This is a genomic window from Streptomyces verrucosisporus (assembly GCF_017114865.1).
GTDB lineage: Bacteria > Actinomycetota > Actinomycetes > Streptomycetales > Streptomycetaceae > Streptomyces > Streptomyces fenghuangensis.
This window is the reverse complement of record NZ_JADEYH010000021.1, coordinates 1-56,379: the sequence shown is the minus strand read 5'-3', so window position 1 is coordinate 56,379 and position 56,379 is coordinate 1. Positions and strand designations below refer to the sequence as shown.

General features: G+C 73.7%; 51 protein-coding genes, 3 tRNA genes and 1 pseudogene (1 of these 55 only partly in view). 21 read left to right on the top strand and 34 right to left on the bottom strand.

What is annotated here, in order from left to right:
- Positions 1-226 carry the 3' portion of a DUF3073 domain-containing protein gene (locus tag IQ279_RS20805; protein ID WP_206350398.1) on the top strand. 53 nt of this gene lie to the left of the window's left edge, so the window shows 226 of its 279 coding nt (coding positions 54-279); its start codon lies off the left edge, out of view; it ends in the stop codon at positions 224-226.
- Positions 227-334: 108 nt separating this feature from the next.
- Here IQ279_RS20805 and purM read toward each other — a convergent pair whose 3' ends face one another.
- The 3 genes from purM to IQ279_RS20790 form a co-directional block, all read right to left on the bottom strand.
- Positions 335-1,420, bottom strand: a complete 1,086-nt coding sequence (purM, locus tag IQ279_RS20800; protein WP_206350396.1) for a phosphoribosylformylglycinamidine cyclo-ligase — start codon at positions 1,418-1,420, stop codon at positions 335-337.
- Positions 1,421-1,511: 91 nt separating this feature from the next.
- The gene (gene purF, locus IQ279_RS20795) at positions 1,512-3,071 is read right to left on the bottom strand and encodes an amidophosphoribosyltransferase (protein WP_206350394.1); all 1,560 of its coding nucleotides are present in this window, start codon (positions 3,069-3,071) and stop codon (positions 1,512-1,514) included.
- A gap of 87 nt (positions 3,072-3,158) precedes the next feature.
- The gene (locus tag IQ279_RS20790) at positions 3,159-3,965 is read right to left on the bottom strand and encodes a maleylpyruvate isomerase family mycothiol-dependent enzyme (RefSeq protein ID WP_206350392.1); all 807 of its coding nucleotides are present in this window, start codon (positions 3,963-3,965) and stop codon (positions 3,159-3,161) included.
- 1,344 nt (positions 3,966-5,309) lie between these two features.
- Between IQ279_RS20790 and IQ279_RS20785 the strand changes: the two genes are divergently transcribed.
- Together IQ279_RS20785 and IQ279_RS28540 are read left to right on the top strand one after the other, a co-directional pair.
- Positions 5,310-5,813, top strand: coding sequence for a hypothetical protein (locus IQ279_RS20785; protein ID WP_241028463.1), 504 nt, complete (start codon positions 5,310-5,312; stop codon positions 5,811-5,813).
- A 487-nt stretch (positions 5,814-6,300) separates the two neighbouring features.
- Positions 6,301-6,753, top strand: a pseudogene (locus IQ279_RS28540) (methyltransferase domain-containing protein); the annotation flags it as partial.
- A 168-nt stretch (positions 6,754-6,921) separates the two neighbouring features.
- On the opposite strand, the gene purL reads toward IQ279_RS28540, so the two are convergent.
- Genes purL through purS form a run of 3 tightly spaced genes read right to left on the bottom strand, consistent with a single transcriptional unit; the run spans position 6,922 to position 10,108 of the window.
- Positions 6,922-9,171, bottom strand: coding sequence for a phosphoribosylformylglycinamidine synthase subunit PurL (gene purL / locus IQ279_RS20775; protein ID WP_206350390.1), 2,250 nt, complete (start codon positions 9,169-9,171; stop codon positions 6,922-6,924).
- Positions 9,168-9,845, bottom strand: a complete 678-nt coding sequence (gene purQ, locus IQ279_RS20770; protein WP_206350389.1) for a phosphoribosylformylglycinamidine synthase subunit PurQ — start codon at positions 9,843-9,845, stop codon at positions 9,168-9,170. Before purQ ends, purL begins: the two co-directional genes overlap by 4 nt.
- Positions 9,842-10,108: a phosphoribosylformylglycinamidine synthase subunit PurS gene (gene purS, locus IQ279_RS20765; RefSeq protein ID WP_093663089.1), complete on the bottom strand. Its 267-nt coding sequence runs from the start codon at positions 10,106-10,108 to the stop codon at positions 9,842-9,844. The genes purQ and purS overlap by 4 nt, the downstream gene beginning before the upstream one ends.
- A 334-nt stretch (positions 10,109-10,442) precedes the next feature.
- Here purS and IQ279_RS20760 point away from each other — a divergent pair, with 334 nt between their 5' ends.
- The 8 genes from IQ279_RS20760 (at position 10,443) to IQ279_RS20725 (ending at position 15,135) form a co-directional block, all read left to right on the top strand.
- Complete coding sequence (locus tag IQ279_RS20760) at positions 10,443-10,796, top strand: histone-like nucleoid-structuring protein Lsr2 (RefSeq protein ID WP_206350388.1); 354 nt, start codon at positions 10,443-10,445, stop codon at positions 10,794-10,796.
- A 101-nt stretch (positions 10,797-10,897) separates the two neighbouring features.
- Positions 10,898-10,969 (top strand) — tRNA-Gly (locus tag IQ279_RS20755).
- Between the two features lie 74 nt (positions 10,970-11,043).
- Positions 11,044-11,116 (top strand) — tRNA-Gly (locus IQ279_RS20750).
- Positions 11,117-11,275: 159 nt separating this feature from the next.
- Positions 11,276-12,253 (top strand): ABC transporter ATP-binding protein, encoded by a 978-nt coding sequence (locus tag IQ279_RS20745; RefSeq protein ID WP_206350387.1) that lies wholly within the window; start codon positions 11,276-11,278, stop codon positions 12,251-12,253.
- Positions 12,250-13,065: an ABC transporter permease gene (locus IQ279_RS20740; protein WP_206350386.1), complete on the top strand. Its 816-nt coding sequence runs from the start codon at positions 12,250-12,252 to the stop codon at positions 13,063-13,065. Before IQ279_RS20745 ends, IQ279_RS20740 begins: the two co-directional genes overlap by 4 nt.
- A gap of 22 nt (positions 13,066-13,087) precedes the next feature.
- The gene (locus tag IQ279_RS28670) at positions 13,088-14,365 is read left to right on the top strand and encodes a sensor histidine kinase (protein ID WP_307792459.1); all 1,278 of its coding nucleotides are present in this window, start codon (positions 13,088-13,090) and stop codon (positions 14,363-14,365) included.
- 77 nt (positions 14,366-14,442) lie between these two features.
- A complete protein-coding gene (locus IQ279_RS20730) occupies positions 14,443-15,039 on the top strand; it encodes a response regulator transcription factor (RefSeq protein ID WP_206350460.1) in 597 nt (198 codons plus the stop codon).
- A gap of 23 nt (positions 15,040-15,062) precedes the next feature.
- Positions 15,063-15,135: transfer RNA gene (locus IQ279_RS20725), tRNA-Gly, on the top strand.
- A 106-nt stretch (positions 15,136-15,241) separates the two neighbouring features.
- Here IQ279_RS20725 and IQ279_RS20720 read toward each other — a convergent pair.
- The 4 genes from IQ279_RS20720 to purD form a co-directional block, all read right to left on the bottom strand.
- On the bottom strand, positions 15,242-16,156 hold the full coding sequence (locus IQ279_RS20720) for a phosphoribosylaminoimidazolesuccinocarboxamide synthase (RefSeq protein WP_206350385.1): 915 nt from the start codon (positions 16,154-16,156) through the stop codon (positions 15,242-15,244).
- A 171-nt stretch (positions 16,157-16,327) separates the two neighbouring features.
- The gene (locus IQ279_RS20715; RefSeq protein ID WP_206350384.1) at positions 16,328-17,806 is read right to left on the bottom strand and encodes a N,N-dimethylformamidase beta subunit family domain-containing protein; all 1,479 of its coding nucleotides are present in this window, start codon (positions 17,804-17,806) and stop codon (positions 16,328-16,330) included.
- Between the two features lie 240 nt (positions 17,807-18,046).
- The gene (locus tag IQ279_RS20710; protein WP_206350382.1) at positions 18,047-19,693 is read right to left on the bottom strand and encodes a hypothetical protein; all 1,647 of its coding nucleotides are present in this window, start codon (positions 19,691-19,693) and stop codon (positions 18,047-18,049) included.
- A 272-nt stretch (positions 19,694-19,965) separates the two neighbouring features.
- A complete protein-coding gene (purD, locus tag IQ279_RS20705; RefSeq protein WP_206350380.1) occupies positions 19,966-21,246 on the bottom strand; it encodes a phosphoribosylamine--glycine ligase in 1,281 nt (426 codons plus the stop codon).
- A 376-nt stretch (positions 21,247-21,622) separates the two neighbouring features.
- On the opposite strand from purD, the gene IQ279_RS20700 reads away from it, so the two are divergent.
- Positions 21,623-22,369, top strand: coding sequence for an SLATT domain-containing protein (locus IQ279_RS20700; RefSeq protein WP_372445195.1), 747 nt, complete (start codon positions 21,623-21,625; stop codon positions 22,367-22,369).
- 38 nt (positions 22,370-22,407) lie between these two features.
- Here the strand turns inward: IQ279_RS20700 and IQ279_RS20695 are convergent, their stop codons facing one another.
- Positions 22,408-23,058, bottom strand: coding sequence for a putative DNA-mimic protein (locus tag IQ279_RS20695; protein WP_206350378.1), 651 nt, complete (start codon positions 23,056-23,058; stop codon positions 22,408-22,410).
- Positions 23,059-23,133: 75 nt separating this feature from the next.
- Positions 23,134-23,793: a GntR family transcriptional regulator gene (locus tag IQ279_RS20690; protein ID WP_443742672.1), complete on the bottom strand. Its 660-nt coding sequence runs from the start codon at positions 23,791-23,793 to the stop codon at positions 23,134-23,136.
- Between the two features lie 157 nt (positions 23,794-23,950).
- Between IQ279_RS20690 and IQ279_RS20685 the strand changes: the two genes are divergently transcribed.
- Positions 23,951-24,562, top strand: coding sequence for a DJ-1/PfpI family protein (locus IQ279_RS20685; protein ID WP_206350374.1), 612 nt, complete (start codon positions 23,951-23,953; stop codon positions 24,560-24,562).
- Positions 24,559-25,032, top strand: a complete 474-nt coding sequence (locus tag IQ279_RS20680) for a MarR family winged helix-turn-helix transcriptional regulator (RefSeq protein WP_206350372.1) — start codon at positions 24,559-24,561, stop codon at positions 25,030-25,032. Before IQ279_RS20685 ends, IQ279_RS20680 begins: the two co-directional genes overlap by 4 nt.
- A gap of 147 nt (positions 25,033-25,179) precedes the next feature.
- On the opposite strand, the gene IQ279_RS20675 is transcribed toward IQ279_RS20680, so the two are convergent.
- The gene (locus IQ279_RS20675; protein WP_206350370.1) at positions 25,180-26,463 is read right to left on the bottom strand and encodes an adenylosuccinate synthase; all 1,284 of its coding nucleotides are present in this window, start codon (positions 26,461-26,463) and stop codon (positions 25,180-25,182) included.
- 306 nt (positions 26,464-26,769) lie between these two features.
- Here IQ279_RS20675 and IQ279_RS20670 point away from each other — a divergent pair, with 306 nt between their 5' ends.
- Positions 26,770-27,624 carry a diacylglycerol kinase gene (locus tag IQ279_RS20670; RefSeq protein ID WP_206350368.1) on the top strand — a complete coding sequence of 285 codons (855 nt, stop codon included), beginning with the start codon at positions 26,770-26,772 and terminating at the stop codon, positions 27,622-27,624.
- 34 nt (positions 27,625-27,658) lie between these two features.
- Here IQ279_RS20670 and IQ279_RS20665 read toward each other — a convergent pair whose 3' ends face one another.
- Positions 27,659-28,165 (bottom strand): GbsR/MarR family transcriptional regulator, encoded by a 507-nt coding sequence (locus IQ279_RS20665; RefSeq protein ID WP_307792457.1) that lies wholly within the window; start codon positions 28,163-28,165, stop codon positions 27,659-27,661.
- Between the two features lie 150 nt (positions 28,166-28,315).
- Between IQ279_RS20665 and IQ279_RS20660 the strand changes: the two genes are divergently transcribed.
- The 3 genes from IQ279_RS20660 (at position 28,316) to IQ279_RS28535 (ending at position 31,765) form a co-directional block, all read left to right on the top strand.
- Positions 28,316-29,287: an ABC transporter ATP-binding protein gene (locus tag IQ279_RS20660; protein ID WP_206350364.1), complete on the top strand. Its 972-nt coding sequence runs from the start codon at positions 28,316-28,318 to the stop codon at positions 29,285-29,287.
- Complete coding sequence (locus tag IQ279_RS20655) at positions 29,284-30,921, top strand: ABC transporter permease (RefSeq protein ID WP_206350362.1); 1,638 nt, start codon at positions 29,284-29,286, stop codon at positions 30,919-30,921. Before IQ279_RS20660 ends, IQ279_RS20655 begins: the two co-directional genes overlap by 4 nt.
- Before the next feature lie 148 nt (positions 30,922-31,069).
- Positions 31,070-31,765 carry a hypothetical protein gene (locus IQ279_RS28535; RefSeq protein WP_206350361.1) on the top strand — a complete coding sequence of 232 codons (696 nt, stop codon included), beginning with the start codon at positions 31,070-31,072 and terminating at the stop codon, positions 31,763-31,765.
- On the opposite strand, the gene IQ279_RS20645 is transcribed toward IQ279_RS28535, so the two are convergent.
- From IQ279_RS20645 to IQ279_RS20580, 14 genes are all read right to left on the bottom strand, one after another.
- Positions 31,749-33,623 (bottom strand): protein kinase domain-containing protein, encoded by a 1,875-nt coding sequence (locus IQ279_RS20645; RefSeq protein WP_206350360.1) that lies wholly within the window; start codon positions 33,621-33,623, stop codon positions 31,749-31,751. The genes IQ279_RS28535 and IQ279_RS20645 overlap by 17 nt on opposite strands.
- A gap of 136 nt (positions 33,624-33,759) precedes the next feature.
- Complete coding sequence (locus IQ279_RS20640) at positions 33,760-34,425, bottom strand: response regulator (protein WP_206350359.1); 666 nt, start codon at positions 34,423-34,425, stop codon at positions 33,760-33,762.
- Positions 34,422-35,882, bottom strand: coding sequence for a sensor histidine kinase (locus tag IQ279_RS20635; protein WP_443742677.1), 1,461 nt, complete (start codon positions 35,880-35,882; stop codon positions 34,422-34,424). The genes IQ279_RS20640 and IQ279_RS20635 overlap by 4 nt, the downstream gene beginning before the upstream one ends.
- Before the next feature lie 86 nt (positions 35,883-35,968).
- Entirely contained in the window at positions 35,969-36,748 is a 780-nt protein-coding gene (locus IQ279_RS20630) for an alpha/beta hydrolase family protein (protein ID WP_206350358.1), read from the bottom strand.
- Positions 36,741-38,015, bottom strand: coding sequence for a kynureninase (gene kynU, locus IQ279_RS20625; RefSeq protein ID WP_206350357.1), 1,275 nt, complete (start codon positions 38,013-38,015; stop codon positions 36,741-36,743). The genes IQ279_RS20630 and kynU overlap by 8 nt, the downstream gene beginning before the upstream one ends.
- Positions 38,008-38,919 (bottom strand): tryptophan 2,3-dioxygenase family protein, encoded by a 912-nt coding sequence (locus tag IQ279_RS20620; RefSeq protein ID WP_206350356.1) that lies wholly within the window; start codon positions 38,917-38,919, stop codon positions 38,008-38,010. The genes kynU and IQ279_RS20620 overlap by 8 nt, the downstream gene beginning before the upstream one ends.
- A gap of 126 nt (positions 38,920-39,045) precedes the next feature.
- Positions 39,046-39,459, bottom strand: a complete 414-nt coding sequence (locus IQ279_RS20615; protein WP_206350355.1) for a DUF3151 domain-containing protein — start codon at positions 39,457-39,459, stop codon at positions 39,046-39,048.
- A gap of 225 nt (positions 39,460-39,684) precedes the next feature.
- Complete coding sequence (gene fbaA / locus IQ279_RS20610) at positions 39,685-40,707, bottom strand: class II fructose-bisphosphate aldolase (protein ID WP_206350353.1); 1,023 nt, start codon at positions 40,705-40,707, stop codon at positions 39,685-39,687.
- A 356-nt stretch (positions 40,708-41,063) separates the two neighbouring features.
- A complete protein-coding gene (gene pyrE, locus IQ279_RS20605) occupies positions 41,064-41,603 on the bottom strand; it encodes an orotate phosphoribosyltransferase (RefSeq protein ID WP_206350351.1) in 540 nt (179 codons plus the stop codon).
- Between the two features lie 67 nt (positions 41,604-41,670).
- The gene (locus tag IQ279_RS20600; protein WP_307792456.1) at positions 41,671-42,495 is read right to left on the bottom strand and encodes an aldose epimerase family protein; all 825 of its coding nucleotides are present in this window, start codon (positions 42,493-42,495) and stop codon (positions 41,671-41,673) included.
- Between the two features lie 42 nt (positions 42,496-42,537).
- Positions 42,538-43,608: an SRPBCC family protein gene (locus IQ279_RS20595; protein ID WP_206350348.1), complete on the bottom strand. Its 1,071-nt coding sequence runs from the start codon at positions 43,606-43,608 to the stop codon at positions 42,538-42,540.
- 116 nt (positions 43,609-43,724) lie between these two features.
- Complete coding sequence (locus IQ279_RS20590; RefSeq protein ID WP_206350347.1) at positions 43,725-45,488, bottom strand: polyamine aminopropyltransferase; 1,764 nt, start codon at positions 45,486-45,488, stop codon at positions 43,725-43,727.
- 166 nt (positions 45,489-45,654) lie between these two features.
- Positions 45,655-46,188 carry a DUF2617 family protein gene (locus IQ279_RS20585; protein WP_206350346.1) on the bottom strand — a complete coding sequence of 178 codons (534 nt, stop codon included), beginning with the start codon at positions 46,186-46,188 and terminating at the stop codon, positions 45,655-45,657.
- A 614-nt stretch (positions 46,189-46,802) separates the two neighbouring features.
- Positions 46,803-47,018, bottom strand: a complete 216-nt coding sequence (locus tag IQ279_RS20580) for a hypothetical protein (protein ID WP_206350345.1) — start codon at positions 47,016-47,018, stop codon at positions 46,803-46,805.
- A gap of 97 nt (positions 47,019-47,115) precedes the next feature.
- On the opposite strand from IQ279_RS20580, the gene IQ279_RS20575 reads away from it, so the two are divergent.
- Positions 47,116-48,345 (top strand): pyridoxal phosphate-dependent aminotransferase, encoded by a 1,230-nt coding sequence (locus IQ279_RS20575; RefSeq protein ID WP_206350344.1) that lies wholly within the window; start codon positions 47,116-47,118, stop codon positions 48,343-48,345.
- Positions 48,345-48,767, top strand: coding sequence for a hypothetical protein (locus tag IQ279_RS20570; RefSeq protein WP_206350343.1), 423 nt, complete (start codon positions 48,345-48,347; stop codon positions 48,765-48,767). The genes IQ279_RS20575 and IQ279_RS20570 overlap by 1 nt, the downstream gene beginning before the upstream one ends.
- Positions 48,768-48,854: 87 nt before the next feature.
- Here the strand turns inward: IQ279_RS20570 and IQ279_RS20565 are convergent, their stop codons facing one another.
- Positions 48,855-49,382: a YbjN domain-containing protein gene (locus IQ279_RS20565; RefSeq protein WP_206350342.1), complete on the bottom strand. Its 528-nt coding sequence runs from the start codon at positions 49,380-49,382 to the stop codon at positions 48,855-48,857.
- 187 nt (positions 49,383-49,569) lie between these two features.
- Positions 49,570-52,167 carry an ATP-dependent chaperone ClpB gene (gene clpB / locus IQ279_RS20560; protein WP_206350341.1) on the bottom strand — a complete coding sequence of 866 codons (2,598 nt, stop codon included), beginning with the start codon at positions 52,165-52,167 and terminating at the stop codon, positions 49,570-49,572.
- 111 nt (positions 52,168-52,278) lie between these two features.
- Here clpB and IQ279_RS20555 point away from each other — a divergent pair, with 111 nt between their 5' ends.
- Entirely contained in the window at positions 52,279-52,710 is a 432-nt protein-coding gene (locus tag IQ279_RS20555; protein WP_206350339.1) for a pyridoxamine 5'-phosphate oxidase family protein, read from the top strand.
- Positions 52,711-52,891: 181 nt separating this feature from the next.
- On the opposite strand, the gene IQ279_RS20550 is transcribed toward IQ279_RS20555, so the two are convergent.
- The 4 genes from IQ279_RS20550 to grpE form a co-directional block, all read right to left on the bottom strand.
- A complete protein-coding gene (locus tag IQ279_RS20550) occupies positions 52,892-53,752 on the bottom strand; it encodes a trypsin-like serine peptidase (RefSeq protein ID WP_206350337.1) in 861 nt (286 codons plus the stop codon).
- Between the two features lie 186 nt (positions 53,753-53,938).
- The gene (locus IQ279_RS20545) at positions 53,939-54,415 is read right to left on the bottom strand and encodes a heat shock protein transcriptional repressor HspR (RefSeq protein ID WP_093852620.1); all 477 of its coding nucleotides are present in this window, start codon (positions 54,413-54,415) and stop codon (positions 53,939-53,941) included.
- A 5-nt stretch (positions 54,416-54,420) separates the two neighbouring features.
- Positions 54,421-55,605, bottom strand: a complete 1,185-nt coding sequence (gene dnaJ, locus IQ279_RS20540) for a molecular chaperone DnaJ (RefSeq protein ID WP_206350335.1) — start codon at positions 55,603-55,605, stop codon at positions 54,421-54,423.
- A gap of 33 nt (positions 55,606-55,638) precedes the next feature.
- Positions 55,639-56,322 carry a nucleotide exchange factor GrpE gene (grpE, locus tag IQ279_RS20535; RefSeq protein ID WP_206350333.1) on the bottom strand — a complete coding sequence of 228 codons (684 nt, stop codon included), beginning with the start codon at positions 56,320-56,322 and terminating at the stop codon, positions 55,639-55,641.
- Positions 56,323-56,379 lie beyond the last annotated feature (57 nt).

Genomic DNA, 56,379 nt, shown 5'->3' with positions numbered 1-56,379 from the left:
GTACAACAGCGGTGGGACTGATCTCGCACGCCTGGCCGAGGAGCTGGGCGCATCGACATCGAGTCAGCCGCCGAACGGCGAGCGGTTCGAGGACGATGAGCTGGACGACCCGTACGCACGGTACGCGGATCTGTACAACGACGATGACGAGGACGCGGAGGGCGACGACCATCCGGTCGACTCCCGCGGGTCCTCCTCACCGTCGAACCACCGACGCCGAGCCTGAGGACGTCGTCGTCCACTGAACAAAGCGGTCTCATACCGATAGCGGTCATCACCCGGTCCGGCCACCGCCGGACCGGGTTTTGGTCCTGTCCGCGCCCGCGCCCGCCGCTCAGGCCGCGTAGTCCCCGGTGAGGGCGACGGCCTCGCCGCGGTCGCCGCGTTCGGCGACCTCGCCGGCGACCCAGGCGTCCACACCGCGCTCGCGCAGCAGGGACAGCGTCGCGCCGACCGACTCCTGCGGGACGACGGCGACCATGCCGACGCCCATGTTGAGGGTCTTCTCCAGCTCCGCGCGCTCGACCCCGCCCAGCTCGCCGACCGTCCGGAAGACCGGGGCCGGGCTCCAGGTGGAGCGGTCCACCGTGGCGTGCAGTCCGTCGGGCACGACACGCGCGAGGTTGCCGGCCAGTCCGCCCCCGGTGATGTGCGAGAAGGCGTGCACCTCGGTGGCCCTCGTCAGCGCCAGGCAGTCCAGCGAGTAGATCTTGGTGGGCTCCAGCAGCTCCTCGCCCAGCGTGCGGCCGAAGTCCTCGACGTGGCGGTCCGGCGACCAGCCGGCGCGGTCGAAGAACACATGCCGCACCAGCGAGTACCCGTTGGAGTGAAGACCGGAGGCGCCCATCGCGACGACCGCGTCGCCCGGGCGGATGCGGTCCGCGCCCAGGATCTCGTCGGCCTCCACGACGCCCGTGCCCGCGCCCGCCACGTCGTACTCCTCCGGGCCCATCAGCCCGGGGTGCTCGGCCGTCTCGCCGCCGACCAGGGCGCAGCCCGCCAGGACGCAGCCCTCGGCGATGCCCTTGACGATGGAGGCGACCCGCTCGGGGACGACCTTGCCCACGCTGATGTAGTCGGTCATGAACAGCGGCTCGGCGCCGCAGACCACCAGGTCGTCCACGACCATCGCCACCAGGTCGTGGCCGATGGTGTCGTGGACGCCCATCTTCTGCGCGACGGCGACCTTGGTGCCCACGCCGTCGGTGGCCGAGGCCAGCAGCGGGCGCCGGTAGCCCTTCAGCGCGGACGCGTCGAACAGGCCCGCGAAGCCGCCGAGCGCACCGATGCTCTCGGGCCGGCGGGCCTTGCCCACCCACTCCTTCATCAGCGTGACGGCGCGGTCGCCCGCCTCGATGTCCACTCCGGCGGCGGCGTAGCTCGCGCCCTGGCCGGCCGGGGTCGGGTTGGTGGAGGTCATGGTCTTCCTCTGGGACGGACGGTGGCCCGGTGGCTCACCGGACGGTCGGCGGCTGCCGGCTCGCCGGACGGCCGCCGGCGAGCCGACGGGATCAGGGCCTGCGCAGCGCGTCGGCCGCGCCGGGGCCCGCGAGCATGCTCCGCACCCCGTCGGGGTCGGCGCCGACGGTCTCGGCGGTCTCGGACTCCAGCAGGTGCTTGCCCAGCAGCCCGGGGTCCGGCAGCTCCATCGGGTACTCGCCGTCGAAGCAGGCCCGGCACAGGTTCGGCTTGGCGATGGTGGTCGCCTCGACCATGCCCTCCAGCGAGATGTACGCCAGGGAGTCGGCCCCCAGCGAGGTGCCGATCTCCTCGACCGACAGGCCGTTGGCGATCAGCTCGGCGCGGGTGGCGAAGTCGATGCCGAAGAAGCACGGCCACTTGATGGGCGGCGAGCTGATCCGCACGTGCACCTCGGCCGCGCCCGCCTCGCGCAGCATCCGCACCAGGGCGCGCTGGGTGTTGCCGCGGACGATCGAGTCGTCGACGACCACCAGGCGCTTGCCGCGGATGACCTCCTTGAGGGGGTTGAGCTTGAGGCGGATGCCGAGCTGGCGGATGGTCTGCGAGGGCTGGATGAACGTCCGGCCCACGTAGGAGTTCTTGACCAGACCGCTGCCGTACGGGATGCCGCTGGCCTCGGCGTAGCCGACCGCGGCCGGGGTGCCGGATTCCGGGGTCGCTATGACAAGGTCCGCGTCGGCCGGAGCCTCGGCGGCCAGCCGGCGGCCCATCTCCACGCGGGAGAGGTAGACGTTGCGGCCCGCGATGTCGGTGTCGGGGCGCGCGAGGTAGACGTACTCGAAGACGCAGCCCTTCGGCTTCGCTTCCGCGAAGTGCTGGGTGCGCAGCCCGTCCTCGTCGATGGCGACCATCTCGCCGGGCTCGATCTCCCTGATGAAGGAGGCGCCGACGATGTCCAGGGCCGCGGTCTCGGAGGCCACCACCCAGCCGCGCTCCAGCCGGCCGAGCACCAGCGGGCGTATGCCCTGCGGGTCGCGGGCGGCGTAGAGGGTGTGCTCGTCCATGAAGACCAGGCTGAACGCGCCCTTGACCTTCGGCAGGACCGCGGGGGCGGCCTGCTCGACGGTGAGCGGCTTGCCGTCCTCGTCCACCTGGCCCGCCAGCAGGGCGGTGACCAGGTCGGTGTCGTTGGTGGCGGCGACCTGGGTGGCCCGGCCGCCCGTGCTGGGCAGCGCGGCGACCATCTCGGCCAGCTCGGCGGTATTGACCAGGTTGCCGTTGTGGCCCAGCGCGATCGAGCCCTGGGCGGTGGCCCGGAAGGTGGGCTGGGCGTTCTCCCACACCGATGCGCCGGTGGTGGAGTAACGCGCGTGGCCGACCGCGATGTGGCCCCTCAGGGAGCCGAGGGAGGTTTCGTCGAAGACCTGGGAGACCAGGCCCATGTCCTTGAAGACGAGGATCTGGGAGCCGTTGCTCACCGCGATGCCCGCGGACTCCTGTCCCCGGTGCTGCAGCGCGTACAGCCCGAAATAGGTGAGCTTGGCGACCTCTTCCCCCGGGGCCCAGACTCCGAAGACGCCGCAGGCGTCCTGGGGGCCCTTCTCTCCGGGGAGCAGGTCGTGGTTGAGTCGTCCGTCACCACGTGGCACGCCACCGAGTCTAGGACAGGTCCCGCGGTGCTCAGTACCCGGGACCGCCGCTCCCCCGTGCCCCCGGCGGCCTCTTACCGCAGGTCATCACTCCAGTACGGGGAGGTGATCGCGCAGATCCGCGCGCTCGCCGCTCGCTGTGAGATGCGCCGCATCCAGCTCCTTGAGCCACTCGGTGCGCCCGGTCGCCAGCCGGATCCAGGTCAGCGGATCGGTCTCCACCACGTTCGGCGGGGTGCCCCGGGTGTGCCGCGGACCCGCCACGCACTGGACGACCGCGAAGGGCGGGATCCGCACCTCCACCGAGGCGCCGGGCGCCTTGGCGGCCAGCGCGTCCGCCAGCAGCCGCACGGTCGTCGCCAGGGCCTGGCGGACCGGCGGGACGCGTACGCCGGTGGCCCGGGTGAGGTCGTCGCTGTGCACCACCAGCTCCAGCAGGCGGGTCACGGTGAAGTCCAGCGCCCGCATCGCGCCGAAGGAGTGCGGCAGCAGCACGTCCGCGCGCACCGCCTGCTCCAGCACCGGCTCCAGCTCCTCGACGGCCTCGTCCACCGCGCGGGCCGCGTCCTCCTCGTACGCCCGCGCGTGCCTGCGGGTCGCCTCGTCCAGCTCGTGGGCGGCGCCGGCCACGGACACCGCCCAGGCGTTCAGGTCCGTCTGCGGCGCGGCGGCCCGGGGCGGGGGCTCGGCGAGCAGCCGGGGCACCGCCTCGATCTGCCCGGCGATGTGGACCACCAGATGGCGTACGTCCCAGCCGGGCAGCCCGGAGGGCCGGGCCAGCTGGTCGGGGGTGAGGCCGTGCACGGCGTTGCGCACGGCCTCCACCTGCCCGATGAGCCCGGCCCGCACCAGGGCCGGGTCGTACGTCCTGGGCTTGCGCTTCACCGGAGGCATGGCGTCAGAGTAGAACGCCGCGTGGCCGGAACAGGCGGTTACCCACCGGTCGGGGCGGCTCGGCCGACGCTCATACGGACCGGCTCCACCCATGGGCGCGGAGACTGTGCCACCGCCACAGCACGTGCGCATCGGACTCCGCCGACCGGTCCCCGGCTGCCCGCGCCCGGTCCCGGTCGCGTTCGTACCGGTCGCAGTGAGCGCATCCGCCCACCGGTACGGCATCCGGCAGCGGCAGACCGACGTGGACCGGCGTGGAAATCGTCGCCGGTGTCGTCTCAGAAGCAGCCGGGCGATGCCCGGCTCGGAACGGACGCCGGGGCCGGCGGCCCGGGCGGCCGGCCCCCGATCGGGCCGGCCAGCCGAGGGTCTGTTTCATGAGCCGGAAGGTGTGCTCAAGGTCGAATCCGCGGAGGAAGGCCTGCCACCAGTGCTCCACGTCCGCCGGTGTCGAACGCCTCGCCCGCGGGCGTGTGGACCGGGAGACTCATACACAGCGGCCGTTCTCTCGTGCTTCGTGACTCGACATCTCGAAGCCTGGAGAACGGCCGCCTCCGCTGTCGCGGGAAGAACCACAGATCAGCAGGCCGGGTGACAGACGAGGTCAAACGACAAGCTCAGCGCCGTATGCGCGGCCAGACTTCGAGGAACCGCTCCGAAGGGACGCCTCATACGCCGCCGGGGCGGTGTTTCGCCTGTGCCGGGTGCGAGGGCTGAGACGCCATCCGCTTTCCGAACGTGGTCGGTTGGTTCGGGGTGGGTGGGCATGAACTCCGTTCAGGGACGGGAGAGATGGGTGTGGTTCGTCCGCTCGTCTGGCTCGTGGAGGTGGCTGGTGCCGTCGGTGCTTGGTCTGCTGGAGGCCCGGGAGAAAAGGGTCCGGGAAGAGATCGCGGGGTTGCGGGAGGAGGCCGAGCGGGTGCAGGCCGCGCTCGGGGATGCGGAACGCTCGCTTCAGCGGCTGGTGGATGCCCGGGCGACGATGGCCGAGGTGCTGGCCGAGCCGTCTTCGTCAGTAGCGGAGCCGGAGCGGGGCGCGATGGCGGGTTCGCCGCGTTGCCGAACCTGTGCGCGAGGCAGTCACACGATGGGGACGACGGGTTGGACTCCACGCACGCGAGCGCGAAAGACTGCGGCAACAGGGCCTCCTGGCGCTTGGTTTGGTTCGCACCCCCGAGCTACCAAGAGGCCCTGCTGTCATGCGCTGACTCTCGCGCGATCACCCGATCAGGAACCCTGTTCGACCAGAGCAACCCCGTGGTCGATAAGCGGATGGTGTCTGAGTGGAATCGGTGGTTTGGGCGGCGGAGGAGTCAGCGGTGCCACTACGCTCCTGATACCGCAATGATCACCAGAGAGGACATCATGCGAAAGATCGGGCTGGTCGCGGCTTCGGTGGTTGCTGCGGTGGGAGGACTGACCGCTTGCTCCGACTCCGGGGACTCCACCGACACGGAGAAGGCCCCCGCTGCCACGGCGGAGGAGTCGGCGGAGGCGGCCGGATCCTCCGGTGTGGAGGCGGAGGCCGGAGAGGGTGGCGCGGGGCGGGACGTGGAGATCACCGCGTCCGGAGTGCGGGACCACGACACGTGGGGTGAGAACGCCTACGTGGTGGAATACCGGATCACCAACAGCGGCGAGGAGGCCGCGAACTATTTCGTCGGACTGGAGTTCCTGGACGCCGATGGTGACGTGCTGGGCTCGACAGGGGTGACGGCGGACAAGCTCGGCCCGGGCAAGTCCAAGAAGGGCGAGACCGCTCCCCTGGATGTGGAGATCGAGAACGGGGAGCTGGCGGACATCAGGGATGTACGGGTGGCCATGGTGGACCGGACGCCGGCCACGTAGGTCACATCCCGGTGGTCGCCTTGAGGGGGTCGCGCATCAGGGCGGCGAAGACGGGCGGGTCGGGAAACGGCTGCTGTCGGCCGATCCCCTGGTAAACCCGGGACTCGTACACGGCCTTCAGCCGGCCGTCCGCCCGCTGACACGCTCCACCAGGCCGGCAGCGTGACGAAGACCGAGCGAGCGCCCGACCCGCTGGGCTGCGCCTGCCTGACCGTGAAGGCCAGCCCCGGTGTCCTCCTCGTCGTGTCGCTGATCATCAGCCCTGCCGTCTGGTGGCTGTGGCCGCTCGCCGCGCTCGCACTCGGCGGTTGGAGGAGATGTGCGCTTCGCGCACATCTCCTCCCCGTGAGGGGCCCGCACGGGCGCGGGCCACCGGCAGTTGGACGAGACGTCACCGTTTCCCCTGGCTCCCGAGTGGCGGGCAGCGGTTGAAGGAGTCCCCCGCCATCTGTTTCTTCCCGAGAAGGTGTGGCTGGGGGACGACCTCATGCCGTACGAGCGCGGTGAGGCTCCGGACGTCCGGCTCGGCGCTGCCTACGCGGACGAGCCCGTGGTGACACAGGTCAACGATGGAGCCGATCCGGGCGACGGCGACCGCTGGGCGTCATGCTCCGCCTCCGCCCCGTCCATCGTTGTGCGCCTGCTCCACATGGCGAAGCCGTACGGCACGGAGCGGGTGCTGGAGGTGGGAACGGGGACCGGATGGAACGCCGCTCTTCCGGCCCATCGGCTCGGGCCGGACCCGGTGACCACCGTGGAAGTGGACCCGGCCCTGGCCGACCAAGCGGTGAGGAACCTGAAGGTCGCCGGCGTGGAGCCGCGCGTCGTCACCGGCGATGGAGCCGAAGGGTGTCCGGAGCGTGCGCCGTACGACCGCATCGTGGCCACCTGCTCCGTCCGGGAGATTCCGCGTCCGTGGCTTTCCCAGGTTGTGCCCGGGGGCCTCATCCTTCCCCGGCTGCGTGACGTCTGGTGGTCCTGGCACGAGGATCCCGACGTGGACGGCGTGCTCTTCCGGCTGTGGCTGGCCACCACCGATGCCGTGCCCCGCCGCCCGTGTCCCGGGCGGCGGGGCACGGCGGCCGTCGTACGGCCGCCGTCGCGGGCGTCAGGCGAGCAGCGCCGGGATGGCGGTCTCGTGGGCCTCGCGCAGCTCGGCCAGGGAGACGGAGAACTGCCCCTGAACCTCGATCGCGTCGCCGTCCACCACGCCGATGCGGGTGGCGGGCAGGCCGCGGGCGCCGCACATGTCGGTGAAGCGCAGCTCCTCGCTGCGCGGCACCGAGACGATCGCGCGGCCGGCCGACTCGGAGAACAGGAACACGAACGGGTCCAGGCCGTCGGGGACGACCAGCCGGGCCCCCTTGCCGCCCTTGAGGCAGGACTCGGTCAGCGCCTGGACCAGACCGCCGTCGCTCAGGTCGTGCGCCGCGTCGATCATGCCGTCGCGGGAGGCGGAGATCAGGATCTCGGCGAGCAGCCGCTCGCGCTCCAGGTCCACCTTCGGCGGCAGCCCGCCCAGGTGGTCGTGGATCACCTGGGACCAGGCCGAGCCGCCCAGCTCCTCGCGGGTGTCGCCCAGGAGGTAGACGAGCTGGCCCTCCTCCGCGAACGCCATCGGGGTGCGGCGGGTGACGTCGTCGATCACGCCGAGCACACCGACCACCGGGGTCGGGTGGATGGCGGTGTCGCCCGTCTGGTTGTAGAGGGAGACGTTGCCGCCGGTCACCGGTGTGCCCAGCGCCTGGCAGGCGTCGGCCAGCCCTCGGCAGGCCTCGGCGAACTGCCACATCGCGCCCGGGTCCTCCGGCGAGCCGAAGTTCAGGCAGTCGGTGACGGCCAGCGGCTTGGCGCCGGTGGCGGCGACGTTGCGGTAGGACTCGGCCAGCGCGAGCTGCGCGCCGGTGTACGGGTCGAGCTTGGCGTAGCGGCCGTTGCCGTCGGTGGCGACGGCGACGCCCAGACCGGTCTCCTCGTCGATGCGGATCATGCCGCTGTCCTCGGGCTGGGCCAGGACGGTGTTGCCGAGCACGTAGCGGTCGTACTGGTCGGTGATCCACGCCTTGGACGCCTGGTTCGGGGAGCCGGCCAGCCTCAGGACCTGCTCGCGCAGCTCGTCCCCGCCGGACGGGCGGGGCAGGGCGTTGGCGTCGTCGGCCTGGAGGGCGTCCTGCCACTCGGGGCGGGCGTAGGGGCGCTCGTAGACCGGGCCCTCGTGGGCGACCGTGCGCGGGGGCACGTCCACGATCTGCTCGCCGTGCCAGTAGATCTCCAGCCGGTCGCCGTCGGTGACCTCGCCGATGACGGTGGCGATGACGTCCCACTTCTCGCAGATGGCCAGGAAGCGGTCGACCTTGTCCGGCTCGACGACGGCGCACATGCGCTCCTGCGACTCGCTCATGAGGATCTCCTCGGGCGAGAGCGTGGAGTCGCGCAGCGGGACGGTGTCCAGCTCGACGCGCATGCCGCCGGAGCCGGCCGAGGCCAGCTCGGAGGTGGCGCAGGACAGGCCGGCGCCGCCGAGGTCCTGGATGCCGACGACCAGGTCCTCCTTGAAGACCTCCAGGGTGCACTCGATGAGGAGCTTCTCCTGGAAGGGGTCGCCGACCTGGACGGCCGGACGCTTGGCCGGGCCCGTCTCGTCGAAGGTCTCCGAGGCGAGCACGGAGACGCCGCCGATGCCGTCGCCGCCGGTGCGGGCGCCGTAGAGGATGACCTTGTTGCCGGTGCCCGACGCCTTGGCCAGATGGATGTCCTCGTGCCGCATCACACCCACGCACAGGGCGTTGACCAGCGGGTTGCCCTGGTAGCAGGAGTCGAAGACGACCTCGCCGCCGATGTTGGGCAGGCCCAGGCAGTTGCCGTAGCCGCCGATGCCGGCGACGACGCCGGGCAGGACGCGGCGGGTGTCGGGGTGGTCGGCCGCGCCGAAGCGCAGCGGGTCCATGACGGCGACCGGGCGGGCTCCCATGGCCAGGATGTCGCGGACGATGCCGCCGATGCCGGTGGCCGCGCCCTGGTAGGGCTCGATGTAGGAGGGGTGGTTGTGGGACTCCACCTTGAAGGTGACGGCGTAGCCCTGGCCGACGTCCACGACGCCGGCGTTCTCGCCGATGCCCACCAGCATGGCGTCGGACTCCGGGGCCTTCTCGCCGAACTGCTTGAGGTGGATCTTGCTGGACTTGTAGGAGCAGTGCTCGGACCACATCACGGAGTACATGGCCAGCTCGGCGCCGGTCGGGCGGCGGCCGAGGATCTCGCGGATGCGGTCGTACTCGTCGCTCTTGAGGCCGAGCTCGGCCCAGGGCTGCTCGACGTCCGGGGTGTCGCTCGCGTGCTTGACGGTGTCGAGAGTCATGAGGTGACCAGCTTCTTCAGAACCGAGGTGAAGAATCCCAGCCCGTCGGTGGTGGGCCCGGTCAGGGCCTCGACGGCGTGCTCGGGGTGGGGCATGAGGCCGACGACGTTGCCCGCCTCGTTGGTGATGCCGGCGATGTCGCGGCGGGAGCCGTTGGGGTTGACGTCCAGGTAGCGGAAGACGACCCGGCCGGTCGCCTCCAGCTCGTCCAGGGTGCGCTCGTCGGCGACGTAGCCGCCCTCGCCGTTCTTGAGCGGGACGGTGATCTCCTGCCCCTCGGTGTAGTCGGAGGTCCAGGCGGTGTCCGCGTTCTCCACGCGCAGCCGCTGGTCGCGGCAGACGAAGTGGAGGTGGTCGTTGCGGGTCAGCGCGCCGGGCAGCAGGTGCGACTCGCACAGGACCTGGAAGCCGTTGCAGATGCCGAGCACCGGCAGGCCGGCGCGGGCCTGCTCGACGACCGTCTCCATCACCGGCGAGAAACGGGCGATGGCGCCGCAGCGCAGGTAGTCGCCGTAGGAGAAGCCGCCGGGGAGGACGACGGCGTCCACCTGGTGCAGGCTCCTGTCGCGGTGCCACAGGGCGACCGGCTCGGCGCCGGCGAGGCTGATGGCGCGCCGGGCGTCCACGTCGTCGAGGGAGCCGGGGAAGGTGACGACTCCGATGCGGGTCGTCATGCGGGGGTCACCTCTTCGCGCTCCTCGACGCGCACGGTGAAGTCCTCGATCACGGTGTTGGCGAGGAACGTCTCGGCGAGCTGGTGGATACGGGCGAGGGCGTCGTCGTCGACCGGACCCTCCACCTCGAGCTCGAAGCGCTTGCCCTGGCGGACGTCCGAGATGCCCTCGTAGCCCAGCCGGGGCAGCGCACGCTGAACCGCCTGGCCCTGGGGGTCGAGGATCTCCGGCTTGAGCATGACGTCGACTACGACGCGAGCCACAGGTACTCCCGGTGGGTGTTGGTGCTGGAGGCTGCCGCTTCAGCGTACCCGGCGGAAAATTCTACTCGCGTAGATACGGGCCGCCCCGGTCACGGTCGGGTATCGGCGCCCCGGAAAACACCGGGAAGCACTGCACGAATCGGCGCCGGAAAAGTAAAGTCGCGTTCGCGGCATGACACGCGGGCGGCAATTCATCCGCTTCACCAGACAATGCCTGCCGCTGTACAAAGGAAAGGGCATTGACACCGATCGCCGGGAACACCGATATCACCGCACGTCAGGAAGTGGTTTCGAAGTGTTTCCGCATACGATCCTCCCGAAAGGACCGATATCCGTGGCACAGCGTGTGGTGGTCACACTCTCCGACGACATCGACGGCGGGGAAGCATCGGAAACGGTCGCCTTCGGCCTCGACGGCAAGTCGTACGAGATCGATCTCAACCGCGAGAACGCGAAGAAACTGCGCATGGGTCTCGCCCCCTATGTGCGGGCCGGCCGCAAGCGCGCCAGGTCCGGGAAGACCTTCCAGCACACCTCCGTCGCGCCGGACCCGTCCGCGGTGCGGGCCTGGGCCCGGTCGCACGGCTTCGAGGTGCCGCCTCGCGGCCGCATCCCCAAGAAGGTCTACGAGGCCTTCGACGAGGCCCACGCAGCCGCCTCCGGTGCCGGGGGCGAGGAGTCGCGCTGAGCCCGTCCCCGGGCCGACTTGCCAGGAACCCCGGGTGATCGGCTAGAGTCTGGAGCACACCGCCGGGGGCGGCCGGAAACGGCCGGAACCAAGGTGGTCACGCGGGTGTAGCTCAGTAGTAGAGCGCCCTCTTTCCAAGAGGGAGGCGCAGTGTGCGATTCCTGTCACCCGCTCCGCTCACTCCACTGGGTCTCCGGGATCCGGTAGAGTGAAGGCGCGCCGCTCGGTGAGAGCCGGGAGGTCGCACGCGGACGTAGCTCAGTTGGTAGAGCGCAACCTTGCCAAGGTTGAGGTCGCGAGTTCGAGCCTCGTCGTCCGCTCAGGGAGAAGGCCCCGGTCCCCCAGGACCGGGGCCTTATTCGTGTGCTTCATGTCACATCCCCTCATCTCCCCCTGTCCCGCGGCCGGTTGACATTTGTCACGCGCGCTCGTGACAGCCCGCACTGCTTCCGCCCCCGGCCCCGCGCGACCCTTGTGGCATGGAGATCGGAGAGCAGGTCATCGAGGTGAGCGGGCTGCGGCGGCGCTACGGCCCGGCGAAGGGGGACGGCGGCTTCGAGGCCGTACGGGGGGTCTCGTTCTCCGTGGCGCGCGGCGAACTGTTCGCGCTGCTGGGGACGAACGGTGCGGGCAAGACCTCCACCGTCGAGGTGCTGGAGGGGATGGCCGAGCCCAGCGGCGGCCGGGTGCGTGTGCTCGGGCACGACCCGTACCGCGAGCGTGCCCGGGTGCGGCCGCGGATCGGGGTGATGCTCCAGGAGGGCGGATTCTCCTCCGACCTGACCGTCGCCGAGACCGCGCGGATGTGGGCCGGCTGCACCAGTGGGGCCCGCCCCACCTCGGAGGCGCTGGAGATGGTGGGCCTGGCCCCGCGTGCGGACGTACGCGTCAAGCAGCTCTCCGGCGGCGAGCGGCGGCGGCTGGACCTGGCCATGGCCCTGCTCGGCCGGCCCGAGGTGCTCTTCCTGGACGAGCCGACGACCGGGCTGGACGCCGAGGGGCGGCGGGAGACCTGGCGGCTGGTGCGGGAGCTGAGGAAGGGCGGTACGACCGTGGTGCTGACCACGCACTACCTGGAGGAGGCCGAGGAGCTGGCCGACCGGCTGGCGATCATGCGGGCGGGGCGGATCGTCGTCTCCGGCACGCCTGCCGAGGTCACCGCCTCGCGCCCGTCCCGGATCCGCTTCACGCTGCCCGAGGGGGTGCCGGCCGCCCGGCTCCCGCTGTCGCTGAAGGCCGCCGAGCACGGGCGGGGTGTGGAGATCCGCACCGGCCGGCTGCAGGAGTCGCTGACCGAACTCCTGCTGTGGGCACGGCAGGAGGGCGTGGAGCTGACGGGCCTGGACGCCCGCTCGGCCTCCCTGGAGGAGGCGTTCCTGGAGATCGCCCACGGGGGCGGCCCGGACACGGTGGGGGAAGACGACACGGCACGACTGGCGAAGGCGGGAGCACGATGAGCGCGACGGACACCGGGAGCGGGACGGGCGTCGGGGTCGCAGGCGGGGCGGCGGCCTCCCTGGGCCGGCTGCGGTCGCTGGCCCGGGCGGAGCTGACGCTGCTCGTCCGCAACCGCACCGCCATGTTCACCGCCCTGCTGATGCCGCTGGCCATGGTGCTGTTCATGCGCTCCACGGTCGAGCAGGCGCCGCTGGAGGGCACCGGGCTGAGTCCCACCGATCTGGTGATGACCAGCGGCATTCCGATGGTGCTGATCCTCGTCGTCTATCTGAATCTCATCCCCGCCTACGTCTCCCGCCGCGAGGAGCTGGTCCTCAAGCGGCTGCGGACCGGGGAGCTGCGGGACTGGGAGGTCCTGGCCGGCGCGGCGCTGCCGGTGGTCACCGTGGCGCTGGCGCAGTGCGCCGTGCTGGTCGCGGCGGGCGCGGCCCTGCTGGAGATGACACCGCCGGACCGGCCGGACCTGCTGGTCCTGGGTGTGCTGCTGGGCGCCGTCCTGATGGTGCTGACGGCCGCCGCGACGGCCGTGATCACCCGGACGACGGAGAGCGCGCAGATCACCGCGCTGCCGCTGCTGATGGTCTCGCTGGTCGGCTCGGGGATGTTCGTTCCCCTGGAGGCCATGCCGGAGCGGCTGGCCGACGTCCTGCGGCTGCTGCCGATGACGCCGGTGGTGGAACTGGTGCGGTACGGCTGGCTCGGCGGCGGCGAGCCGGGCGAGGTGCTGCGGGCCCTGGGGGCCGCCGCGGCCTGGGCCCTGGTGTCGGTGTTCGCCGTACGGCGGTGGTTCCGCTGGGAACCGCGTCACTGAGGTGTGGGGAGCGAGTGTGACGGTGGCGGCCGAGAGAAGCGCGCCGGGCTGGGTGGAACGGATACGGCGGTCCAGCGGGCCGGTCCGCTTCCACCAGTACACCCGGTACACGATCTACAGCTTCGCCCTCTTCGAGGGGGTGGCGCTGCTCGCCTGGATCGTCGCGCAGGCGGAGGGGCCGGCCGCCTGGGCGGCTCTCGTACTGGGGGTGCTGTTCACCGCCCACACCGTCTGCCATCTGCTGCTGTCCCGGGCCGGTCTGCGGTACTACCTGGGCACGGGGGAGCGGCCCGTACGGCCGGCGGCGGCCTATGTGGCCCTCACCGCCGCCGGGATCGCCGCCGTCCTCGCCCTGATCGGCACCGGTGAGCTGCCGGCGTCCCAGGCGCTGCCGCCCGTGGTCTGGCTGCTGATGTTCCTGGCCGGGCCGCTGCCGCTGGTGCTGTCCGCCGGGCGGAGCGCCGCACTGGTGGCGGCGCTGTTGGCCGTCTCGCTGCTCACGGCCCGGGCACTGGGGGCGGCAGGCGGGGAACTGGCCGCCACGGCCGTCGGCACGGCCGCCGGAGCCGTCGTCTTCGGTGTCTCCTACCGCTGCTCGGCGTGGACGATGCGGGTCGTCAGCGAGCTGGAGGCCGCCCGGGAGACACAGGCGCGGCTGGCGGTGGCCGAGGAGCGGCTGCGGTTCGGCCGGGACCTCCACGACGTACTGGGCCGCAACCTGTCGGTGATCGCCCTCAAGAGCGAGCTGGCCGTGCAGCTCGTGCAGCGCGGCTCGCCCTCCGCAGTGGACCAGATGACCGAGGTCCAGCGGATCGCGCGGGAGTCGCAGCGGGAGATGCGGGAGGTCGTGCGCGGCTACCGGGAGGCCGATCTGCACACCGAACTGGTCGGCGCGCGCGGGGTGCTGAGGGCGGCCGGGATCGACTGCCGGATCGAGGACAGCGGCAGCGGGGACCTGGCCGAGCCGCTGCAATCGGCCCTGGGCTGGGTGGTCCGCGAGGGGACCACCAACGTGCTGCGGCACGCCGACGCCGGGCGGTGCACGGTGTGGCTGCGGGCCGCCGGAGAGGCCTCCGAGCTGGTGATGGAGAACGACGGTGTGCCGGGGCCCGGAGCCGTCGCGGGGGGCGGCTCCGGACTGGACGGTCTCCGTGAACGCCTGGCCGCGCTCGGCGGCACACTGAACGGTGAGCGCCGCGGCGACGGCACCTTCCGGCTGACGGCCCGGGTCCCGACGCGGCCGGTCCGGGAAGGCGGCAAGGACGTACGCGGGGATGTACGCGGGGAAGGGGAGCGGTGAGCGAGCACCTGCGGGACGGCACGAACGGCGGCGGTACGAACGGCGCCGGTACGGATGGTGGCGGGCGCCGCGTACGGGTGCTGCTGGCCGACGACGAGCATCTGATCCGGGGCGCGCTTGCCGCGCTGCTGGCGCTGGAGGACGACCTGCTGGTGGTGGCCGAGGCCGCCTCCGGCCCCGAGGCGCTGGCGATGGCCCGCGCCCACCGGCCCGACGTGGCGGTACTGGACCTCCAGATGCCGGGCAGGGACGGTGTGGCGGTCGCCACGGAGCTGCGCGCCGAACTCCCCGCCTGCGCCACCATGATCGTGACCGGGCACGGCCGCCCGGGGCATCTGAAGCGGGCCCTGGCCGCGGGGGTGCGGGGCTTCGTGCCCAAGACCGTCTCGGCGCAGCGGCTGGCCGAGATCATCCGCACGGTGCACGCCGGAAACCGCTACGTGGACCCGGAGCTGGCCGCCGACGCGATCAGTTCCGGGGACTCGCCGCTGACCGCCCGCGAGGCCGAGCTGCTGGAGCTGGCGGCGGACGGGGCGCCGGTCGCGGAGATCGCCGCGCGGGCCGCGCTGGCGCCGGGAACGGTCCGCAACTACCTGTCGTCGGCCGCCGCGAAGCTGTCGGCGGAGAACCGCCACGCGGCCGTGCGCATCGCACGCGAGCGGGGTTGGCTATAGTAGGAGCGCACCGAACGGAGCACGCGGACGTAGCTCAGTTGGTAGAGCACCACCTTGCCAAGGTGGATGTCGCGAGTTCGAGTCTCGTCGTCCGCTCGATGAGAGGCCCCGGTCCTGAAGGACCGGGGCCTTCTCCGTGTGCGGACCACCCGGGGGCGGCCCTGCGGGGGGCGGCCCCGCAGGACCGCCCCCGGGCCGACGGTCAGCTCCAGCGGGTGCCCGTCAGCAGCTCGTACGCCTCGATGTAGCGGGCGCGGGTGCGCTCGACGACCTCGGCGGGCAGCTCGGGCGGGGGGACCTCGCCGCCGCGGTCCCAGCCGGCGGCCGGGGAGGTCAGCCAGTCGCGGACGATCTGCTTGTCGAACGAGGGCTGGGAGCGGCCCGGCTCCCACTCGTCGACGGGCCAGAAGCGCGAGGAGTCCGGCGTCAGCACCTCGTCGGCGAGCACCAGCCGCTCCTCGCCGTCACCCTCCACGTCCCACCCGAACTCGAACTTGGTGTCGGCCAGGATGATGCCCCGCTCCCTGGCGATGTCGCGGCCCCGGGAGTAGACGGCCAGGGTGAGCTGGCGCAGCTCGGCGGCGGTGTCGGCGCCGACCCGGCGGGCGACCTCCTCGTAGGGGACGTTCTCGTCGTGCTCGCCGACCTCCGCCTTGGTGGCCGGGGTGAAGATGGGGGCGGGCAGTTCGGAGCCGTCCTCCAGGCCCTCGGGCAGGGCGAGGCCGCAGACCGTGCGGCTCTGGCGGTACTCGGCCAGGCCCGAGCCGGTGAGGTAGCCGCGGGCCACGCACTCGACCGGGACCATGCGCAGGGATCGGCAGACCACCGTGCGGCCCGCCCAGTCGGCGGGGGCGCCGGGCGGCAGCTCGGTGGAGAGCACATGGCCCGGCACCAGGTCGGCGAGCTGGTCGAACCACCACAGGGAGAGCTGGGTGAGGACGCGGCCCTTGTCCGGGATCTCCGTCGGCAGCACCCAGTCGTAGGCGGACACCCGGTCGCTGGCGACCATCACCAGATCCCCCGCCTCGTTCCGGTACAGGTCCCGCACCTTGCCGGTGTGCACGTGCACCAGGCCCGGTACCTGTACGGGTTCGGGCTTCTCTACGAATCCGGTCACGGCTCCTCCTGTGGCTTGGTCCAGGAGTTCCGATTCTCCCGCACCCCCGCCCTCCCCACCGGCCGGGGTCGGACGGACGGGTGGGGGCGTACCGCGCGAACGGCCCTGCCCGGGCGGACCGGAGGGCCGTGGGCGCTGCCGGAGGGGCCGTGACCGCTCAGGGGCGACCGCTCAGGGGCGCTTGCAGATGCGGTCCAGGAGGTTGGCCGTGGCCCGCTGGATGCGGGAGTCGGTGTGGCCGGGGCGGTCCAGGGCCGGGGACCAGGCGAAGGTGCCCGAGGCGAAGACCAGGGCGCCGCCGGGCGCCTCGTACAGGGAGGTCTCCTGGTGGCGGCGGGTGCCGGAGGCGTCCCGGTAGGGCGAGTGGGCGAGCAGGATGCGGCCGGTGTGCGGGGGCAGGGCGGTGCGCGGGAAGTAGCGGTCGGCCTCGCCGGCCACCAGGCCGGGCAGTTCCTCGCCCTCCGCCGCCCCGGTGGCCTCCCACAGCCAGTGGGAGGTGTTGCGAACGACCATCGGGTGCGGCCGGGGCACCTGGCCCTCGTACTGGACGCCCAGCACCTGCTGTTCGGGCTCGCCCTGGTCGCGCCAGCGCCGCGGGCGTCCCGGACCGCGCCGTTTGCGGCAGGTCATCAGCCGGTCGGGGGCCCCCGAGGGCGAGGGGCCCAGCTCGACCTGCCAGTACATGGTGTTGGCCGAGAGGAAGACCAGCGAGGTGCCGCTGTCGCGGGCCTTCTCCACGGCGCGGCGCATGGGCGCCGACCAGTACTCGTCGTGGCCCGCGAAGACCAGGCCGCGGTAGCGGGAGGGGTCGACGCGGCCGGCGTGCAGATCGCGGGTGTCGGCGTAGGCCAGGTCGTAGCCGTAGCGCTCGGCCCAGCGGATGAAGTCGTAGGCGTGGCCCACGTGCAGGGGCAGGCCCGCACCCGCGTAGGGCCGGTCGAAGGAGACGGTGACGGCCGCCTCCTCCTCCCCCAGCAGCCGCCCCTCCCCGTCCCAGGCGTGGTAGAGGCTGGCGCCGGTGCGGCCGTCCTCGGGGAAGAGGTTGTACGCCTGCCAGGTGACGTCGGGGAGGACCAGCAGCAGGTCGCCGGGGCGCTCGTCGCGGACGGTGAAGGGGACGTGGGAGCGGTGGCCGTCGGCGGTGGTCAGCACGGCCACATGGGCGCCGGTGCTCCAGTAGTCCGGGATCTGGAGCCGCCAGGAGAGCCACCAGTGGTGGCAGGAGACGGTGCGGTCGGCGGTCAGGGGCGGGGGCTGGACGATGCCGGACAGCCGGGGGCTGGTCGTGATCTTGGTGGCGCCCTCGCCGCCGTAGTGGCCGATGCGGTAGACGTCCACGCCGAAGGGCTGGGGCGGGTTGACCGTGATCCGGAAGTCGATGGACTCACCGGGCGAGACCGCGCTCTCGGAGGTGAAGCCCTTGATCTGGCAGTGCACGTCGTCGGCCGCACGCGGACCGCCGCCCGCCCCGGACGGTGCGCGCCCGCCGTCCAGGCTGCTGTGGTCGAGGTACCAGGGGACGACGTGGCCGGTGTCGTCGAAGTAGTGCTCGCCGCACCGCAGCCAGGGCAGCGGTCCCTGTCCGAACGGATCGGTGACCGCGTGCGCGAGAGCCCCCGACTCCCAGCGCCGGATCTGCTCCGTGCCCACCCGCGTCTCCCCTCCCTGTGTCCGCTCCCGCGATGCCGGGCACCAGCACATCACATAAAGCGAACGCCCCGTCACCCCTTGTCGCCGAATGTCCGGGAGCCAGGCCGAACACGGCTCGAACACGGGGCGCGGGCAGAGGCCGCGGGGGTCGTCAGGGGCCGTGGGAGGGGCCGGAGCGGGGGACGTGGGGAGAGGACGTGGGCGGTCCGGGCGCTGGGCGGCGCCCGGACCGCCGCCGGCTCAGACCAGGCGGATGGGCTTGTCGGGCCGTACGCCGACGGCCGCCAGCCAGTCGCGCAGCGGCCGGGGGTCGCCGTCCTCGGCGAGGGCGAGGACGGGACGGGCCAGATCGGCCCGGCGCTCGCCGTCGACGAACAGGGCGGGGCCGTCCAGCCAGTCGAGCCCGGGGGCCGCCCCGGCGGTGTCCACGGCCGCGCAGCACACGGCGGCCGTGATGTGCTCGGCCAGCAGCTCGCGTCCGGAGCGCGGCGGCTGGAGGGGGAAGCCGCCGCCGGGCGGGAGGAGCACACCGTCCCCGCCGGGGACGGGAATGGGGATCGCGCCCGCCTCGCGGGCGGCGTCGGCCCGGGCCGCCTCCTCACGGGCGAGGTCGGCGCCGATCCGGGTGGCGAGCGCGTCGGCGCCGCCGGACGGGGCGTCCGGGCCGTCCGGGGCCGCCTCGCCGGTCAGCCGGTCGACCAGCTCGGCCAGCGTCGGGTTCTCGCCGGCCCGCAGCGCCGCGAAGAGACGGGCGGCCTCGGAGCGCCAGATGCGGTCCACGACCTCCTCCGGGTACTCCTGCCAGTCCACCGGGACCCAGTCGGGTCCGGGCTCGGCCGGACCTCCGTGGAAGAGGCGCGCGGCCAGCAGGGACACCTGGCGGTCCACCTCGCCGGGCTCCTCCAGCAGGTCGCAGGCGGGGCGCTCGCCCAGCCGGGTGGCGAAGCCCTCGGCCAGCCGGTCGCGCCGGGACAGCTCGGTGAGGGCGGAGACCACTCCGGCGTCCAGCCGGGCGGGCCAGCGGCCCGTGCGCCAGGCGGGCAGCGCGACCCGGGTCAGCAGCCGGTCCCAGCCGGCGTACGCCAGGCCCACCTGCTCCTGGGCGACGACCCGCAGGCCGTAGTCGACCGTCTGGGCCCGCACCGCGGCCGCGGCCGCGACCATGCGCTCCATCTCCGCGGCGTGGGAGGCCCCGGCGCGCAGCAGCAGCCGGGAGACCCAGCCGGTGAAGTCGTACGCGAGCCGCCTGGGCGCCGGGCCGCGGGCCGCGACGGCGACCGCCGCGGCGGCGTCCAGTCCGCGGACGAAGCGCCGCGCGGCGGCGATGTCCGGGTGGGCGGACGGGCCCGTGCCGGCCACGATCGGGGCGAGCAGCGCCCGCAGCTCGGCCACCCTCATCCACCACAGGAAGGGGGAGCCGACGACCAGTACGGGGGCGTCCGCGCCGCGTGCCGTACCGGGGCGCGGCAGGCGGCGGCCGCGGGTGGTGTGCGCCCGGTCCTCCAGCCAGCTGTCGCAGTCCGGCGTCAGGGCTATCGCCGAGGGCGCGGGGACGTCCAGCCGGTCGGCGAGGTCGCGTATCAGCCGGTACAGGTCGGGGGCGGCCGACTCGTCGATCTGCACGGTGGGGCTGACCGCCGGGCGTGCCCGGGCGATCACCGCGGCCACGCCCGCGGCCGCGGCGAACACCGGCACGGCGACGGCCGCGGCCGCCCAGCGCAGTGCGTCCCAGCCGTCGCCGCGGAGGTGGCCGGTGGCCCCTCCGGCCAGCAGGACGACCGCCGCGGCGGCGGGCAGCAGCGCGGCGCCCAGCGCGGCGCCGCGCACCCTCAGGACCGCCAGCGCGTGGTCGCGCGCCGAACGCGCGCCCGTCTCCGGTACCGCCACGAGTCGCTCACCCCCTTGCCGTTCCCCCGCGTCTGCCGTCACTCACTCCCCCACTGTGGCACCGGCGGGCGACACCGCAATGTGCGGTGGGCCACTTGCCGGAGCCGCCCGCGGGAACCCTAGTGGGCGCCCGCGGGGCCGTCAGCCGGATGAGGAAGCGGTCACTCGATGGAATGGCTTTGGGTAAAGCTGGGTGCGGAAATCCGCCCGCCGGGGTGTCGCACCGGGCACCCGGACGGACACCCGGCAGGGCGCCCGTCCGGGGCTCCGGCTCAGGCCTCCCCGCCTGCCGACGCCGTGGCGGTCCCGGCCGCCGCGGCCGCGATGTCGCCGCGGTGGTGCGAACCGGCCAGCCGGATGCGGGACACCGCCCGGTAGGCGTGCTCGCGCGCCTCGGCGAGACCGGCTCCGGTGGCCGTGACGGACAGGACCCGGCCGCCCGCGCTGACCACGCGCCCCGCCTCGTCCAGCCGGGTGCCGGCGTGGAGGACGTACGCGGTGGGGGCATCCTTCTCCGCGACCTCCTCCAGGCCCTCGATCGCATCCCCCGTGCGGGGGGAGGCGGGGTAGCCCTCGGAGGCCACGACGACGGTGACGGCCGCGTCGTCGCTCCAGCGCAGCGGGGGGAACTCGGCCAGGGCGCCCGTGGCCGCCGCGTACAGCAGGCCGGACAGCGGGGTCTTCAGCCGGGCCAGGACGACCTGGGTCTCCGGGTCGCCGAAGCGCGCGTTGAACTCCACCACGCGCACCCCGCGCGAGGTGATGGCCAGGCCCGCGTAGAGCAGTCCGGAGAAGGGGGTGCCGCGGCGGCGCATCTCGTCCACGGTGGGCTGCAGGACGGTGGCCAGCACCTCGTCGGCCAGTTTGGGGTCGGCCCAGGGCAGCGGCGAGTAGGCGCCCATGCCGCCGGTGTTGGGGCCCTCGTCGCCGTCGTGGGCGCGCTTGAAGTCCTGGGCGGGCCGCAGCGGTACGACGCACTCGCCGTCGGTCACGGCGAACAGGGAGACCTCGGGGCCGTCCAGGTACTCCTCGACCACCACCCGCTCGCAGCCGCGGGCGTGGGCGCGGGCGGCCTCCGGGTCGGGGGTGACGACGACGCCCTTGCCCGCCGCCAGCCCGTCGTCCTTGACGACGTACGGGGGGCCGAAGGCGTCCAGCGCGCGGTCGGTCTCCTCGTCGGTGGTGCACACGTAGGAGCGGGCCGTGGGGACCCCGGCGGCGGCCATGACCTCCTTGGCGAACGCCTTGGAGCCCTCCAGCCGGGCGGCCTCGGCCGACGGGCCGAAGACCGCGATGCCGTGCTCGCGCACGGCGTCGGCCACCCCGGCCACCAGCGGGGCCTCCGGCCCCACCACGACGAGGTCGGCCGCCAGTTCGGCGGCCAGTGCGGCCACCGCCCGGCCGTCGAGCGCGTCGACGGAGTGCAGGGTCGCCACCTCGGCGATTCCGGCGTTGCCGGGCGCGCAGTGCAGCGAGGTGACGTCGGGATCGAGGGACAGGGAGCGGCACAGGGCGTGTTCGCGGGCGCCGCCGCCGATGACGAGGACCTTCACGCCCTGCACCCTATCCGCCCCTCCCCCGGCCCCGGCGGGCCTGCCCGGAGGGCGGACGGCGGGGGCGGGCGGAGGGGCGGACGGCGGGCGCCCGCCGGACGTCCGCCGTCCGCCTTCGGGACGCCGCCGGGAGACCCGGTGCGCCGGCGGGGCGTCGTGGGTGGTCAGGGGCGCAAAACGGCAGCCGAAACGCGCTTCTCACCCCATCGGGTGAGGAAGGCGGGGCCTGTATACCCAATCGGGATGCACGTATGGGCGGAAATACCGCGAAGGCCGAGAGGTCTCCCACTTCTGGGGGTAGGAAAGGGCACCGAGCGGTCCGAGGTGAGGTCCGTCCGCGAATGGATCCGAGCGAGGGCTTTGTTGGGAGTGGCGGGTGAGTCAGCCGGAGATGCGCCCCGGAACGGGCGGCGGCATGAGCGGCAGCACGGGGCGGGGCGAGCACGGGGACCTGCTCGGGCGGCCGTTCCCGCTGGGGGACTGGGGCGAGCCCGCCGAGCGCCTGGACGAGCTGTACCGGTGGGTGGAGAGCGGGGCGCTGGAGGTCGTGGAGTGGTATCTGGCCGACCGGGCGCGCAAGCGCCGGTGGGCCGGGGCGCTGCGGGCGGGGACCGCCGCGGGGCTGGCGGCCGGGGGCGCGCTGCCGCTGCTGGAACTGGCCGGCGGGGCGCGGGGCGCGGCCCTGTGGGCGTTCCCCGCGCTGCTGCTGGCGGCCGTGTGCGCGGGGTGCGACCGCTGGTTCGGGCTGACCTCTGGCTGGATGCGCGGCATCGCCACGGCGCAGGCGGTCCAGCGGCGGCTGGAGATGCTGCAGTACGAGTGGGCGTCGGAGAGCGTGCGTGAGGTGCTCGGGCCCACCGAGGGCACGGCGAGCGAGGCCGCCGAGCGGTGCCTGGGGGTGCTGCGGCGCTTCTCGGAGGACGTGACCGAGCTGGTGCGGGGCGAGACGGCCGCCTGGATGGTGGAGTTCCGCTCCGGTCCGGCGCCGCTGCACACCCAGTCGCTGACCTCCTCCGTCTGGAGCGCGCGCACCGAGCGGGCCGCGCAGCCGTCCCGCTTCTCGATGCCGTCGGGCGTCCGGCCGAGCATGCCCCGGCAGCGGCCCCCGGAGGGGCCGCGCTGACGGCGACGGGCGGGTGCCGACGCGGCGCCGGCTCCGCGTCAGCCGAAGAGGATCATGGAGCTCTGCGCCAGGCTCCGGGTGGCCGCGGCGTGCAGCCCCAGCCAGACGTGGCGCTCCCGTGCGAACGGCCCGCCGTCGTACGCCGGCGCGGCCGCCGGTTCCTCCAGCTCCGTGGGGCCGGCCGGGGGCGCCGGGGCGGGTGGCGGGTTGGCGGGGTCGATGCCCAGGTGGGGGGCGACCGCCTCCAGCTCGCGCAGCAGCCCGTGGCTGGAGCCCAGCGGGCCGCCGCCGGCGAGGAGTTCGTCGTCGGACAGCGGGTGGGGGAAGTCGAGGGGGACGTACGCGCCGGCGTGGTCGTAGTGCCACACCAGGTGCGACTGCTGGGCCGTGGGGGCGAACATCTCCAGCAACCGCTCGTAGTCGCCGCCGAGTTCGTCGACCGGGGTGACCTCCAGACCGCATAGCTGGAGCAGATGGGCGCGGCGCAGGAAGTGCAGCGCGTCGTAGTCGAAGCCGGCGACCGGCGCCACGTCGCCCGACAGGCCGGGCATGTAGCCGTGGACGGGGACCGGTGGCAGCCCGGCGGCGCTCAGCGCCCTGTCGTAGGAAGCGAGTTCCTCGGCGAAGGGGTTGTCGGGGCTGTGGCACAGCACGTCGACGAGCGGCACCAGCCAGAGGTCACAGGCCAACGGGTGCTCCAATACGGCGGGCGGTGGGCGGGCAGCGCGGAGCGGTACGGGCTCCGGGCGCAACAGCGTAGTCGCTCAGTCCAGCTTCTCGGCGAGTGCGAGGCAGCGCTCGTCGCAGGCCGCGACGAGGTGCCCGGCCGCCGCGTCGTCCCCGCGCCCGACCGCGTCGGCCAGCTCGCGGTAGCCGGCCCACAGCAGCTCCCGCAGGCCGGGCCGCTCGCGCAGGTACGGCACGGCGAAGACCCAGCACTGCACGCGCAGCCGGTCCAGGAACTCGGTTATGTAGGGGTTTCCCATCAGTTCGCCCAGCTCCCGCCAGAAGCGCAGGTCGTAGCCGATGAGCACGTCCAGATCCCCGGCGAGGACGGCCCGCTCCGCGGCCTCGGCGCGGCGGCGCACCGAGACCAGCCGCTCGTCGCCGGGGGTGGGGCGGGCCGGGTCGGCGGGCCTGCGGAAGACGCCCTCGGCGACCAGGGTGCGCGCCTGGACCATGGCCCGGTAGTCGGCGGTGGTGAAGACGTGGACGCGGAAACCCCGGTGCTGCTCCACGTCCAGCAGTCCCTGCGCGGACAGGTCGACGAGTGCCTCGCGCACCGGGGTGGCGGAGACGCCGTACTGCTCGGCTATCTCCTTGACCGTGAAGCCCCGGCCCGCCGGGAGACGACCGGCGAGGACCTCGTCGCGCAGCGCGTCCGCGATCTGCGCGCGCAGTGTGCTGCGCTGGATCACGGGCACCTCCTCGCTGCTTCGAACATCCGGGTGACGGCGCCGCCCGTCATTCACACCCCCCCTTTTCCAGGGGGACAGCCTAGCGCCCATCCTTTGACAGGATGCTGTCGAAATGACAGTATCCTGTCATAAGCATCCCGGTCATCAGCTCCGAGGAGGAGCCATGGAACGCAAGACCGTGCACGTCGCCGTCTACGACACCTTCGCCGACTGGGAGATCCCCTACGCCACCACCGCCCTGACCGGCGCAGGACACCATGTGGTGTACGTGGGCGAGAGCGGCGAGCCCGTGATCAGCATGGGCGGCATGCAGGTGTCGCCCGGCCTGTCCGTCGCCGACCTGCGGCCCGCCGACAGCGCGCTGCTGATCCTGCCGGGAGCGGACGCCTGGGAGAAGGTGCTCCCGCCCTTCGCCGCGGCGGCCCGCGCCTTCCTGGCGGCCGGGGTGCCCGTCGCGGCCATCTGCGGGGCCGTGACCGGGCTGGCGAAGGAGGGACTGCTCGACGACCGCCCCCACACCGGCGCCGCCGCCGAGGTGCTGGCCGCCACCGGCTACCGGGGCGGCGGCCACTACCGCGAGACCGACGCCTGCGCCGACGGGGACCTGATCACCGCCGGTCCCACCGAGCCGGTGGCGTTCGCCCGCGAGATCCTGACCCGGCTGGAGGTGTACCCGCCCGAGGTGCTCGACGCCTGGTTCCGGCTGTTCCGGCACTCCGACGCGAGCGCCTACGGGGTGCTGGCGGCCCACGAGGGCGCGAGCGGAGCGGCGTGAGCGCCCCCGGACTGCTGTCGGACACGGCGCTGGCCGTCTTCCGGCTGAACGGGCAGTTCCTGTCCGCCGCCGAGCGGCTGGCCCGGCCCGCCGGGCTGACCGCCGCCTGGTGGCAGGTACTCGGCGCGGTGCTGCGCGAGCCGCTGCCGGTGTCCGGCATAGCCCGTGCCATGGGCGTCACCCGGCAGAGCGTGCAGCGCGTGGCGGACCTGCTGGTCGAGCGTGGCCTGGCGGTGTACGAGCCCAACCCCGCGCACCGCCGCGCCAAGCTGCTCGCCCCCACCGGGGAGGGCCGTGCCGCGGTGGACCGGATCACCCCGGGCCACGCGGAGTTCGCCGCGCGGCTGGGCGAGGCGCTGGGCGGCGAGGATGCCTTCGCCGAGGTGCGCGACGCGCTGGAGCGGCTGTCGAAGGCGCTGGACGGCCTGGAGTCACGGGAGGCGGACGGCGGCAGGTCGGCGGGGGTGTGAGCGTGGCCGGGGTGTGAGCGCGCGGGGCCGCGCACCGGCCCACGCACCGGGGGCCGCGCCGTCGAGTACGGCGCGGCCCCCGGTGGGCGCGGTCGGAGCCCCCGGCCAGGGCTCCCCGGTCAGGGCTCCCCGACCGGGACCGCCCGGTCAGAGGAACGAGTTGATCTGGATCGTCTCGTCCCGGCCCGGACCGACGCCGATGGCGGAGATCGGCGCTCCCGACATCTCCTCCAGCGCCTTCACATAGGCCTGCGCGTTCTTCGGCAGGTCGGAGAACTCCTTGGCCCCCGAGATGTCCTCGGACCAGCCCGGCAGCATCTCGTAGACCGGCTCGGCGTGGTGGAAGTCGGTCTGGTTGTAGGGCAGCTCGTCGACCCGCCGGCCGTCGATCCCGTAGGCGACGCAGACCGGGATGCTCTCCCAGCCGGTGAGCACGTCCAGCTTGGTGAGGAAGAAGTCGGTGAGCCCGTTGACGCGGGTGGCGTACCGGGCGATCACCGCGTCGAACCAGCCGCAGCGCCGGTCGCGGCCGGTGGTGACGCCGCGCTCGCCGCCGATGGTGCGCAGCTTCTCGCCGTCCTCGTCGAACAGCTCGGTCGGGAACGGCCCGGCGCCCACGCGCGTGGTGTACGCCTTGAGGATGCCGATGACCCGGTCGATCCTCGTCGGGCCCACCCCCGCGCCGGTGCAGGCGCCGCCCGCGGTCGGGTTGGAGGAGGTCACGAAGGGGTAGGTGCCGTGGTCCACGTCCAGCAGCGTGCCCTGGCCGCCCTCGAAGAGGACGACCTTGTCCTGATCGAGCGCGTCGTTGAGCAGCAGGGTGGTGTCGCAGACGTAGCCGCGCAGCGCGTCCGCGTAGCCGAGCAGCTCCTCGACCACCTGATCCACGGCGATGGCCCGGCGATTGTAGAGCTTGGCGAGGACCTGGTTCTTCTGGTCGAGGGCCGCCTCGACCTTCTGCGTCAGGATCGACTCGTCGAAGAGGTCCTGGACGCGGATGCCCACGCGGTTGATCTTGTCCGCGTACGTCGGGCCGATGCCGCGGCCGGTGGTGCCGATCTTGCGCTTGCCCAGGAAGCGCTCGGTCACCTTGTCCATCGTGGTGTGGTACGGCGTGATCAGGTGCGCGTTGCCACTGATCAGCAGCTTGGACGTGTCCACGCCGCGCTCTTCGAGCCCGCTCAGCTCGGAGAGCAGGACCGCCGGGTCCACCACGACGCCGTTTCCGATCACCGGGACGCAGCCCGGGGAGAGGATGCCGGAGGGGAGGAGGTGGAGCGCGTACTTCTGGTCGCCGACGACGACCGTGTGGCCGGCGTTGTTGCCGCCCTGGTAGCGCACCACGTAGTCCACCGAGCCACCGAGCAGGTCGGTGGCCTTCCCCTTGCCTTCATCACCCCACTGAGCGCCGAGCAGCACGAGTGCGGGCACAGGCGTACACCCCTTCCGGCCGGGGCATGTCCAACGTGCGTGTCGGCCGTGGACCGGACGCGCTGACAAGAACCGTCGGACCGGTGCCCCGAATCGACGAAACCCCTGACCGCAACAGCGACAGGGGCTCTTGCACCGAGAGATTACCGGACTCCTCCGACGGGAGGCGAACGCGACGACCCCCGGCCTCACCCCCGCCGATCCCGCCGTCCGTACCCACCACAGCCAACTCCCGTCCGCGGCCGCCGATTCCGGCCGCCCCCCCGGTGGCCGCAGGCGGCCGGGACGACCGAAGGAAGGACCGAGGTGCCGGTTCCGCATCCGCTGCTCGTGCTCGTCGACCCCCTCGCACGCCGTACGGACGGGGAGTCCGTACGGATCGCCAGGGACGTGCTGGCCGCGGGCTCCCCCGGAGTGAAGGTGTGCCTGCCGGACGGCCCCGAGGAGGCCGCGCGGGCGCTGGCCCGGCGGGGCCGCAGACGCCCGGTGGTGATAGGGGACGACCGGGCGCTGCTTCGGGCGGTGCGGCTGCTGCACCTGGAGCGCGGGCTGGCGCACTGCGCGCTGTCGGTGGTGCCGGTGGGGCGGCCGGGGTCGGTGGCGCTGGCCGGGACGCTGGGGGTGCCGCTGGACGCGGTACGGGCGGCCCGGACGGTGCTGGAGGGCCGGGAGAGACGTTTCGACCTGCTGATAGACGACAGCGGCGGAGTGGTGCTGGGGGGTCTGCGCATCCCGCCGCTGCACGGTGAGCGGGAGCCGCGGGACGGCCCGGGTGGTCCGGTGCGCGGACCACTGGGCCGCTGCCGCTCCCTGGTGCGCACCCTGACCCGGCCCGCGCCCGGCCCCGGGGCGGCGCGGCTGCGCGTCGAGGCCGACGGGGTGCTGCTGACCGACCTCGACAGCCCTGTGGAGCGGGTATCGCTCACACCGGGCGGCGGTCTGGTGGACGTGGTCGTGCGGCGGCGGCCGGAGGACGGCCCGGTGCGGGCGCGGGCCCGCGCGGTCACGGTCTCGGGGCCGCACTTCCGCTACCGCGCCGACGCGGTGGTCTCCGGTCCCGTCCTCACCCGCACCTGGACGGCGCACCCCTCGGCGCTGCGCCTGACCGTGCCGCCGGCCGGCCCTCCGCCCGTACCGCCCCAGCGGCCCTCGCCCGCATGAGTCCCCCGGGAGAGCCGAGCCCCGGACGGGCGCGTCAGGAGGGCTCGGAGGAGTCGCCGCCGCGCATGGCTTCACGGTGGGCGTGCCAGCGGTCCAGCATCATGGCCAGCTCCCGCCGTATGAAGTCGAAGAACTCCGCCGTCTCGGCTATGCGGCGGCCCGCCGGGGTGTCGGGGCCTACGGCCTTGAGGCCCTGGTCGAAGGTGGCGTTCCAGCGCCCGAGCAGCGCGTCGCGGTCGGTCATCGCCTCGTACCAGGCGTCCGCGTGCACCCGGTAGCGCTCCCGCCGCGAGCCCGGTTCCCGTTCGCGGGTGACCAGGTGGACCTGGGAGAGGTAGCGGATGGCGCCGGAGACGGCGGCCGGGCTGATCCGCAGGCGCTCGGAGAGCTCGGCGGAGCCGAGGGTGCCGGAGTCCTCGGTCAGCAGGCAGGCGAAGACCCGCGAGGCCATGCGCTGCATGCCCGCCTCGGTCAGCTCGGCGGCGAAACGCTCGACGAACTCGGCGACCTCGGGCCCGTAGGACCGCGTGCGCGGGTCCACGGGCTGCCCTGCCGGCTCGGGCTGCCCTGCCGGCTCGTTCGGTTGTTCACTCACCACCACGGGCCCCATCCTCGCAGTTCACGAACGCCTGGACCATCCTGGCAATTTTCTTGCTTCACAAATTTCTGAAATTAAAGTAGCTTCACAATCATGACCAAGGCAACCACCGCCATCTCGGTCTCCGGTCTCGTGAAGACCTTCGGCCGCACCCGCGCGCTCGACGGACTCGACCTGCACGTCGAGACCGGCGAGGTCCACGGCTTCCTCGGGCCCAACGGCTCGGGGAAGTCCACCACCATCCGCGTCCTGCTGGGCCTGCTGCGCGCCGACTCCGGCACCGCCCGGCTGCTGGACGGCGATCCCTGGCGGGACGCCGTCGAGCTCCACCGCCGCGTCGCCTACGTGCCCGGCGACGTGACCCTGTGGCGCAACCTCTCCGGGGGCGAGGTCATCGACCTCTACGGGCGGCTGCGCGGCGGGCTCGACACCCGGCGCCGCGGCGAGCTGCTGGAGCGCTTCGAGCTCGACCCCACCAAGAAGGGCCGCACCTACTCCAAGGGCAACCGGCAGAAGGTCGCCCTCGTCGCCGCCTTCGCCTCCGACGTGGAGCTGCTGATCCTGGACGAACCGACCTCCGGGCTCGACCCGCTGATGGAGGGGGTCTTCCGCGACTGCGTCGCCGAGGAGCGCGACCGGGGGCGGACGGTGCTGCTGTCCAGCCACATCCTCAGCGAGGTCGAGGCGCTGTGCGACCGGGTGAGCATCATCCGCCGGGGCGTCACCGTCGAGAGCGGGTCGCTCGCCGACCTGCGGCATCTGACCCGCACCTCCGTCAGCGCCGAGCTGGCGGGCGAGCCGGACGGGCTGTCCGGCCTGCCCGGCGTGCACGACCTGTCCGTGCGGGGCCACCGGGTGCGGCTCCAGGTGGACACCGACAAGCTGGACGGCGTGCTGCGGCGGCTCTCGGAGACCGGCGTGCGGAGCCTGACCAGCACCCCGCCCACCCTGGAGGAGCTCTTCCTGCGGCACTACCGGGAAGAGCAGGGGAAGCCCGGAAGGCCGGAGGGCCCCGGGAACGGCGCCGCCGCGGCCGCCGACGGCGAGGAGGTCGTGGCGTCATGACCGCCGTCGCACAGCCGGCGGCGGCCACCCGCCGCGACGGCTCCCGCCGCGACCTGGCCGGCACCGGCGCGCTGCTGCGGCTCGCGCTGCGCCGCGACCGTGTGCTGATCCCGGTGTGGGTCCTGCTGCTGACCGTGCTCGCCGTGCAGAACGCCGCGGCCATCGAGCAGTTCTACCCCACCGCCGCCGAACGCGCCGAACTGGTCGCGTCGATGAACGCCAACACCTCGATGCGCGCGGTGTACGGCCCGGCCTTCAGCAGTTCCCCGGGCGGCCTGGCCGTCTGGGAGATGCTCACCATCGGCAGCGTGCTCATCGCCATCATGAGCATGATCATCGTGGTGCGGCACACCCGCGAGGAGGAGGAGACCGGCCGCCAGGAGCTGGTCTCCGCCGCGATGGTGGGCCGCCGCGCCCCGCTCACCTCCGCCCTGCTGGCCGCGGCGATCGCGAACGCCGCCGTCGCCGCCCTCGTCGCGCTCGGCCTGACGGGCACCGGACTGCCCGCGGGCGGATCGCTGGTCACCGGGCTCGCCCTGGGCGGCACCGGACTGGTCTTCGCCGCGGTCGCCGCCCTGGCCGCGCAGCTCACCGAGAGCGCCCGGCTCGCCAAGGGGCTGACCGGCGCCGTGCTGGGTGCCGCCTTCGTGCTGCGGGCCGCCGGGGACTTTGGCACCACCGACGGCTCCTCCTCCCTGGCCTGGGCCTCCCCGCTGGCCTGGGCGCGCAACGCACGGCCGTTCGCCGACGAACGGCCCTGGGTGCCGCTGCTGTCCCTGGCCCTGGCGGCGGTGCTGACGGCAGCCGCGTACGAGCTGGCCGGGCGGCGCGACATCGGTGCGAGCTTCCTGGCCACCCGGCCCGGACCGGCCACCGGCCGGATCGACGGCCCCTACGGGCTGGCCTGGCGGCTCCAGCGCGGCTCGCTGCTGGGCTGGGGCACCGCACTGGTGCTGGCGGGGCTGATCTTCGGCGCCATGGCCGAAGGAGCGGGCGACCTGCTCGGCGACAACGAGCAGAGCCGCGAGATCATCGAGCGGATGGGCGGCGCCTCGGGCCTCACCGACGCCTTCCTCGCCGCCATGGCCGGGCTGTTCGGCATGATCACCGCGATCTACGCGGTGGGCGCGGTCCTGCGGATGCGCGGCGAGGAGACATCCGAGCGCGCCGAGCCGGTCCTGGCCGGCGCGGTGCCCCGACTGCGCTGGGCGGCCGGCCACCTGCTCTTCGCCTTCGCCGGATCGGCCATCCTGCTCGCCGCCTGCGGTCTGGCCATGGGGGCGGGCTATGGGCTGGCCGCCGGGGAGCCGGGCGCGGTGTGGCGGGTGACCGGCGCGGTCCTCGCGCAGGCACCGGCGGTGTGGGCGCTCACCGGTGTGGCGGTGCTGCTCCTGGGCGCCGTGCCCGGGGCGGCCCCGGCGGCCTGGGGGCTGGTCGGCGCCGCGCTCGTCATCGGCTGGCTCGGCCCCGCGCTCGACCTGCCCCGGGCGGTCATGAACCTCACGCCGTTCACGCACCTGCCCAAGCTGCCGGGCGGGGACCCGGCCGCGGCTCCGTACCTGTGGATACTGCTGGCCGCGGCGGCGCTGACGGCGGCGGGGCTCGCCGCGTTCCACCGCCGCGACATCGGCTGAGGCACCGGCGGGAGGCCGGGCGGGGCGGAAGGCCGTTCCACACCGGCCCCGCCCCGCCCGCCCCGTTCCGCCGTACGGGGCAGCCGCGTCATCCCCCCGCACCCCCGGGGATGCGGGACGGCGGGGACGCTGCTCGCATAGGGGCGACGTGCACCCGAACGCAGCGGAGGTCTCCGCCATGCACTCCTCCCGTCCCCGCGCCCACGCCCCCGCCCGCCTCCGGTGCCACCGCGCCCGCCGTACGCTGGCCGCCGGTACGGCCGCCGCCGCCCTGGCGCTTGCGGCCGCCTCCACAGCCGCTCCCGCCGCCTCCGCAGCCTCCGCCGCGGAGGGCGGGGAAGGCGGCGGCGGGCCGGAAGCCGGCCAGGAGCTCACCCTCACCCCCGCCCGCGCGGGCGGGGGCGGAGGCGGGGTCCTCGGCGTACGCGCCGTGTGCGAGGCGGGCGGCTCGGGCGGTGTCGTCTCCTCCCCCGCGTTCGAGCGGACCGTCGCGCTCGAACGCGCCGACGACCACCCCGCCCTGGAGAGACACGCCACCGCCTCGCTGCGGGAGGGGCTGGCCGTCGGCGGCAGCTACCCCGTGGTCGCGGTCTGCGGCACCGGGGAACTGCTGTCCGCCTCCTTCACCCACACCGGCGTCGGCGCGGAACCGGGTGCCGGATCGTCTCCAGGATCGGCCTTCGGCGGGGCGGCGGGGCTGGCCGGGCTGACCGGGCTCGCGGCCGGCGCGGTGCTCCTGCGCCACCGCGCGGGGGCCCTGTCCGCGGTACGCCGGCTGCGCCGGGCCGGTGGCCGGTTCGGCGGCCGGCGGAACGGCGTTCCGCGGGTCAGCGGCCGGCCTTGATCCGGTCGTCCTGGAGGGAGGTCAGCCGCAGGACGACCAGGATCGCCAGCACCGTGGCGGGCACGGCCAGGAGGTCGGCGAAGACCGTGAGGGCCGCGCTGCCCTGCGCCTGGTCGACGGTCTCGGCCTCGTACCACGGCTGGTAGTTGAGGACTCCGACGACCATGCCGGTCAGCCACATCGTCCACCAGCCGTTGAGCAGGCCGCGGTTGCTGCTCCGGCGCGGGCCGTACCAGGTGGTGCGGGTCGAGGTGGGGTCGCTGTGGTCGCAGACGTCGTTGATGATCTGCTTGGGCATGAAGAACCAGACCACCGGCACCAGCCAGGAGCCGATCGCCCACCCCTGGTGGTAGCGGATCCGCCCGGGGGCGAACGCCTCCGCGTTCGCCCGGACCCGCCAGAACCACACCAGCCACAGCACGATCACCGGCAGCTGGAACAGGCCGGAGAGGACCGCCATCACCTCGGTGGTGTTCCGCAGGGAGACGTGGTCGAAGGCCGCGTACGCCAGGTAGCCGCCCTCGTCGAGTTCGTTCAGCTCCCCGTAGATCCGGAAGTCGAGCACGAGCTGCACCAGCGTGCACAGCAGCAGCGCGCTCAGCAGGGCGCTCAGCACGAGGGACAGCGTGCGCGCCGAGCGCGCGGCGCCGGGGCGCACCGCGGCGCCGCGCGCGGGGTAGGGGGCGGTGGCCGGGGGCGGGGGCGTGGAGTGCCACGCCCGGGGCGCCTGCGGCGCGTACGGCGCGGTGGCCGGCCCCGACGGGTAGGCGGGCTGGGGCGGCACGGTCGGCGGAACGGGCGCCGTGTACCCCGGGGCGGTCCCCGGGGCGGCTGCCCGCACGGCCCCCGGCGCGGGTCCCGTGTGCGGCACGGACGTGCCCGGTGCGGCGGGCGGCGCGGCCGGGGCCGTGCCCGCCGCGGCCCCGGGCTGCGCGAAGGCGCTCGCCGCCGTCTCCGGGTCCTCGCTGTCCAGCAGCCGCACCGCGTGGCGGCCGAGCTGGGCCAGCACCTCGCCCGGCAGCCAGGTCCCGCCGGGCGGTGTGTGCGCCGCGACGCGGGCGGCCAGGTCGTCCAGTGAGGGGCGGCCGGCCGGGTCCTTGACCAGGCAGGCCGCCACCAGTTCGCGCAGCGGCCCGGACAGGCCGGTCAGGTCGGGCTCCTCCTCGGCGATGCGGAACAGCAGGGCGTGGAAGCCGCTGTCGGCGGTGCCGAACGGCATCCGCCCGGTCGCCGCGTAGGCGAGCACAGCGCCGAGGCAGAAGATGTCGCCGGCCGGGGTGACCCGCTCGCCGCGCACCTGCTCGGGCGACATGAAGCCCGGCGAGCCGATGACGGCGCCGGTCTGGGTCAGCCCGCTCCCGGTCATCGAGTCCAGGGCGCGGGCGATACCGAAGTCGATCACCTTCGGCCCGTCGATGGTGACCAGCACGTTCGAGGGCTTCAGGTCGCGGTGCACCAGCTCCGCGCCGTGGATCGCGCGCAGCGCCTCGATCAGCCCGGCGGCCAGCGCGTACACCGAGTGCTCGGGCAGCGGCCCGTAGTCCTCGTCCACCACCTCCTGCAGCGACGGCCCGGCTATGTAGCCGGTGGCCACCCAGGGGGTCGCGGCATCGGTGTCGGCGTCCAGCACCGGAGCCGTCCACCGGCCCCCGACCCGCCGCGCGGCGTTGACCTCCTTGGCGAAACGCTCGCGGAAGGAGGGCTGGCGGGCCAGCTCCTCCTGGACGGCCTTCACCGCGACCGTACGGCCGCGTTCGGAACGCGCCAGGTAGACCCGGCCCATCCCGCCCGCGCCCAGTCTCCCCAGCAACCTGTACGCGCCGATCCAGCGCGGGTCACCGTCCCCCAGTGGTTCCATCGCGCGCGGCTCCTCCCCGTTCACCTCGTCCGTCGACAATAGAGGTGCGAACGCACGCCGGGGACGACGGCAACCGATCCGTGACCGGTTCCACCGCCCCGGGGGCCGGGAACGCCCCGGGTCCTGGCCGGACGCGTCAGCCTCCGGGGACGACGAGCCCCGACTCGTAGGCGAAGACGGCCGCCTGGGTGCGGTCGCGCAGTCCCAGCTTGACCAGCACCCGGCTGACGTGCGTCTTCACGGTGGACTCGGCGACGACGAGCCGGTCGGCGATCTCACCGTTGGACAGGCCCCGGGCGACGAGCGCGAGCACCTGCGTCTCGCGCTCGGTCAGGTCCCCGATGCGCTCCCTGAGCGGGGCGCGCGGGCCGTCGGCGGCCGAGAGCCGGGAGAACTCCGCGATCAGCCGCCGGGTGACCGTCGGCGCGAGCAGCGCCTCCCCGGCCGCCACCGTCCGCACCCCGTCGGCCAGTTGGCCGGCGGAGGCGTCCTTGAGCAGGAAGCCGCTCGCCCCGGCGCGCAGCGCCTGGTAGACGTACTCGTCCAGGTCGTAGGTGGTCAGGATCAGCACCCTGGCGGCCGAGCCGGAGGCGCAGATCTCGCGGGTGGCCTCCAGCCCGTTGACCACGGGCATGCGGATGTCCATCAGCACGACGTCCGGTTCCAGCCGGGCGACCGCTTCCACGGCCTCGCCCCCGTTGACCGCCTCGCCGACGACCTCCATGTCCGGCTGGGCGTTCAGCAGGACGGAGAAGCCCTCGCGGACCATCATCTGGTCGTCGGTGATCACCACCCGGATCACGGTGCGTCCTTGCGGAGCACGACCCCCGGCGCGGCGTCCGGTGCGGCGTCCGGCGCTGTGCCCGGTACGGCGTGCGATGCGGAGCCCGGTGCGGCATCCGGTACGGCCTCGTGCTCCACCGGCAGGAACGCCTCCACCGCGAAGCCGCCGTCCCCGGTCTCCTCGGCCGTCAGCTCGCCTCCGAGCATCGCCGCGCGCTCCCGCATCCCCATCAGTCCGTGCCCGGACCCCCCGGACGCCCTCACCGGCCCGTCGGGCGGCCCGTTGACGATCCGCAGGCCGAGCCCGACCGGTACGTGGCCCAGCTCCACCCGGGCGCTCGCGCCGGGCGCGTGGCGCAGGGCGTTGCTCAGCGCCTCCTGCACGATGCGGTACGCGGACAGCTCCACGCCCTGCGGCAGCGGCCGCGGCCTCCCGGTGGTCACCGACTCCACCTCCAGCCCGGCCCGGCGTACGTTCTCCAGCAGGCCGTCGAGGTCGGCGAGGGTGGGCTGCGGCGCCTCCGGACCCCAGTCGTCCAGGTCACCCGGCAGGTCGGCGCGGACGACGCCCAGGACGCGGCGCAGTTCGGTCAGGGCCGTCACCGCGTTCTGGCGGATGGTGGCCAGTGCCGCCACCAGTTCCTCGGGCGGGTCCTGGACGCGGTAGGGGGCCGCCTCGGCCTGGATGGCGACCACCGACATGTGGTGGGCCACCACGTCGTGCAGCTCGCGGGCGATGGTGGTGCGCTCCTCCAGCAGGGTGCGCCGGGACCGCTCCTCCTCCACCACCGCGACCTGCTCGACGACCTGCCGACGCGAGTCGCGCCAGCCGCGCACGGCAAGCAGCAGCGTGAGGGCGATCCCCGAGACCACCGCCATGGCGAAGGCGACCGCGGCCCCCCGGTAGGGGTCCGTCGCGGCGGCGAGCCCGCCGGCCAGTGCGGTCAGCAGCCACATGTGGAGCGAGATCCGCGGACGGGTGCGGGCGGCGACGCCCAGCATCACCACCAGGTGCGCCACGAAGGAGACGCCCGTCCAGGGCCAGGCGACCCAGGCGCCCGGGGCGACGGCCGCCGTGAAGAGCATGCCGCCCAGCGACAGCCAGAAGGCACCGATCGGCCGGAAGAGCAGCACGATCAGCGGCACGCCGAGGAAGAGCGCCCGGACGAAACCGCCTTCGCTGGAGTAGGAGTTGACGGCCTCGACGAACATCAGCAGCAGCGCCAGGCCCACCAGGGCCAGGTGCGGCAGCCGGCGGGCCGGGCCGCGCAGGGCGGCGGGCAGCGGGCGCAGCAGGCGGTGGTCCTCGGGCAGTGGGGGCAGCGGCCGGAAGGCGAAGGATCCGGTCAGCAGGTCCGCGCGCAGGTCGTGCAGGGCGTCGCGGGCCATCCGCAGCTCGGTGGGCTGCCGGGAGCCGCCGGCCGCCTTGGCAGCCGCCGTCTTCGTCCCCGCCGTCTTCGTCGCGGCGGTGTTCATGGTGTCGGTCACGGTCACGACACTAGGGACCGCGGGCGCCGGGGTCGTCCGCCCGCGGTCGCATCCTCAAAGGTCCGTCTCAGGTACTACGCGCCCGGGTGCCTCACGCCCGCGTACCGCGCCAGCTCCCGCGCCGGCAGCCCGAAGGCGGCCGTGCCCGGGGTGACGGGCGCGTAGTGGCCGGTGCCGGGCAGCTCGGCGAGCCGGACGGCGGGCCGGGCGGCGGCGTAGCGGCGGGACAGCTCGACGGGCACGTCCGCGTCCTCGGTGCCGTGCAGCAGCACCACGGGAGCCGTCTTCGGATCCGGCGGCGGCAGCAGCATCGGGTCGGCCTCCGGCAGCCGGGCCGCGAGATGCTCCTCACCGCCCAGCAGTTCGGCCACCGCGCCGCCGCTCAGGCCCAGCTCTTGGGCGCGGGCGAGATCGGCGACCGGGGCGACGGCGACCACCGGGCACCGCGCCAGGCCCCGGGAGGCCGCCCACAGGGCGAGGTGGCCGCCCGCCGAGTGCCCGGCCAGCGCCCGCAGCTCCCCCACCCCGCGCAGGTGCTCCAGGGCGGCGGCGACATCCTCGAAGGTGCCCGGCCGGCCGCCGCCCCCGCCGACACGCCGGTACTCCACCAGCGCCACCCGCAGCCCGTACCCGCCGGCCAGCGCGGCGGCGAGCGGGGACAGATGGACGCGGTCGTACGCCTCCCGCCAGAAGCCGCCGTGCAGGACGGCCACCAGGGGCGCGCCGGGCGGGCCGTACAGATCGATCACCTGCGAGGGGTGGGTGCCGTAGCGATCGGTGGCGGACGGCGCCACCGGGGCCAGGCCCAGCAGCGCCGCCTCCTCCGCCTCACCCGCGGACGCCGTCTCAGGCATCGCGCTCCGCCAGCACCTCGCCCAGGACCCGGGCGGCCAGCTCGGCGTCGGCGAAGGACGTGTACAGCGGGGTGAAGCCGAAGCGCAGCACGTCCGGGCGGCGGAAGTCGCCCACCACGCCGCGCGCGACCAGCTCCGCCATCACCTCCCCGGCGTCCGTGCAGCGCAGCGCGATCTGGCTGCCGCGCCGGGCGTGCTCGGCCGGGGTCACGGACTCCACCCGCCCGGCGGGCACATAACCGCCCACACAGCGCAGGAAGAAGTCCGTCAGGGCCAGGCTCTTGGCGCGCACGGCCGCCACGTCCACCCCGTCCCAGACCCTCAGCGCCTCCTCCAGCGCCAGCATGGACAGGATGTCCGGCGTGCCGACCCGGCCGCGCGGCGCTCCGTCGGCGGGCTCGTACTCGTGGCTCATGCCGAACGGGTCGGCGTGCGAGTGCCAGCCGGGCAGCGGGGAGTCGAAGCGCGGCTGGAGACCGCTGCGGACGTAGAGGTACGCCGGGGCGCCGGGACCGCCGTTGAGGTACTTGTACGTGCAGCCGACGGCCAGGTCCACGTCGTGCTCGTCCAGCCCGACCGGGAGGGCGCCCGCGCTGTGGCACAGGTCCCACACCGTGTACGCCCCCGCCCCGTGGGCGGCGGCGGTGATGCCGGGCAGGTCGTGGAGCTCGCCGGTGCGGTAGTCGACGTGGTTGACCAGCACGGCGGCGGTACGCGGGCCCACCGAGCCGGGGATGCCTCCGGGCGGGATCGCGCGGACCGCGGCGCCGGTCAGCCGGGCCGCGGAGGCGGCGATGTAGCCGTCGGTGGGGAAGGTGGTGGCGTCCACCAGCAGATCGGTGCGGGCCGGGTTGTCCTCGCGGGCCATCCGGATCGCGGCGACCACCGCCTTGAGGACGTTGACGCTGGTGGAGTCGCCCGCCACGATCTGGCCGGGCGCGGCGCCGACGATCGGGGCGATCAGATCGCCGACCCGCTCGGGCGCGGTCCACCAGCCGGACTCGGTCCAGGAGCGGATCCGCAGCCGTCCCCACTCGCGCTCCACCACGTCCGCGACGCGTGCGGGCACGGAACGGGGCAGCGCGCCCAGGGAGTTGCCGTCGAGGTAGACGACGCTCCCGCCCTTCTCGTCCTCCAGGACGAAGGCGTCGCGTCGGCCGGCCAGGACGTCGGCGGCGTCGAGCTCGGCGGCCTCCTCGCGCAGTGCTGTGTCCCCCGCGGCGTTCCCCACGGCGTTCCCGGGGGCGTTCTCGGTTGCGTCAGACATAGCTGCGGGCCGTCCAGAGCTCGGGGAAGACGTTCTTGCGGGCGCGCTTCTCCAGCCAGGCCACACCCGCGGAGCCGCCGGTGCCCTGCTTGGAGCCCATCGCGCGGCGGGTGGCCACCAGATGGTCGTTGCGCCAGCGCCAGACCTGCTCGGCCACCTCGGTCAGCGCCTCGCCCAGGCGCAGCAGATCGCTGCCGGGGTCGCCGGAGTAGATCCGTGCCCATACCTGCTCGACCGCTGGGTGGGGCTCGTACCGCTGCGAGACGTCCCGGCCGGTGACCTCCTCGGGGATGTCCTCGCCGCGGCGGGCGAGATGGCGCAGCACCTCGTCGTACAGACTCGGCTCGTGCAGGGCCTTCTCCAGCTCGTCGTACACGCGCGGCGCGCCGCGGTGCGGGACGAGCATGGACACGGACTTCTCCCCGAGCATGAACTCCATGCGCCGGTACATCGCGGACTGGAAGCCGGACCCCTCGCCGAGGGCGCCGCGGTAGGCGTTGAACTGCGCCGGGGTGAGGTGGGCCAGGGGCTCCCAGGAGGCGTTGAGCGAGATCATCTCGTACACCGAGCGCTTGAGCGCCTCCAGCGCGGTGCGCGGGTCGTCCGCGCGCAGCGCCCGGGAGGCGACCGTCCACTCGTGGACGATGACGGTGAACCACAGCTCCATCACCTGTGTGGTCACCAGGAAGGACATCTCTCCGGGGTCGTCGGAGAGGGGGTGCTGGAGGTGGGTGAGGACGTCCGCCCTGACGTAGTCCTCGTACGGTGTGGTGCCCGCGAAGTCGAGGTTCGGGTTCTCCGAACCGCTCTCGGCTCCGGCGCCGGTACCGGACCGCGCTTCGGTCTGCTGTGACGTACCGGACGGCTCTGACGGCTCTGACGGCTCTGACGGCTCTGACGGCATGACTGTTCTCTGTTCTCCTCGCGCGCTCGCCCGGGGTCGCCGGGCCTTCTCCGCAGATCATCGGTTCGGGACCCGGCGACGGCAAGGGCCGGTCGGGAGGGATCTCCCGTCAGAGGGTGTCTCCCGTCAGGAAAGCGTCGCCGCCGCGGTGGGCGAGCTCTCCTTCAGGAAGGTGGTGCAGCGCTCGTACTCCTCCTGCTCGCCGATGGCCTGGGCGGCGCGGGCGAGGGCGTGCAGGGCACGCAGGAAGCCCCGGTTCGGCTCGTGCTCGAAGGGGATCGGGCCGTGCCCCTTCCAGCCGCTGCGGCGCAGGGCGTCCAGACCGCGGTGGTAGCCGGTGCGGGCGTACGCGTACGACTCGACCGTGCGTCCGGCCGCGAAGGCGTCGTCCGCGAGCTGGGCCCAGGCCAGGGAGGAGGTCGGGTGCTCCGCGGCGACCTCGGCGGGCGAGGTGCCCGAGGCGAGCAGCTCACGCGGCTCGGGATCGTCGGGAAGGTGGGTCGGGGGCGGTCCCCCGAGCAGGTTCTCGTGAATGGCCATGGCCCCAGTCTGCACGCTCGCCGCCGTTGTGCGGAGGGCGGCGTGCGCAGAGCAGCGCGGCGTGCGCGGGGCGGCCGCGCAGGGCGGGACGCGGCGTGCCCGGTACCCGGCGGGTGCCGGGTACCGGGCACGCGTCCGTCCGAGTCCCCGCCCGGCCGCCCGGGCGGCCGGGCGGGGAGACCGTACGGGGAGACGCGGGTGCTGCGGGTGCCGCCTCGTCGGGTGTTACTTCATGCGGGTGCCGGTGGAGCGCAGGTCGGCGCACGCCTTGGTGACGCGCTCGGCCATGCTCTTCTCGGCCAGCTTGCCCCAGCTGCGCGGGTCGTAGGTCTTCTTGTCGCCGACCTCGCCGTCCACCTTCAGCACACCGTCGTAGTTGCGGAACATGTGGTCCGCGACGGGGCGGGTGAACGCGTACTGGGTGTCGGTGTCGAGGTTCATCTTCACCACACCGTTGTCCAGTGCGGTGGCGATCTCCTGCTCGGTGGAGCCGGAGCCGCCGTGGAAGACGAAGTCGAACGGGTTCTGCTTGCCGAACTTGGCGGCCACGCCCTCCTGGAGGTCCTTCAGCAGCTCGGGGCGGAGCACGACGTTGCCCGGCTTGTAGACGCCGTGGACGTTGCCGAAGGAGGCGGCCAGCAGGTAGCGGCCCTTCTCGCCCAGGCCCAGGGCCTCGGCGGTGCGGATGGCGTCGTCGACGGTGGTGTACAGCTCGTCGTTGATCTCGTGGCTGACCCCGTCCTCCTCGCCGCCGGTCGGCGTGATCTCGACCTCAAGGATGATCTTCGCGGCAGCGGCGGCGGCCAGCAGCTCCTGGGCGATCTCCAGGTTGTCGGCCAGGGTCTCGGCCGAACCGTCCCACATGTGGGACTGGAACAGCGGGTTCAGGCCCGCCTCGACGCGCTTGCGGGAGAGCTCCAGCAGCGGGCGCACATAGCCGTCCAGCTTGCCCTTGGGGCAGTGGTCGGTGTGCAGCGCGATGTTGACCGGGTACTTCTCGGCGACGATGTGCGCGAACTCGGCCAGCGCGACCGCACCGGTCACCATGTCCTTGCTGTACTGGCCGCCCAGGAACTCGGCGCCGCCGGTGGAGATCTGGATGATGCCGTCGCTCTCCGCCTCGGCGAAGCCGCGCAGCGCGGCGTGCAGCGTCTGCGTCGAGGTCACGTTGATGGCGGGGTAGGCGAACCTGCCTGCCTTCGCCCTGTCGAGCATCTCGTTGTAGACCTCGGGGGTTGCGATGGGCATCTGTCCGCTCCTTGATGGTTTGCGAAGCTCTACGGCTCTGGTGTGGGTCAACGGAACGACGTCATCGTCGTCCCCATCCTCCCAGACGTGTGAGATTGCTCTGCCCCCGCGTCCGGGGGACGGGATGGGAGCCCCCGGGAGGGGACCGGTTCGCCCACCGCGGCCCGGCCAGGGCCGACTGAGAGCCGCCCGGAGAGCGGCCGGGGCCGTCCCCGCACCGCCGGCCGGGCCACAGGGAGTCACCGTTTCACGTGAAACAGTGACTCTCACGGACCTCTCCGGTTGCCCCGCGAGGTTTGCGTGGGGCGGGAACCGGGACCGGGAACCTGAACCGGACTGGCGAGGCGAGGCGAGAATCAGGAAAGGTCCAGGTCCTCCAGTCCGTACGCCTGGTAGTACGGCAGCCCCGCCCTCTCGATCGCCGGGGCCGCACCGCGCTCGACGATGACCGCCACGCCCACGACCTCCGCGCCGGCCTCACGCAGCGCCTCGACCGCCGTGAGGACCGAGCCGCCCGTGGTGGAGGTGTCCTCGACCGCCAGCACCCGGCGGCCGGCCACGTCCGGTCCCTCGATCCGGCGCTGGAGGCCATGGGCCTTGCCCGCCTTGCGGACGACGAACGCGTCCAGCTTCCGGCCACGTGCGGCGGCGGCGTGCAGCATCGCGGCGGCCACCGGGTCGGCGCCGAGGGTCAGGCCGCCCACCGCGTCGTACTCGACGTCGGCGGTCAGATCGAGCAGCACCTGCCCGACCAGCGGAGCCGCCTCGGCGTCCAGGGTGATACGGCGGAGGTCCACGTAGTAGTCGGCCTCCTTGCCGGAGGAGAGAGTCACCCTGCCGTGGACCACGGCCTTTTCCTTGATCTGCTGCAGAAGCTTCTCGCGCGCGTCGCTCATGCCGATGAGCCTAAGCCAGCCCCGCGCCGCTCCCCTCACCCCGGTCCCGCCCGGCCCTGCCCCGTATCTACGCCGGCCTGCGCCACGACCAGACCGTGGAGACCTCCAGCGGATCGATGGGCGTGACCAGGCGGGGGTGGGAGTTGAGCCCGTCGGGCGGGCCGGTCTGCGGCTCCACACAGACGGCCTCGGGCTGCTCGTCGTAGACGACCACCCACTCGGCGCGGCTGGTGACCTTCAGCTCCAGCTCACCCGGCCAGGTCAGCGTCACGTCCACCCCGTCCGGCATGCCGAAGCAGTCGTCCCAGGGGCCCGGACGCGGCTCGATACGGCGGCCTGTGGGGATGTGGTCCCCACCCCGCTCCTCCTGCCAGGCGGGGGCGAAGTCCAGCTCCACGTCCTGCCCGCCCTGCCCGAGGTTGCGCAGGAACCAGGGGTGCCAGCCGGCCTGCGCGGGGAAGGAGTCCCCGGCCGTCTCCACTCCCAGGGTGAGGGTGAGGCCGCCGCCGTCCTCGGCCAGCTCCACCACCTGCGTCACCCGGCCCGGCCAGGGCCAGGGATCGGTGAGGTCACGGTGGAAGGACGCGGTCCGCTCGTCGCTGCGGACCGTGTGCCAGGGAGCGGCCCGCACGGTGCCGTGGATGGCGTGCTCCCCGGCGGTCACGGGGAGCTGGTACCGCTCGCCGCCGTTGAGGAACCGCCCCTGCCGGGTCCGCCCGCACCAGGGCACCATCACGAACGCGCCGTACCGCGACCCCTGCCTCAGCACCTCCGTACCGTCGATGCGCAGGGAGGAGATCCGGCAGCCGTGCGCCGGGTCGACGGTCACCTCGGTGCCGCCGGCTCGCAGACGGACTCCGCTGTCTGTGTCTTGGAGGTCATGGACAGTCACGTCCATGACCATAACCGCGAGAGCCGGCGGTAACCGCGATCTTCAGCGCCGCCGTCGCAGCACGCGGCCCACCACGACCGCCGAGGCCACCGCCAGCGCCGCCGCCGGAGCGGCCCAGCGCAGCACCGCCACGGCCGGGGAGACCTCCTCCGGCGGGGGCACGGGGGCGTAGCGGCCGCGAGGCGGGGCGTGGTCGACCTCCTCGGCGCTGCGCCCGATCATCGTCCGGCGGGCGTGGGCCGCCTCGGCGGCGGAACGCGACTCCTCGTCCAGTTCGTCGACGAGGTCGTCGCCCAGACCGCCGCCCTCGAACTCCCCGCCGAAACCGTCCCCGCTCGACGGGTCGAGCGAGGAGGGCGGAACCTCGACGTCGAAGACCCCCCCGGCCCGGGCCTCTTCGTCCGGGGCGCCCGGCGCGTCCGGGCCGCCGGGTCCCTCCGGCCCTCCCGCTCCCTCGGTGCTTCCGGCGCCTCCGGGACCTCTGCCGTTCCCGGCGTCCGCGCCGTTCCTGGCGTCCGCCGAACCGGGCGTCTCGGGCGCGGGGATGCCCGGGATCACGGGCTCGTTGTCGTCGGGCTCGCCGATCCCGCCGGGTGCGGCGACCGTACCGGCGGCGTCCGCCGGGGAGACCGGGTCGGCCGCCATGCCGGCGGCCAGTTCACCGCCGAAGCGGTCCAGCAGCCGGCGGCCGGCGGCGGACCGCTGCTTCTCCTCGAACTCCGTGATCCGGCCGTCACCGCGCAGCTTCCCGGTGCAGCGGAGCACGGTGCCCTCGCCGTCGTCGGCCGGGCGCGGCACGATCGTCAGGGACAGCTCCACCGAGCCGTCGCCCCGGGCCTCGGCGCCCTCTCCGCTGACCGTGCAGACACCGTCCTCGCCGCCCTCGTCGTACGTCAGGCGCAGGCTGCCGCGGTACGTGATGCTTGAGCCGCCGATCCGCACCCGCAGCCGTCCCCGGACGACCGCGCCGGCCCCGCCGGGCACCGCGTCGGGGGTCTCGGGTTCCAGGCCGTCGGGCTGGAGCCCCGGCACACAGCGCACGGCGCGCTCCGGCTCGGCGAGCGCCGCCCGCACGGCCGCGGCAGTGAACGGAACGTACACCTCATGCTCCATGGGGCGGAGCCTACCCAGTACCTCCCCCGCCAGTGCCCGCTCCGTACGGGCGTCGGCACGTCGTACTCCGCTCGCCCCTCGCCCCCGCGTGCCGGATTCCTCCCGCCGGACGCGTCTCAGTCCCGGTAGCGGGGGTGCGTCAAGGTGGAGGGCCGCAGGCCGGCGATACGGTTCTGCTCCGCGCGGGCCGCGGCGCGGCGCAGATCCGCCGCGCCGAAGGCGTGCGGGGCCGGACCCTCCGGCCCGAGGGCGAGCGGCGGCGGAGTGCCGTGTGCCGCCAGCACGAAGCCCCAGTCGCCGGGCCCGTCGCCGGGCCCGTCCCGGCCTTCCGCGGCCGTACCGTCGCGCCCCCGCGGACGGTCGGAGCCGGCGGTCAGGCCGGACAGCCGCCCGTCCACCGTGTAGGGGGCGGTGCGCAGACCCGCGGTCCGCAGTGTGGCCTCCACCGTCCAGTACGTACGGGGGCTTTCCCCGGCCGGTCCCGCGTGCACCGCCAGCCGCCCCCGCTCCGACAGCGCCCGCGCGGCCAGCCCGAAGAACTCCTGCGAGTACAGCCGGGAGCTGTCCGAGGCGCCGGGGTCGGGCAGATCGGAGACGATCACGTCGTACGGCGGCCGGCCGGAGTCCGGCCGGGAGCGCAGCCAGTCGAAGGCGTCCCCCGTCTCCACCCGCACCCGCGGGTCGTCCAGCGAACGGCGGTTGAGGCGGCCGAGCACCGGGTCGGTGCGGGCCAGTTCCACGACACCGGGGTCGAGTTCCACCACCGTCACCGACTCCACCCCCGGATGGCGCAGCACCTCGCGCAGGGCCAGTCCGTCACCGCCGCCCAGGACCAGCACCCTGCCGTGCGGGCCGGCCGCCATCGCGGGGTGGACCAGCGCCTCGTGGTAGCGCCGCTCGTCCACGCCGCACACCCGCAGCCGGCCGTCGAGGAACATCCCGAAACCGGCCGGCTCGCTTGCGCCGGAGTGCCGGACGCCCTCGGTGAGCACGATCTCCTGCACGGCGGTGTTCCGCACCGTCCGCACCTCGCCGCCGTACACCGCCCGGCGCGCGGCCTGCTCGAAGGAGTCGACGACGGCGACCCCGGTGACCAGCAGTGCCACCACCAGTGCGTTGACGAGCAGCAGGACGCGGCGCGAGCGGGGCGACAGGTCGCCGCGGAACAGCCACAGCACCAGCACGCCGCCCGCGACGGCGTTCACCGTCCCGACCGCCAGGGCTCCGGGGAGCTGGCCCATCAGCGGGAGGAGCAGGAAGGGGAAGGCGAGCCCGCCGACGAGGGCGCCCACGTAGTCCGCGGCGAACAGGTCGGCGACCGCGCCGCCGGCGTCCTGTTTCCGGATCCGCTGGATGAGGGTCATCAGCAGCGGCATCTCGGCGCCGATGAGGACCCCGATGACCAGCGAGAAGCCGATCAGCACCGCCACCGAGCCGCCGACCCAGGCGAAGTAGGCGTACAGCGCCATCGCCGAGCCTCCGCCGACCAGCGCCAGCAGCGCCTCGACGATCCCGAACCCGGCCGCGGCGCGGGTGCGCAGCCGTTTGGCGAGCAGCGATCCCAGGCCCATGGCGAAGACCATCACCGACAGCACGACGGAGGTGTGGGTGACGGAGTCGCCGGCCAGATGGGAGCCGAGGGCGACGAGTTCGAGTTCATAGACGAGACCGCAGGCGGCGCAGACGAAGACCGTGGCGAGGACGAGGAAGCGCCCGGCCCCGGGCGGTACGGGCAGCCGTGCGAGTTCCTGCGGCCGCTCCTGTTCCCGCGCCTGCTCCTGCTCCTGCGGTGCCGCCTGCGACGGGGCCCGCGGCGGCTCCTCCCGCGGTGGCGCGGGCCCCGACGCCCCCGCCGGTACGGAAGCGGGCATTTCGATCATGCCGGGAACGCTACGGGACGCCTCCCGCGAGGCCTGTCACCCACACAGGTGCAATGAACCGCACATGCGCGCGAGCCGACACTCCTTGATTCCGTGTGCGGCGCGTACGTCCCGGCGGGGGCGCGCGGCGCGCACCCGCGTACGCCCTGCACGGGCAGCGCCGGGATCACACGCCCACCCGCTCCGGTTCCCGCACGCGCGCACCCACCCTGGTGTGGGTCACGACGAGCCGCCGCTCCTGCGGGTAGGCGTGCCAGGTCCGCCAGTGCGTCTGGAAGCCGCGCCGCTGGACCAGCAGGGCGGTGAAGGCGTTCGGGCTGCCGGGAAAGGTGCCGGCCAGCCCGTGCGGGTGGTCCGCGACGAGCGCGAGCAACTCCTGGGCACGCCCCGCGAAGGAGCGGTCGGAGAGCGTCTCGACGCGTGCCGCGAACGCGTACTCCCAGTCGTCCATCCGTTTCGACACCCCCAGCGGCAGCGGTGTCCTGCTGCCGGGGATGCACGCCACGGTCTCCGAGCAGAAGATGCCGCCCTCGTCCGCGAGCAGCACCTGGTGTGAAGCGCCGAGAAGTCTCAACTGGACGGCCGTTCCCTCAAGTTCGAGGTCCAGCTTCGCCAGGGCCGGCATGGGGTCGCGCCCGAGCGCCCAGGCGAGGTCACCGGCGCGGGTGTCGGTGTACGGGGTCTTGAGATCGGTGAGCATGGGTCGGCTCCGCAACGCAGTGAGGGCGGGCCGGCTCAGCCCCCTGGAACAGGGCCCCGAAGAGGGGGCAGGGATGCTGCCTGCCGCCGGCTCGCGCCCACGTGAAGTCCGGGTACACCAGTCACCGAACCACGGAATGTGCGGCTCCTACAGGCTTTTTACTCACCTTCGCCTGTTCTCCATACCAGCGGGGGCCTAGCAGGTCAGATGTTCTCCCCGCTGAACTGCAACCGCCGTACGGGTGAACAGCGTCAGCCGCCTCCGCATCCCCCGCCGCACCCGCCGCCACCGCCGTACCCACTGCCGTGTCCACCGCCGTGCCAACCGACGCCGGCGCCGAGCCACGCCCCCGAGGCTCCCCCGCCGGTGCTCCGCCGGACGCGGCGGCCCCTTCTCGTGACCGCGCCGACCGCCACCACGGCCAGCACCAGGACCAAAGCCATGCAGACGATGACAGAAACCGTCATGGCATCCCCCTCATGTCCCCTCGTGTCCCCCGTGCCCGCACATCCCCCGTACGGGTCTGAAGTCACGATCCCCCCGCGCCGCCCGCGTCAAAGCCGAGTTGAGGAAGTCCAGAGCTTCGGGCCGTCATCGGACGGGCCCGGCGCCGCTCAGTCCCCTCCGCCCCCTCCACCGCACCCGCCGCCCGAGTCGCCCGAGCCGCCGTCCGAACCACCGTCTCCCCACCAACCGCTGTCACCGCCGCCGGACGAACCGCCCCGCCGGCCCCCGGCCGTCCGGCGCCCGCCGCGCAGGGCCGGAACGACCACCGCCACGACCAGCAGCACCATGAACACGGCGAGACCGCCGACCAACCACCCCACCACGACACCCCTCTCCCGCGCCCCCACCGGGGCCGCCGTCACGACATCCGCAGCAAAGCACGGGCGGGGGGAGTTGAGGAAGCCGGGTGCCGGGCGGAGGATGACCGCCATGACCTCCACCGGACGACCGCTGCTCAACCGCCGCCTGGCCGGATTCGGCACGACGGTCTTCGCCGAGATGTCGGCGCTGGCCGTCCGGACCGGATCGATCAACCTGGGCCAGGGCTTCCCCGACACCGACGGGCCCGAACAGGTCCGCGAGGCCGCCGTGCGCGCCCTGCGGGAGGGCCGCGGCAACCAGTACCCGCCCGGCCCCGGCGTCCCCGAGCTGCGCGACGCGATCGCCGTCCACCAGCGGCGCTTCCACGACCTGGAGTACGACCCCGGCGCCGAGGTCCTGGTCACCGCCGGGGCCACCGAGGCGATCGCCGCCGCCCTGCTGGCCCTGGTGGAGCCGGGCGACGAGGTGATCGCGCTGGAGCCGTACTACGACTCCTACGCGGCCTGCGTCGCCATGGCCGGCGGCACCCGCGTCCCCGTCACCCTGCGGCCCTCACCCGGGCCCGGGCCGGCGTACCGCCTGGACCTGGACGAGCTGCGCGACGCCGTCACCGGCCGCACCCGGCTGATCCTGCTGAACACCCCGCACAACCCCACCGGCACCGTCCTCACCCGCGAGGAGCTGACGGAGATCGCCGCGCTGGCGGTGGAGCGGGACCTGCTGGTGGTCACCGACGAGGTCTACGAGCACCTGGTCTTCGACGGCGAGCACATCCCCATCGCCTCCCTGCCGGGGATGCGCGAGCGCACCGTCTCCATCTCCTCCGCCGGCAAGACCTTCTCCTTCACCGGCTGGAAGGTCGGCTGGGTGACGGGCACGCCGGAGCTGGTGTCGGCGGTGCGCTCGGCCAAGCAGTACCTCACCTACGTCTCGGCCGGCCCCTTCCAGTACGCGGTCGCCGAGGCGCTCGCCCTGCCGGACTCGTACTACACCGGGCTGCGCGAGGACCTGCGCGCCAAGCGGGACCTGCTCGCGGACGGCCTGGACCGGGCGGGCTTCAAGGTCTTCCGCCCCGCCGGCACGTACTTCGTCACCACCGACATCCGCCCCCTGGGCGAGAGCGACGGTGTGGCCTTCTGCCGCGCCCTGCCCGAGCGCTGCGGCGTCGTCGCCGTGCCCAACGCGGTCTTCTACGACCACGCGGCGCAAGGCGCGCACTTCGTGCGCTTCGCGTTCTGCAAGCGCGAGGAGGTGCTGCGGGAGGCGGTGGAGCGCCTGGGCGCGCTGAGCCCGGCCCCGGACCCGGTCCGCACCCGGTCCGCCTCCTGATGGCCGAGGCGCTGATCTTCGCGGCGATCCTCGGCCTGCTCGTCACCGTCATGAACTGCGTGCGGTACGCGGACCCGGACCACCATCCCGTCCGGCTGTACAGGACCTGGCAGTGGGCCCTGGGGGCCGCGCTCTGCTACTGCGCGGCCCTGCTGTGCTACGGGTGGGGCGCGTTCTCCGGGTTCACGAAGACGGGCGAGGCCTGTGCCGTGGATGCGGGGAAGCCGCCGACCGCACGTCCGGACTCGATCTCGCAGGACGCGTTCCCGCTGTCCACGGTCTGCCGCTGGGAGGACGGTACGGAGGTCGACATCGTGCCGCTGTTCGTCAATCCCGTGGTGCTCGCCCTCGTGGCGGGGGCCGTCGTCTGTCTGGTGTACGCCGTGCGCACGGCGCGCGGGCACGGGAACGCGCACGGGTAGGCCGGACGCGCGGCGGCCCCGGCGCGGCGGACGCGAGGCGTTCCGTGCACCGGGGCCGCGCGGGGCCTCGTGTGGGGGGCGGAGAGATCAGCCCTCACCCTCACCGTCGGACTCCTCGACGTCCTTGGCCAGGCCGAGCTGCTCCACGAGCCAGCGGTCGAACTCGACCGAGGCGCGGATCCAGCTCACCGTGCTGGAGACGAAGTGCTCCAGCGAGACGCCGACGCCGACCAGCATCTGGGCCTCGCCGATCAGGCGGACCGTGCCGTCGTCGTGCGTGTGGCTGTAGACCTTCGGCCACAGGGTGCGGCGGTTCCAGTCGTCGATCAGCTCCAGCAGGCGGGTCTTGTCCTCGATGGAGTGGGGACGGTCGTAGAACGTCCGGACGGAGAAGACCTGCTGCTCCTTCTCGCCGCGGAACATGAAGTAGGTGCGGAACTCCTCCCACGGCGCCGCGAGGTCACCCTCGTCGTCGACGACGTACTTCAGCTCCATCTGGTCGAGGAGCTGCTTGACCAGGTCCTGGTCCGGGATGACGGGCCCGGCAGGCCCCGTCGGCTGCTGTTCGGGCTGCTGGCCCCCGAAGTTCGGGATCGAGGACGGGTCGATAGTCACCGTGGATTTCCCTTCATACGATTCCTGCCATCCTCCCCCACCCCGGCCCCGTCCTGGCAAGCCCGGGCCTCGCCGCTCGCCCGTCGGACTGACGCGTCCGCCCGCCGGGCGGACGCCCGGGGCCGTGAGGGCCCCGGGCGGTGCGGCGGGCCCCGTGGCGCGGACCCGCCGCCTCCTCACCGCGCCGTCACCGCACCGGGGCGACGGTCAGGCCCTCCTCCTCCAGGCCGACGTCCACGCGGACGGTGTCGCCGTCGCGGACCTCACCGGCCAGGATCGCGCGGGCGAGCCGGTCGCCGATGGCCGTCTGGACCAGGCGGCGCAGCGGCCGGGCGCCGTAGGCCGGGTCGTTGCCCTCGACCGCCAGCCAGTCCAGCGCGGCGTCGGAGACGTCGAGGGTGAGGCGGCGGTCGGACAGGCGCCGGGAGAGAGCGCCGATCTGGAGCCGGGCGATGCTGCGCAGCTCCTCGCCGCTGAGCGCGGAGAAGACCACCAGGTCGTCCAGCCGGTTGAGGAACTCCGGCCGGAAGGCGGAGCGGACGCTCGCCATGACCTTCTCCCGCTTCTCCTCCTCCTTGGAGAGGGGGTCCATCAGGAACTGGCTGCCGAGGTTGGAGGTGAGGACGAGGATGGTGTTGCGGAAGTCCACCGTCCGTCCCTGCCCGTCGGTCAGCCGCCCGTCGTCGAGCACCTGGAGCAGGATGTCGAAGACCTCGTGGTGTGCCTTCTCCACCTCGTCCAGCAGCACCACGGTGTACGGGCGCCGCCGCACGGCCTCGGTGAGCTGGCCGCCCTCCTCGTAGCCGACGTAGCCGGGGGGCGCGCCGACCAGCCGGGCGACCGAGTGCTTCTCGCCGTACTCGCTCATGTCGATGCGGACCATGGCCCGCTCGTCGTCGAAGAGGAAGTCGGCGAGCGCCTTGGCCAGCTCGGTCTTGCCGACGCCGGTGGGGCCGAGGAACATGAACGATCCCGTGGGCCGGTCGGGGTCGGCGACCCCGGCGCGGGAGCGGCGCACGGCGTCGGAGACGGCGCGCACGGCCTCGCCCTGGCCGATCAGCCGCCGGCCCAGCTCCTCCTCCATGCGCAGCAGCTTCTTCGTCTCGCCCTCCAGCAGCCGCCCGGCGGGGATGCCGGTCCAGGAGGCGACGACGTCGGCGATGTCGTCCGAGCCGACCTCCTCCTTGACCATGGTGTCCTTGCTCGACTCCTGCTCCTGCTCGGCGGCCGAGGCCTCCTCCAGCTCGCGCTCCAGGGTGGGGATCTCGCCGTACAGCAGCTTGGAGGCGGTCTCGAAGTCGCCGTCGCGCTGGGCGCGCTCGGCCTGGCCGCGCACCTCGTCGAGCCTCTCCTTCAGCTCGCCGACGCGGTTGAGGCCCTGCTTCTCCTTCTCCCAGCGGGCGGTCAGCCCCCGCAGCTCCTCCTCGCGGTCGGCCAGTTCGCGGCGCAGCCGCTCCAGTCGCTCCCGGGAGCTCTCGTCGCTCTCGCCCGCCAGCGCCAGCTCCTCCATCTTCAGCCGGTCCACGGCGCGCTGGAGCTCGTCGATCTCCACGGGCGAGGAGTCGATCTCCATGCGCAGCCGGGAGGCGGCCTCGTCGACCAGGTCGATGGCCTTGTCCGGCAGGAAGCGGGAGGTGATGTAGCGGTCGGAGAGGGCGGCGGCGGCCACCAGCGCGCCGTCGGCGATCTGGACCTTGTGGTGCGCCTCGTAGCGGCCCTTGAGGCCGCGCAGGATGGCGATGGTGTCCTCGACGGTGGGTTCGGCGACCAGCACCTGCTGGAAGCGGCGCTCCAGGGCCGGGTCCTTCTCGATCCGCTCGCGGTACTCGTCCAGCGTGGTGGCGCCGACCATGCGCAGCTCGCCGCGGGCCAGCATGGGCTTGAGCATGTTGCCCGCGTCCATCGCCGAGTCGCCGCCGGCGCCCGCGCCGACGACGGTGTGCAGCTCGTCGATGAAGGTGATGATCCGCCCGTCGCTGGACTTGATCTCGCCCAGGACGGCCTTGAGGCGCTCCTCGAACTCGCCGCGGTACTTGGCCCCGGCCACCATCGCGCCCAGGTCGAGGGCGACCAGGCGCTTGTTCTTCAGGGACTCGGGGACGTCGCCCTTGACGATCCGCTGCGCCAGGCCCTCGACGACCGCCGTCTTGCCGACGCCGGGCTCTCCGATGAGGACGGGGTTGTTCTTGGTGCGCCGCGAGAGCACCTGTACCACGCGGCGGATCTCCTGGTCGCGGCCGATGACGGGGTCGAGCCGGCCCTCGCGGGCCGCGGCGGTCAGGTCGGTGCCGAACTTCTCCAGTGCCTTGTAGGTGCCCTCGGGGTCGGCGGTGGTGACGCGCTGGCCGCCGCGGGCGGTCTCGAAGGCGGTGAGCAGCTTCTCGGCGGTGGCCCCCTGCTCGGTGAGCAGCCCGCCGGTCTGGCCGCCCCTGGCCGCCAGGCCGATGAGCAGGTGCTCGGTGGAGACGTAGGCGTCGCCCAGCTCCTTCGCCCGCCGGGAGGCGTCGGCGAGGACGGCCATCAGGTCGCGGTCGGGCTGCGGCTTGGCGACGGTGGAGCCCTGCACGCTGGGCAGCGAGCCCAGCAGCCGCTCGGCGGCCGAGCGCAGGGCGGCCTGGTCGGCGTCGGCCGCCGCGAGCAGGTCCTGGATGTTCTCGTTGTCCTGGCCCTCCAGCAGGGCCAGCAGCAGATGTGCCGGGGTGATGTCGGGGTGGCCCCCGGTGAGGGCGCGGTTGTTGGCCGCGCTGATCGCGTCCCGGCTCCTGTTGGTCAGCTCGGCGTCCACGGGTGCGTGCTCCTCCTCCTGTCGCCAATTCTGCACACATCAACATGCAGTAAGTTGAGTCTATTCCACTCAAGGCGCGAACGGGAGTGCCGCCGGGATAGTTTCCGGAGCATGGCCAGTGAATCCCGGCGGGACCCAAGGCACCCGGACGACGCGTACCTCGCCTTCTGGCGGGAGCGGCATCTGTGCACCCTGACCACGCTCCGGCCCGACGGCACTCCCCATGTGGTGCCCGTCGGGGTCACCTACGATCCCGGGGCCGGTCTGGCGCGGGTCATCACCCGCCGCACCAGCACCAAGGTCGCCAACGTCCTGGCCGCCGCGGACCGCCCCGGAGGGGCCCGGGCCGCCGTCTGCCAGGTGGACCGGGGGCGCTGGGCCACCCTGGAGGGCACCGCCTCGGTGCGCGCCGACGCCGACGCGGTCGCGGACGCGGTCGCCCGCTACGCCGAGCGGTACGGACGCACCCCCGCGCCCAATCCGGAACGTGTGCTGATCGAGATCGCCCTGGACCGGGCGATGGGCACCGTCCGGCCCCTCTGACCTGTCCGAGCCCTCTGCCCCCTACCCCTCTGCCCCGTCCGGCCCGCACCCGGTGCCCCGCCGCCCGCGCCCGCGCCCGCGTACGGCAGGACGCCGCCCCGCCCGGTCGCACATCGGGCGGGACGGCGTCGGCTCGTGGGGCCCGGTCGGGACCGGAGGCCGGGCGCGGCTCCTGCGCGGCTCAGCCGCGGGAACCGCCCGCCGCCCGGAGCAGCCGGCGCGCCTCGGCCGGGAAGGGACGGCCCAGCACCCGGCCCCGGTCGTCGCCGACCGACATCACGGCCACCACCGTGCCGGACTGGCTCGCGGCGTCGTAGTCACGCAGCCACGGCCCGCCGCTGGACCCCTGGGTCAGGTCGCAGGACTCCAGCAGCAGCCCGCCCACGTTCGGCTGCCGGGTGTCCCGCTCGGTCAGCAGGGTGGGCGTGCCCGCGCAGTGGGCGAGCGTCTCGCCGTCGTACGGCTCGGTGGCCGGGTAGCCGAGGGCCGTGGTGCGCTCGGCCGGCTCGACGGGCTCGAAGTCCAGGCGGTTGGCGCCGACCGTCTCCTGGAGCGTCCGCCCGTCCTTCCTCTCCACCTTCAGGAAGGCGTAGTCGTACGGCAGGGCCTGCGGCAGCTTCCCCCGCTTCCAGGCGGACTCCAGGTGCACCGACTCCACCCGCCAGCCGGCCCGGGCGGCGTTCGCGGTGCCGTGGCGGTCGTAGGCGGGGACGAACCAGGCCTGCTTCCAGCGGGCCTCGCCGGGGTTGTGGACGCAGTGGGCGGCGGTGACGACGACGCTTCCGTTGGGGGCGTCCACGACGGCGCCGGAGCAGGCCAGCAGCTGCCCGTCCGGATAGGTCCCGATGAGCTTCCCGACGGTCCGCACCGTACCGCCGGGCCAGGGGGCCCGGGGGGCGCCGGCCCCGTCGGCCGTTGTGCGAACGGCCGCGGCACCGGGCACCGGATCGACCACGGGGACGCCCAGGGGAGCGGCCCCCAGCAGCGCGGCGGAGGTCGTGACGGTCACGAACGCGGCTATGACGGCACGTATCCTGTCCATGCCCTCACGCTGCGCCCCTCCCACGCCGGCATGCCATCCGCACACCGCCGGACGGGTGGCGCGAGGCGTCCGTTCGGGCGGCCCCGGACGGACGCATGTGTACGCCGGACGGCCCTCACCGGGCCCCCGCCGGAAGCCGGCCGCGGGGGCGCCGGGGGCGTGCCCCGGCACACCGCGGAGTGAAGGTCAGTCGGCGGAGCGCTGAGGCCGCCAGACCACCAGCGCGCTGGACTGCCGCACGTCGTGGTAGGGCACCAGGTCGCGGCGGTAGGAGGCGTGCACCTGAGCCTCACGCTGGCGCATGGCCACCGCGGCCCCCTCCACCGCCTGCTGGAGCTCGGCCACCTTGGCCTGCAGGGCCGCGACCTGGTTCTCCAGCTCGATGATGCGCTTGATGCCCGCGAGGTTGATGCCCTCGTCCTGCGACAGCCGCTGCACCTGGCGCAGGAGCTGGATGTCACGCGCCGAGTAACGGCGGCCGCGCCCGGCGGTGCGGTCGGGGGAGACGAGACCGAGCCGGTCGTACTGCCGCAGTGTCTGCGGGTGGAGCCCGGAGAGCTGTGCCGCCACGGAGATGACGTAGACCGGTGACTCGTCCGTCAGCTCGTACGGGTTGGCGCGCCCCCGTCCCTGGCCCTGTCGTCCGCGGCCGTAGCCGTCCATATCGGTCATTCTCCCTTCGCGGCCTTGAACAGCGCCGCCCGCGGGTCCTCGCCCGCGGTCGCGTCACGGTAGGACTCCAGCAGGTCCCTCGCCTTGTCGCTCAGTTCCCTCGGGACCGTCACCTCCATGGTGACCAACAGGTCGCCCCTGGTGCCATCCTTGCGCACCGCCCCTTTTCCGCGGGCGCGCATCGTCCGGCCGCTCGGCGTGCCGGCCGGAAGCCTCAGGGTGACCGGTGGGCCGCCCAGGGTGGGCACCTTGATCTCGCCGCCGAGCGCCGCCTCCGTGAAGGTGACGGGCACGGTGACGGTCAGGTTGTCGTCCTTGCGGCCGAACACCGGGTGCGGCTCGACGTGCACCACGACGTACAGATCGCCGTTCGGGCCACCGCGCTCGCCCGGCGCGCCCTTGCCCCGCAGCCGGATGCGCTGGCCGTCGGAGACTCCGGCGGGGATGCGGACCTGCATGGTGCGCGAGCTGGTGGCCCGGCCGCTGCCCTTGCAGACCTCGCACGGGTCCTGGGCGATCAGGCCCCGGCCCTTGCAGTCCACGCACGGGTCGGTGAGCGAGAACCCGCCCCCGCCGCCGCGGCTGACCTGGCCGGTGCCGACGCAGGTGGGGCAGACCCTGGGGGTGCCGTTCTTGTCGCCGGTGCCCGCGCATGCCTTGCACGCCGCCGAGCTGGACATCCGCAGCGGGACCGTGGCCCCGTCCACCGCCTCGGTGAAGCTGAGCGTCACCTCGGACTCGATGTCCTGGCCGCGGCGCGGCTGGGTGCGCGTGCCCGCGCCGCCGCCCCGGCCGAACAGCCCGCCGAAGACGTCCCCGAGGCCGCCGCCGAAGCCGCCCGCCCCGGGGGCGCCGCCGCCCTGGGCACCCCCGAAGAGGTCGCCCAGGTCGAAGTTGAAGCCGCCGGGGCCGCCCGCCCCCGGGCCGGCGCGGAAACCGCCGGCGCCGAAGAGCGCGCGGGCCTCGTCGTACTCCTTGCGGCGCTTGGGATCGCCCAGGACGTCATGGGCCTCGGAGACCTCCTTGAAGCGCTCCTCGGCCCGGGCGTCGCCCTTGTTGGCGTCCGGGTGGAACTCGCGGGCGAGCTTCCGGTACGCCTTCTTGATCTCCGCCTCGGTGGCGTCCTTGGGGACGCCGAGGACCTTGTAGTAGTCCTTCTCCACGAAGTCCTTGGTGCTCATCCCCGGCGTCCCTCCTCCCGGTCTTCCCTCGCGTCAGCCCTGCTCGGGGCCACCGCTCTCCTCATCAGCTGCCGTCTCCGCCTGCTGGTCCTCGCCCTTGCCGGGCTGCGCGCCCGGCTGGGGCTCGGCTACGCCGACCCGCGCGGGCCGGATGGTGCGCTCGCCGATGCGATACCCGGGCTGCAGGATCTGCACGCACGTCGTCTCGGTGACGTCGGGCGAGTACGAGTGCATCAGGGCCTCGTGCACCGTCGGGTCGAAGGCCTCGCCCTCCTTGCCGAACTGCTGCAGGCCCATCTTCGCCACGACCGTCTCCAGCGACTCGGCCACCGACTTGAAGCCGCCGACCAGTTCGCCGTGGTCCCGGGCGCGGCCGATGTCGTCGAGCACCGGCAGCAGCTCGGTGAGCACGTTGGCGATCGCGACCTCCTTGACCGCCACCCGGTCCCGCTCGACCCGGCGGCGGTAGTTGGAGAACTCCGCCTGGAGCCGCTGCAGGTCCTGGGTGCGCTCGTTCAGCGCGGTACGGGTCTGGTCGAGCTGGGCGGTCAGTGCCGCCGCGCCCTCGGCGTCCCCGGAAGCCCCGGGGGCCGCCTCCGGGGCCGCCTCCTCGGCGGCCTCGGAGGCCTGCGCCGCGTCACCGGGCTGCTCGCCCGGCTTGCCCGGCTCGGCGGGGACGTCGGGCTCCTGCTCGAAACCCGGGGTCTCCTCCGTCACGCTGCACCACCCTTGGGCTTGTCGTCGTCGACGATCTCGGCGTCCACCACGTCGTCG

Bases quoted from the DNA above. Each gene is read 5' to 3' on its own strand.
- purM (WP_206350396.1), bottom strand. From the start codon at position 1,420: ATGACCTCCACCAACCCGACCCCGGCCGGCCAGGGCGCGAGCTACGCC.
- IQ279_RS20790 (WP_206350392.1), bottom strand. From the start codon at position 3,965: ATGCCTCCGGTGAAGCGCAAGCCCAGGACGTACGACCCGGCCCTGGTG.
- IQ279_RS20785 (WP_241028463.1), top strand. From the start codon at position 5,310: ATGATCACCAGAGAGGACATCATGCGAAAGATCGGGCTGGTCGCGGCT.
- purL (WP_206350390.1), bottom strand. From the start codon at position 9,171: ATGACTCTCGACACCGTCAAGCACGCGAGCGACACCCCGGACGTCGAG.
- purQ (WP_206350389.1), bottom strand. From the start codon at position 9,845: ATGACGACCCGCATCGGAGTCGTCACCTTCCCCGGCTCCCTCGACGAC.
- IQ279_RS20745 (WP_206350387.1), top strand. From the start codon at position 11,276: ATGGAGATCGGAGAGCAGGTCATCGAGGTGAGCGGGCTGCGGCGGCGC.
- IQ279_RS20740 (WP_206350386.1), top strand. From the start codon at position 12,250: ATGAGCGCGACGGACACCGGGAGCGGGACGGGCGTCGGGGTCGCAGGC.
- IQ279_RS20685 (WP_206350374.1), top strand. From the start codon at position 23,951: ATGGAACGCAAGACCGTGCACGTCGCCGTCTACGACACCTTCGCCGAC.
- IQ279_RS20660 (WP_206350364.1), top strand. From the start codon at position 28,316: ATGACCAAGGCAACCACCGCCATCTCGGTCTCCGGTCTCGTGAAGACC.
- IQ279_RS20655 (WP_206350362.1), top strand. From the start codon at position 29,284: ATGACCGCCGTCGCACAGCCGGCGGCGGCCACCCGCCGCGACGGCTCC.
- IQ279_RS20645 (WP_206350360.1), bottom strand. From the start codon at position 33,623: ATGGAACCACTGGGGGACGGTGACCCGCGCTGGATCGGCGCGTACAGG.
- IQ279_RS20635 (WP_443742677.1), bottom strand. From the start codon at position 35,882: ATGAACACCGCCGCGACGAAGACGGCGGGGACGAAGACGGCGGCTGCC.
- IQ279_RS20630 (WP_206350358.1), bottom strand. From the start codon at position 36,748: ATGCCTGAGACGGCGTCCGCGGGTGAGGCGGAGGAGGCGGCGCTGCTG.
- kynU (WP_206350357.1), bottom strand. From the start codon at position 38,015: ATGTCTGACGCAACCGAGAACGCCCCCGGGAACGCCGTGGGGAACGCC.
- IQ279_RS20620 (WP_206350356.1), bottom strand. From the start codon at position 38,919: ATGCCGTCAGAGCCGTCAGAGCCGTCAGAGCCGTCAGAGCCGTCCGGT.
- IQ279_RS20615 (WP_206350355.1), bottom strand. From the start codon at position 39,459: ATGGCCATTCACGAGAACCTGCTCGGGGGACCGCCCCCGACCCACCTT.
- fbaA (WP_206350353.1), bottom strand. From the start codon at position 40,707: ATGCCCATCGCAACCCCCGAGGTCTACAACGAGATGCTCGACAGGGCG.
- pyrE (WP_206350351.1), bottom strand. From the start codon at position 41,603: ATGAGCGACGCGCGCGAGAAGCTTCTGCAGCAGATCAAGGAAAAGGCC.
- IQ279_RS20595 (WP_206350348.1), bottom strand. From the start codon at position 43,608: ATGGAGCATGAGGTGTACGTTCCGTTCACTGCCGCGGCCGTGCGGGCG.
- IQ279_RS20590 (WP_206350347.1), bottom strand. From the start codon at position 45,488: ATGATCGAAATGCCCGCTTCCGTACCGGCGGGGGCGTCGGGGCCCGCG.
- IQ279_RS20585 (WP_206350346.1), bottom strand. From the start codon at position 46,188: ATGCTCACCGATCTCAAGACCCCGTACACCGACACCCGCGCCGGTGAC.
- IQ279_RS20575 (WP_206350344.1), top strand. From the start codon at position 47,116: ATGACCGCCATGACCTCCACCGGACGACCGCTGCTCAACCGCCGCCTG.
- IQ279_RS20570 (WP_206350343.1), top strand. From the start codon at position 48,345: ATGGCCGAGGCGCTGATCTTCGCGGCGATCCTCGGCCTGCTCGTCACC.
- IQ279_RS20555 (WP_206350339.1), top strand. From the start codon at position 52,279: ATGGCCAGTGAATCCCGGCGGGACCCAAGGCACCCGGACGACGCGTAC.
- IQ279_RS20550 (WP_206350337.1), bottom strand. From the start codon at position 53,752: ATGGACAGGATACGTGCCGTCATAGCCGCGTTCGTGACCGTCACGACC.
- IQ279_RS20545 (WP_093852620.1), bottom strand. From the start codon at position 54,415: ATGGACGGCTACGGCCGCGGACGACAGGGCCAGGGACGGGGGCGCGCC.
- dnaJ (WP_206350335.1), bottom strand. From the start codon at position 55,605: ATGAGCACCAAGGACTTCGTGGAGAAGGACTACTACAAGGTCCTCGGC.